Source organism: Paenibacillus sp. JCM 18996, from assembly GCF_055392555.1.
This window is the reverse complement of record NZ_AP043884.1, coordinates 3,640,858-3,696,598: the sequence shown is the minus strand read 5'-3', so window position 1 is coordinate 3,696,598 and position 55,741 is coordinate 3,640,858. Positions and strand designations below refer to the sequence as shown.

Genomic DNA, 55,741 nt, shown 5'->3' with positions numbered 1-55,741 from the left:
TCCCGCGCTCTGAGCTTTCCAGGGACTTGTCCAGTTCTTTGGCGGTATTTCTCGCGTTTTCTTCGTCCAGAGTCAGAAAAGCTCTGACCTTTGAATCTACCTCGTTGATTCTTTGGTACGATTGATCCACCAAGTCGGAAACGGAAATTTCCTTATTCCGCAGGCGGGTGTGTAATTCCTGAAGTGTATGATCGAACAAAGACAACACAGGGGCCCCCCTTCAAATGTTCGCCGGCGTTATTCTTGGCGCAGCGGTTGCAGATTTCTGACAACCGGCGCTATTCTTGGCGCAGCGGTTGCAGATTATTCCAAAACTGCCGGAACTTTAAATTGACCGTCTTCTTCCTCCGGAGCGTTCAAGAACACTTTATCCAGCGGAGCTGACGGACGAACCTCGTCTTCTCTTACCACATTGAATACCGGCATAGCATGGCTTGTCGGCTCAACGCCTTCCGTATCTAAACCGTTCAACTGCTCCGCGTATTTAAGGATCGCGTTCAGCTGTCCGGTGAACTGTTGTTTTTCCTCTTCGGTGAGATCCAGCCTCGCCAGTTTGGCGACATGCTCCACGTCATTGACGGTAATGCTCATTTTTGTACGCACCTCTCTTATCACAAACTCATTCTTAATATTATAGCCTATGGCCTGAGGGAACTCAATTCCGCCTTTGAGCCGATTGTCAGCGCCAGGCAGCAGTACAATCGGTGTGCGTACCCGGTAAAATCGCGGCTCTCCCGCACGGACGGCAAAAACCCTTTGGGGAGTCCGTCTCCTCAAAGGGCTCAAAAGGTTGCGACAGATTAATTAAATCCACGCTCTCAAATTAATCTGCCTCACGAAGTCCTGCTGGCTCTGCACTTCCTTGCTTTTTTCCTCCGCCGCTTCGACATTCCCGCCGTTCATGATTCTGCGGAACAACTCTTCGTTCTTCGTAGCCAACGCGAAGTCTATCAAAGCTTCCCGCTCCAGGCGGTCGGCCTCCTTCTGCAGCAGTACTTCTTCCAGCTCGATGTCCTCTGCCGGCACGTAATAGGTTCTGCTCATTTTCGGCACCCGGACTACATAATCAAAGACGTTGTCAGCGTTCCTTTCATAAGCGATAATATAGCCATAATCTCCAACCGGCAGATTCTGTTCGAAGCTGTCGGCGACGATATAAACCTTCTCTCCCAATCGCAGCATAGATGGACCTCCTTAAAAAATCATCTGGAATAAAAATAAATCTATCAATTAAAGTTTTTAGACAGGAAATTTTTATTTGTAGTACATTCTATATCATTGCAGAAAAAAATTCTATCCATATTCCATCTTTTTTTTACAAAATCGAGGTGCCTAATGAATCGTCTTGTTTATCGTATTTCTCTCTGTTCTTTTTTGTTCCTCGCGGTTTTGCTTTTTGGGCTTGTGGCACGTGTGCATCCCGCGCTGTCCCATCCGATCAATAACGGATATTCCACGTTGACTCTGGGTATAAGCACGGTAGATTACGAGCTCTTTATCCCCGAACGCAGCTTGCTGTTTTTTGATACTGACCATGACAAGCAGTTGGATTTAGGGGAGTTGAATGGGCGTAAGGCTGAAGTCGAGGATTATTTAAGGAAAAAGATTGTGCTCTCCCAAAACGGGGAACCGCTCTCCATGAAGCTTCTGACGATTGATAAATCGGAAAAAGAAACGATTCCGGGGATTGTATTCCAGCTCAAGTACACCTTTTCAAAGGAAATCTCGGATCTGACGCTCAAGTACGATCTGCTGTTCGATGATGCGGATCCCAATCATTGGAATTTTGTGCTCTGGATCGATGGCCAGGATATGGATCAGTCGGTAATGAGCGCTTCCAGCCGGACGTACCATTTTCAAAGGATGCATCCTCCGGGCATGCTGGACTCTCTATGGACCTACTTCATGCTGGGGATCAAGCATATTATAACGGGATATGACCATATCTTATTTTTGTTGTCGTTGATTGTGGCTGCCGTACGGTTTATGGATGTTATCAAAATTGTAACGGCATTTACGATCTCCCACAGTGTCACCTTGATCCTTGCGGCCTCAGGAGTTATCAATCCGCCAGCTTCCTGGGTTGAGGCCGTTATTGCGCTTTCCATCTGTTATGTGGCGGCGGAAAATTTATTTTTCAAACGGACAGCCAAAAGGTTGCTGCTTACTTTCGGATTCGGGCTTGTGCACGGAATGGGCTTTGCCGGGGCTCTCGGGGAGATAGGACTGCCACAGCAGTATTTTATTTCTTCGTTGCTGTCTTTTAATCTGGGAGTGGAGGCCGGTCAAATGGGGATTGTGTTTGTAGTCCTGCCCATGCTGCTGCAGCTGCGCAAATATTCCTGGTACAGATATATTCTGTTAGGAGCGTCTTCAGCTATTTTTGCTGTAGCCTTTTACTGGCTCTTGGAAAGAATAGGATGGCTGCCCATGCGCTTGTCATGAAACCTAAGGTTTCGCTATGCCGGACGAAGGCGTGGGACGGCTAACGCCGAACGCCGAACAAGATTTCGTGCGGATAACAACTAGCAAACCCCCAACTGTTTTGGGGGTTTCTGTTTTTTATATAAGCTTTGTCCGCGAAGGAGCGGCTGAGCCGAATGTATCAACCGTGAGTGAGACATTAATAAACTATTTCGGCGGCTCCTTTAATATGCCAGACAATCGGCTGCAATACTTTATAAGTTCCCGGATATTCCATCCTGACGATAAGGATTACTCCCGGCTTCTTCAGGGTTACCGTATATCCGTAAGCTGCGTTAGTATAAGTGTAGGGAAAATTTTCATTCTCGTTTACGATTTTAAACACTTCTATTACTGCGGGAGATTGAAGAAATGTTCCGGGCAGAGGACGATTCTGCGCGTCCAATGAAAGGTTCGATTGCAGATATTGGTCCATAGCGAGTCGCGCCTTCAAAGGATCAATAGAATAGATCCCGCGAGCCAGCTTGGCAGCATCGGTCTGTTGAGCCGCCGCATGGACGGCTCTGTCCACCCCGTGTTTGCCTTGAAACAAGGCGTTCATCGAAATTTGTTCATCGATTTCAAGGGCGTACACCGTCATGGCAAATACCGTGAGCATGAGATATAAAATCAGCTTGTACATGGATTCTCACCCGCTCCGATCCTCCTGCCTTTACGGAACATATTCACTCATCTTCATCCCTGACGCTCCCATGCGGGACAAACCGTCAACGGGACTCATCCCGATCAAGCCGTCAATGATAAACAGATTCTTGTAAGGATAAGTGATCTTCAGCCCAATGCCCGTTCCTCTAAGCTCAGGCCGCGAGTCATTCGTTCCCGATGCTCCTGTGGTTGTCGTGACGGTATACTCCAAGTCGGAGGGAACGAATCCGCGTTCGGATAAACGTTGTTTCGAATCATTGACCATCGCCCTATGGATATAGCCGTGCTCTCCGTTCGCCCCCACCTCCAGAAGATAGTCGACCTCCTTTTGGAGCAAGGCCTGCCTTGTAATGAGCACATGCTTATAGACCGGCGCAAACATAAGCCAACACATTAAAGCTGCAAACAGAACAAATGTCAAAATGGATTTCATTCCCGGTTCCCCTACTCAAGGGTTCATATTTTCAATCGTATGATTGACCTTGCCCCCGCTTAGTTTTACTACCGCTTTCGTCCCTCCGGCACCGCCTATCGATGAGTTATAGATTACTGCAACGACGGTAACCAGCATGACTGTGATCAATATCGTTCTCATAGCCCCATCCCTCTCCGCCTTATGGAGTCAGAGCGGTCACGTTCGTATTGGCAACATTGCCGTGGGTCTGGATGTTTTTTCTCATGCCTGTGTCCCCCGAATTAATGATCGATGTAAATAAAAGCGCGGCCACGATCAGCATCATCACTGTCATTAGAATGTTCCTCAAAGAAATCTCCTCCTGATTAATTAATGGATTGGAACAGCTTCTGTCCTTCCGCAACCCAGGGATAGATGAACACGCGAAACGTATTCAAAATCGGCAGCCCCGCCAGTACGAAAAGGATGTATGAAACCGTTTCTTTCTTGCTTTCTTTGTGAAGCTCAAGCTTTTCTTTGTAATCGCCGATTCTTTGCCTCAACAGCAGGTAGTAGCTTTCATCTTCATTTAACCGCAGCGAGTGCAGCGTCTCCGCCAGCGAATGGGCCTCATCCGTTCCAAGACGGATTTTAAACCTGCGAATGGCGGCCTCGGCATCTCCGTACCATTCATTGAGCAGAAGATGCATTTCGTTCCGGATCGTCCGCGTATACGGAAGACACCGGGCGAGCTTGCTGTGTAAGTTCATCCGGGAACCGGAGTAATAAAGGAGCTGGCTGCTGACGGAATAAACCTCCCGGATGATTTTGTAGGAACGTATGCCTTTGAAATACTCCAGAATCGGCCGCTCAAATATAACCGGAATGAAACCGATCGCTGCAGCCAGAAGAAAATATACAGGTTCCGCAAACAGCGTAAATATCGGCCGTTGGAAGCCGAAATATCCTGCGGTGCCGAGCAAGAAGGAAATGCAGCCGATTGTCCTTCTGCCTGCTTCATATAATGTAACGTCGAAGTTCACACCGCATCCGATCAGCAGCTGGCGTTTTTCCTCCCAGACTTCTTCCCTGGGGGAAATCATCAGCAGCTTCAACAAATAACCAGGAGCCTTCAAAGGGGCAGCAGCCTTGCTTCGTGCAAGTTTCCATCTCCGCTTTCTGGCCGGCAGAAGCCTAAGAGCAGACCAAATGGATACGAAGCAGAGAAGGAACAACACAACTTGTGAAACAAAATTAAGGATTTGCCATTGAACGTCGGAAATCACGGCTGTTCTCCTTTACGCCATTACATTCTGCGCATCGATAAATATAATCCCATAATAAAGGAAGCAAAAATCAGCAACAGGGCATCCAGCACTATGTTGCGCCCAGCCGGATCAAGCACATAATACACATAAGCGTTCTCTGAATTGATTTTAAAATTGAGGAACAAAAATAGTCCTAAAAACAAGATCGGAGTAAAATTCGCTATGCGGATTTCCAACAGCCGGTTTCTTTCCGCCTGGTCGGCCCTCTGCGCTTTGCGCATATCGGTGATCAGTTCCTTCAAGCTGTCGGATATGTTATTCCCTTCCACCAGAGCGACCCTGACCATATTGACAAAATAATCTCCCCAAATATGTCCTAATGCCAATGAGAAAACCCTGAGTGCGTGCTCCGTGTCCTGGTTCGTCATCAAATTACGGTAAAGGTGCTCAAATACAGGCCGAAGAGGGTAGCGGATCCTGTTCTCCGCCAAGCTTTCCTTCAGCGCGGTTTTCATATTTTTCTGCCCGCATAAAATGTAATATTGATAGAACACTTCGACGGCCGGCAGGAACTCGAGCCTGGTCTTCAATTGGATACTGAGCAGCTTCATACGCAGCAGAACATAAGGCAACATCCCCAGTATGATCGAAAGTGCTATAACCCCTTTAACCGATTGAAAAAAGAAGCCTCCGACAGTCAAACCGACGAGCAGCAGGAAACCGTTGGCAGTGAGGAACAGGCCTATACCCACCTTCCGGGAGGAGGCTTCCAGCAGCTCATTCAAGTGGCGGTGAACGATGTTGTACCGGGAGATCCATTCCGCCATCCGATTGCCGAATTTGGCCCTCTGCACATAGCGTAGCCGCAGCCTTGCCTTATGTTGAATTGTCAATGTGCGCAGCAGTCCATGTGCAAACATGTAAATGAGCAGGAAAAGCATTAAAAGCAGGCTCCATTGGGCTATGACTATCACTGCGGCAGCACCCCTAATTCTACCATCGCCTGGCAGCCTGCCGGATCCATCCGCTGGATTCTCTGTGCCGCACGCCTCGAAAATCCGCTGCCATAAACCCACGTCTTCTTAAAAGCATCAAATCGCACAATATCCAGAACACGGATTTCCCCTTTGTCGTACAAGTATTCCCCAATACGGAGAATCTTTCTTTTACCATCGACAATTCCCATCTGAAAGCCAATCTGGGTGACGTATTCGGTGATCCGCTTAGTGAGCCTCGCCGGGTCCATCCCCCGCCCATCCATCATGCACATATCGGCTATTGCGTCCGGCGCGTCCTCAAGCTCGTTGACATGCACTGAAGTAATGCTTCCTTCATGCCCCCGGGTGCAGGCTCTGACATATATATTGGCGTCATCATCCCGGATTTCCGCGTGGCAAATCCTTTTGGGCGATTGCCTGAGGGCCAGTTTAAAGGCTTGCTGGCCGGAATGGACCAGGTTCTCGTCATCCACCTCGTACTCCACGATATTTTTTAGCGGAAAGTCGCGTTTGAGCATCAGCTCGTATCTGTTCTCGATGGTAACGATCCGCTCTTCATCCGGCAGTTCCGCTATAAAGGCTTTGATCAGATTCGTCTTGCCCGAGTTGGTGGGACCGATTATAACCATATTGAAATAGGAACGGAGAATGCAAAGGATGACAGCCCCGACCTTTTCATCGATCGTATCCTGCTCCGGCCGGGCCAACGCCTGCAGGCTGAAATGTTTGACGTTGAACAATCGGATCGTGAGCGTCGGCTCAGCAGTGAACCCGAACCCGGTCATCGTTACCCTCGATCCGTCGATCAGCATTACTTCCGCCCATCGCTTCCTGGTATTCAAAGATTCGTTGTTGTATAAAACAAGATTCTGCTGTATTCTTTCCAGTTCTTTCACGGAGGAGAGCTGATAGGGGGACAGAGACGGGTACCCGTCCCGAACCTCATAAATTAACCGTCCTACCACTTGAATTTCCTCTAACCCGGCCCTGTTCTTCATAATCAGCTCAAGTACGTTCATGCCGATGACTTCGGCAAACACGGCTTCCGAGAGCGTGTCGAAGCGCTGGCCCGGTGAAGGAATGGCCGTTATTCTCCGCTTGGCTAACAGATCTTCAATTATCGCCAGCATCTGCCTGCGTTCCGTGTCATATCCCAGCACGGCTTTGTTCAGCATTTCACTGTATCTCTGCTGCTCTTCTTCCGTCCTTCCTCTCCAGAAAGCTAGTTCCGATCTGATAAAATCGACACATTGCTCAAAATCTCCCTGCGTTTGTCCGCCGGCTAAGCTTTCTTGAGCAGCCGGCAGGCTGTGAACCGGATTCTGGCTGGAAGCATAATCGAGTATAGAGAATTTGCTTTCATTCAATGGAAAGCACCTCCGTTCACTGAGACACGGCAGCCATCACCCGCCGAATCCATGGCTTGGTGTCGACCGCGGGCCTGCATTTCCAATCGAATTCCTTCACGATCCGCTTCGCTATCGGTTCAATATCCTCTTGCAATTGAGGAGAACGAAGAAGCTCAAGCAGCTTACCCTGATTCAAATAGTCGGACGCCTGGGAGTGGTGCCGGATTTGCCCCAAAACAGCGGTATCCGTTTCTTTGGCTATATCCTTTACTTTTAATACGGAATTGTCCGATTGTGTAATGATGCAAGAGAATTGCGCCGGTTCCAGCCCAACCACGGCGCCTACCTGACCGATCCATTGATTGAAATCTTCTTGAAAATGACACAGTTGATGCGTGGTCACCACTATTCTTTTATCCGCTTCCACCAGCCCCAATACCGTCGCTGCGTTATCCCAGTATGCGCTCACTTCGATGACGGCAATGTCAAAAGACTCCCGCGCCGTCCTCAGCAAGTGGCCAATTTCTTCGGTGGTATAAAAATCCGCCTGCTCCCTCCGCAAATTGCCGTAGAGCACGTGTAAATTGGCGGCATCTTTGACCGGCTCGCAGTAAAATTGCAGACGTTCCCTTTTCAAGGTTTGCGACTTTAATTCAGCACGCAGATGGTTTAAACTGACCTCCGGAAGATCACGGCCAAGATAGCGGTGAAGCTTGGAGCTTTTCAAATTCAGACATATGTACGCGACACTGCCATGAAGCTGCCGCGCCAAGGAAACGGCCGCCGCAAAAGAGGCGATCGTCGTGCCGATATTCGGTGTGGAACCGACGAAAGCGATCAGGCTGCCTCCGGGTTGTTGTTTATTCATCACTTACCGCCTTTCTTCTTATTATGGGGCCGTTATTGAGGAAGCGCTGAAAGCAATAACCAGCTTCGCCTTCTTCGAGCCGCACAGATTGTCGATTGTAAACCATTCCTCCTCCTTTAAATTCAGATTGATATGGTCTATCGCCCCATTCGCCTCCAGGCGGGACAAATACATCTTCTCCTCGTCCCCTTCCGCTTTCGACAGCAGATTGGAATTCTTCGGGTTGTCCACTTCCACATTAGCCGCAGATTTCACCGAGGCAACGACGATCTCGGACGCCAGCAGCCTGCGGGTGTTGCCATCCGGCCCTGACGAATAAATCCTCACCTTGTCGCCAGCCCTGATTCCGCTGGAAACGGACAGAATGTATTCTTTCGGAATCTGGAAGGTCGATTGGGATTGATTCGGCAGCAGATGGAACCGGTTCAGCTTCCACTGGAGTACCGGTTCATCCCTTCCCAGAGGGACCATCGTCTCCTTTCCTGCAATTTCCCTCATGTCCCTTATCATGCCGGCCTTGTAAGCAGCTGTGAAGACCGGTTTGTACTCCAGCATATGCTCATTGATCATCGTCCCCGTCTTGATAAAATCTTTGGGCACGACCACATTGACCGTGCGCTGCAGTTCAACCTGCTTCAATTGAAAGACATACACGCCGTAAACAAGCAGAGCAGCCAATCCCGCAGCCAGAAAACTGATCATAATGCTGCGACTACGGTTCAAACGCACTTCACCTCCTTTCTCATGGTTAATAAAGTCTCCTTTCGCCTTAGCGACTTAAGCTTTCTTCAACGTAAAAAAGACGCAAACCTCGGGCAGTCCCGTAAGCTTGCGTCCTTCGCAAACGTATATAATCGCTATGAACTCAATTTACCAGAAACCGACAAGATTGTCCACCCTTTTCGATATTTTTTTACAAAATGAAACCTGACTACTGATCCGCAAAAAACCCCGGGACTCCACGACGGAAGTGGCCGGGGCTCTGTTCTTTTCGCCCGTCTCAGCTCAATAATGGTGGATCGACCGGAGTACGATCACGAGCAGCACGAACAGAACAAGAAGTGCGAAAGTCTGGCTCCTGTACGGCGAAACGACGTGCGGATGCGGATAATGGGCGTAGGGCAGCACATGGTGCGGATGTTTGCCTGCGGAGATGGGGGCAACATTGGATATCATGGCAGGAGCGACATTCGGCATCATAGCCGGGCTGACCATGGGAGCCATGTTGGGCTTCATATGATGGCCCATTGCGGGGCTGACTACGGGCATTACCGGATTCGGCATGGACGTCGGCTTGTAGATAGGCATTACCGGGTTGGGAGCCATCGGCGGCTGCATTGCAGGGCTAACTAAATTCGGCACGTGGGCCGGCATTGTCATTGGCTGTTGAATCGGTTTTTCCAAGGTGGGGCACCTCCCTAGATTTTGAATACACCATAGTCTATGGGGGGATACCTAGTCCGAACACGGTGAACACCTAGATGTCCGTAAAATGGTCAATAGCCCCGATACGCCTTGAGTTAAACGAGTACATTACACATCTTCGTGAAAGACCCTGCCTTCAATTTGCCCTTCAGACCGATACACTTGATCCGTAAATTCGGCTAACTTGGCTTCACAAAGATCTAATCGACTTTTACACATATGGATTATTCTCGATTTCATACCCGATGGTCGTTCTTTGACCGTGTCCCGGATAAACCTTGACGTCATCACCCAGCGGAAACAGCTTGGAATGGATGGAATCCAACAAATCCTGCTCCCTTCCTCCGGGAAGATCCGTGCGCCCGATAGAATTGCGGAAGAGCACATCACCGCTAAACAGGTGGTTCTCATAAAGGAAGCTCACGCTGCCCGGCGAGTGGCCCGGAGTATGAAAGACCTGCAGCTGAATCCCGATCAGATCGAGCTTCTGCCCTTCGTCCAACCGGTATTCCGCGTCTTCCGTCGTAATCGCCCCGCCCAGCTCCGGCCATCTTAACGACCCGTTCTTCCTTCCGTCCGTTAACCAGTCGGCCTCCAGATCATGGATGTATACCGGACATTTCTTCAGCTTGCGGATCTCATCCACGCCGCCGATATGGTCAAAGTGAGCGTGAGTGAGCAGGATCGCCTCGATATCCAGCCCCTCCATCCGCTTCACAAGCGACTTCGGATTCATCCCCGGATCGATGATGAGGGCTTTGCCGGTTTCCGTATTCGTGAGCAGGTAAGCATTGGTTTCCAGTGGACCAAGCGCCCATCCTTCTATGCTAATCATGGACAATTCACCTCTAATGCTGGGAAAGCAGCTCTCTTAATTCTTTTACAATGACACTTTGATAGCTTGTTCCTTCGCCGTACTGGCGTCCCATTTCCTGGCGAGCTGCAGCTATCTTCTCCTGATAATCAGGCGCTTCCCGGTCAGGGTTCAGGATCCTGAACTGGTTCATAACCGCCTGGACATGCTGCGGACGCGGTCCCCATTGGTCAAGCACATGTCCGCTGGTATCGGTGAAAATAACGACCGGAATCGATCTGCCGCCTGCAGTCAGGAATTGATCCATTACGTCGAGATTCTGCTCCATAATCAGCACTTCCACAGGTATTCCCCCCGTTTCCATCGCCCGGAAAACAACGGGGACGTTGCGCACCACATCACCGCACCAATCCGCCGCTATGATGAGGCAGCGAAGGTCGTCGCGGTTGTTTAACGATTCAAAAAATCCCTTGTCCACTTCGTTTTCCCACTCAAAGCTCTCATACCATTCCATGAATTTCTCTTTATTTTGCTGCATGCTCTCTATAAACTGCTCTGGACTCAAACCAGTACGGAGCTTATCCGCCAAATTGACACCCATCTTCAACGCCCTCCCCAGAATAGATTCCCCTTCATTTTAGCAAAAAAAGGATATGGACTCCAAATCAGGAATGTTTGCTTTTGTTCCTACGGTAAATCTTGAACAAAAAGTAAAGCGCGGTCAAGCCCAGTGCGGCCCAGATGAACATTCTGGTATAAGGAGCGGCGTACTGGTTAATTTGGTTCCATTTGTCTCCCAGCAGCATGCCCAGATAAATAAACATAATCGACCATGGAATCACGGCAAGAGCCGTCAATACCGTAAAACGCAGCAAAGACATGCGGGCCATACCCGCCGGAACTGAAATCGCATGGCGAACCACCGGAATGAAACGCGCAGTAAAAATAACGCCCGTCCCGTACCTGTTAAACCATTCTTCCGCCATATCGATCTGTTTTTTGTGGATGAAAATATATTTGCCGTATCTCTCGAGAAAAGGCCTGCCGCCGTAACGGCCTATCCAATACACGAAAATTTGGGCTATCGTACCGCCGATGACACCGAAAATCACTGCCAACCACAAGTTTAACGCCCCTGTCGAAACGGCGTACCCTGCATAGGCCAGCACAATTTCGCTGGGAATGACCTCAATCATCAAGCCAAGCATAATTCCCCAATACCCGAGGCCTTCGAAAAACATGAGAATGTTATGAACGATATTTGACATGATCCCTTTCCTTTCCCGGATAAAATATCTTTTTTATTCTACCATAATCCGTTGGACAACCACCAGCTTAGTGCCCGTTATCGCATGACAAGCTTCAGCATATACATTATTCATGAAAGCAGGATTAGACGAAAATGAGAGGACGATGAGAGGACGATGCAGGTTGTTCGCAATAGATTACGGGGAGCCAGGGAAAACCTTAAAAAAAGGTGGGCGTGGGTGGCGCTGCTGCTTGTTCTTTTATTCGGTGGGGCGCTGTATTTGAAAATGGAACAAAACAAAGGAACCTCGGGGGATGGGACGGTGGTGAGAACAATCCAGCTGGTGACGGGAGAATTCAAGGCGGTTTCAGCGGACGGCAAACAAATCGAAGCCTACCGCTGGGATCCGGGTACGATCGTGGTGAACAGAAGCGAAATGGTCAGGCTCAGCATTTACGGGGTGAACGGGGTCAGCCATCCTTTTATCATCGAGGGGGTGAATGTAAAAGGGGAAGTGAAGAAAGGAGAGGAAACCACTGTCTCTTTCACCGCCGACAAACCCGGCACCTATCGTCTCGTTTGCCTGAGCCATCCGGATATAGCGCATAACGGGCCGATGATCGGCTATATTATAGTCATTTGACCAGTCCGGGAAAGTAGCCCGCTCCGCTTTCGAAGCATACGATAATGCAGAGAGGAGCAGGTGAATCCATGTCCATGAACAACCAGGAAAAGCACAAAGCGCCGTTTCCGACCGCAAGGGGCATCCGCAGAGCCTGCGGCAGAGAACTATACAGGACCATCAAGAAGCTGAAGCAGTATATCCCCCCTCAGCAGGTCGCTAAAGCGGAAGAGATTTATTTTAAGAAGGTGGCCTTGAATTTAGTGTGGGTTTTTGAAAACCGCAGCAACCGGAAGGCGCAGGCTGACTGGTGGGTGGAGAATGTCTGCCCGGAAATCGCCCCGATTCTTAATATCGAGCCGGAGCGTTTGGCCAAAGCTTTCCGTGACTCATACGGAGGCTGAGCAGATATCACCCCGCAAAGTGAAGCAGGGCCTGTTATTGCGGATACTTTGCGGGAAGCCCCGAACAATCAAAAAAAACTCCGAAACCTGAATCGAAGTCCAGGGGCATCGGAGTTTTATTTCACCCTTCTCCTTGTCTACTGCTTAGGCTGAAAAAATTCCAAACGCTCCCCGCTCGGCCCGAAAAAGAAGAAAATTTTCACCCCGTCCAGAATCGTCTTCGGCTCGTCGTCCAGCAAGCGAACGCCCAGCTCCTTCAAGCGTGCGGCCTCCTGCTCGATATCGCTCACGGTAAACGCAATATGGTGGACAATCCCGTCATCCGGCTGCCCCTCCTCTCCCCGGCCGATCAGCTCGATCTCCACATTTTCGCTTCCTGGAAACGACAAAAAGCCCAGCTCTACTCCATTGTCCAGCGTTTTTCTTGCAGCCAGCCGCATTCCCAGTACCTTCTGATAAAATTCGATCGACTCGTCCATATCCTTGACAAATACTCCAATATGCTCCAGCTTGCTGATCATCCGTTTCTCCTCCTTGAGTTCGTCTTCGCCCGAAGAATATCATTCCCATTTGGAAAAAGCAACCATTTGTTTTTTTGTCTCAACCTCTATATAAAAGGAAGCCTATTCGTTATACTTAAATTTGTACATTTTACATAAGAGGTGAATTCATGATGGACTTTCCAAGCCTGGACATTATTTTCTTTCTGGTCGGAGCAGGCTTTCTCGCCGCTTTCATAGATTCCGTAGTCGGCGGAGGAGGACTGATTTCGCTTCCCGCCCTTTTATTTGCCGGGCTGCCGCCCAGCCTTGCCATCGGCACCAATAAACTGGCGGGCACCATGTCGTCGCTTACCAGCACCGTGTCTTTTCTTCATTCCGGCAAAATCGATTTCAAGCTCGTCCGCTGGCTGTTCCCGCTCGCTTTTATCGGGTCGGCCCTGGGCAGTTATACCGTTACGCTCATCCCGTCCCAGTTCCTGAAACCGCTAATTGTCATTCTTTTAATTGCCGTCACCGTATACACTTTATTCAAAAAGAACTGGGGCGCAGTGTCCACCTTCACCAATCTATCCGTGAAGTCAGGCATTCTGGTGGCTGCCGGCTCGTTTATCATCGGATTTTACGACGGCTTTTTCGGTCCGGGGACAGGATCGTTTCTTATTTTTATGTTCCTGATCGTCGGCCTGGATTTTATCGGTTCCTCCGCCAACGCGAAGGTGCTTAATTTTGCCAGCAATATTTCTTCCCTGATTACCTTCTTCCTGCTCCATGCCGTCAAAATCTCCTACGGACTGCCGATGGGGATTGCGATGATCGCAGGGGCGCTGGTCGGCTCGCAGATAGCGATACGCAAAGGCACCTCTTATGTGAAGCCATTGTTTGTTCTGGTGACCACCCTCTCCATTGTCAAAATGTTATGGGAGTACCTGCACCGCGCGAGCTGACTTTATTGGTCTTTTAGCAGAATTTAACTTGTCAAAGCGGTCAATTCATGTTAGAAAGAAGTTGTATTCATTATTTTCATAGAAAAAGGTGAAGCTTTCAAAATGGCACTCTTTGCGTTACTTGGATTTTCAGCTTCCGTCGCACTTATTTTCCTGCTCATGCCATCCGTAACCAAATTGTCCCATCGCATCGGGGCCGTCGCGGTTCCTAATGAACGTTCCATGCATACGACCAATATGCCTCGCTTAGGCGGTTTGGCGATCTTTTTGTCCTTTATGGCGGCCATGGCGCTGCTGTTTCCTTTTGCTTCGGAGCGGTTAAAACCGCTGGAAGGAATTCTTCTGGCAGCACTTATCATTGAAATTGGCGGGGTTCTCGACGATAAATATACACTCTCACCCAAATGGAAGCTGCTCAGCCAGCTGATTGCCACCGGGGTAGTGATTGCCTTCGGTCTGTCCATTGACCAAGTCCACATTCCGTTCGGACAGGATATTTATTTCCCTGTATGGCTCTCGATCCCGCTTACGATGTTTTGGATCATCGGGGTCATTAATGCGGTGAACTGGATTGACGGGCTGGACGGGCTGGCCACGGGCGTTTCGGGGATCGCTTTGGCAACCACTATTATCATTGCACTGATCACCGGCAACGTGCCCGTTTTGATTTTGTGCTCTGTCCTGCTGGGCAGCCTGGTCGGCTTTTTCTTCTTCAACTTCGATCCGGCCAAAATTTTCATGGGCGAATCGGGTTCCGCGTTTCTCGGCTTCCTTCTCGCCACTGTCTCCATTCTGGGCTTTAAGCAGGCGGTCTTTGTGTCTTTCATCATTCCTCTGCTCATTCTCGGCGTTCCGCTTTTCGATACCTTTTTGGCTATTACTAGGCGGATCATCAACCGTAAACCGGTGTACAGCGCCGACCGAGGCCATCTGCACCACAGCCTTTTCGATCTCGGGATCAGCCGGAGAAATACCGTTTACATCTTGTATGGCACTTCAACCTTCTTCGGGTTGTGCGCCATTATTTTGACCAAAGCGTCCTCTTCCGCCGTCACGACCGTGTTCATTATGCTGCTCGTGGCCCTGCTTCTGCTGGCGGGAGCCGAGATTGTAGGCGTGGTCAAAAAAAGAAAACCGATACTTCGGTTCGTGCGGAAGCTGATTAAACAAAGCAAATAGAACGATCCCTCGAAAAAAATGGATAGAGGTGGCAGCTTGCCTCTCTGTCCATTTTTTTGCGGGATTATATCCGGTGCCCTACCGCCCAAAATATTAAATCGGGGGGACATGACTTGCCCCCTTATGAGACTTGCTTATCCATGCAGCATATAATCCGTCAGATCAATCTTCTTGCCGGTTCTTGCGCTTTCCAATGCCCCAAGCACCATCGCTATGCTTTGAATGTTATCCTTACAGTCCGTTTCAGCCGGGCGTCCTTCCCGTAGGGCGGCGAACATTTCGTCGAGACATCCGGCGTGGCCCCGGTTTCCTCCCCAATTGACGGTGCTTTCAACTTTCTCATAATCTCGGATAAACTTGCCGCTTTGGTCGCCGGAAGCAACGATTTCCGCGTAGGGTGCACCGTGTCCGTCCCAAATCGCCGTACCGCGTTCCCCGGTTATGCGCCAAGCCGATTCCCACGAAGTGGGAGCTCCTTCCGCACACCAGGAGCCCCGGTAACAGAACACCGACCCGTCAGACATTTCATATATGCAGATCGCGGAAGCGTTGCCTGCATACCAGGATCCCGGCGGATTGAATTCATGGCAATAGACCGAGACAGGGTCTGCTCCGACAATGAATCGTGCCTGGTCAAACGTATGTATAGCCATATCCAGCACCAGAGGACTGTCCATAGCATCGCGAAACCCTCCAAAATGAGCACCGATAAAAAAGTCGGCTCCTACATACCCCGGTCTGCCAATCGTCCCTGACTGAATCAAATCACGAAAAGCACGGATATTAGGGTCATAACGCCTGTTTTGCATGACGGAGAACGATTTTCCGCTTCGTTCAACAACGCGGATCATTTCCCGCGCCTCCGCCATCGTCGCCGCCATCGGTTTCTCGCTAAAGACGCTGCAGCCGAGCAGCAAACTAGTCGTGCACACAGTGAAATGGCTTGCGGGAATGGTCACGTCAAACACCAAATCCGCTCCGGTTTCTTCTATAGCTGCCGTCAAATCGGTATAAGTCGGGCACGTTAATCCGTACCGCCCGGCCATTGCATCGGCAAATTCTTTTTTGATGTCCACAAGGGCCGCGAACTCCACATCTTCCCTGGAGAGGGCGTATTTAACCCATTCGTTAGCCATGCTTCCGCAGCCAGCCAATACTACTTTGAATTTTCCCATAGTTTCTCCATCCTCCTCTTATGTCCGCCGTTATTTCGGATTGGGAACATACTCTCCGCCACGGCATTGTTTCAAATAATTCAGCGCATGCACTTGACCGGTCATTTCCAGTTCATCGCGATACACCGGATCGTGATAACCTTCAATGTCTATAGTGCCATTGTAGCCGTTTTCCCTAAGGATGGAAATAATATCTGTCCAATTCGAATCGCCAAAACCGGGAGTACGGTGCCATACAAACGGCTTGGGACCGTGGATCCCGAATTGTTTAACGGCGTTAAACATCATTTCCCAGGAAATCGGATTGTGGGCGATATTCCAGTCTCCCCGGTTCCAGTCCCCTCCCATGTCACATTTCTCGAAAGCGATACGTATACCCTTGTCCTTCCCCCTTCTGGACCGCACTATAACTTTACCGAACTTTTTCGATTCTTCCGATCCTCACTCTATAGAAATTCGCAGCATTATTGAAGAACTCATTCAGGAATTTATAAATAGAAAAGCCGGCTATGAATTGATTATCAAATCTAAATTGTATAATATCCTCGGATTAATGATCCGTAATTTTCATCAAGTCACCGGTCACAACAGATCTTCTTTGGGTGGGAATGCGGAAATTTCTGAAGAATTTCGCATCTTACTTCAGTATATTGAACAAAATTTCAACCAATCTATTAACATTAATGATGCGGCCAAAATGATTAACGTGAGCCCCAGCCATTTTTGCCGTTTATTTAAAAGAATCACGGGCAAAACCTTGATAGAATACGTCAATGTTCTGCGCATTTATAAAGCGGAATCTTTACTCATGGAACCGAATCTTACAGTGACTGAAATTGCGGAGAAAATTGGATTCGGAAGTCTGGCCTACTTCGGAAGGGTATTTCGGGACATCAAAAACATATCCCCCACCGATTACCGTAAACGTAAAAGGTAGGATGAATTGGAGTGGATCGAGGGAATGCTTGTGACTATGTAGAAGCGAGTTCGTGAGAATTTCAATCCATCAACGCGTCGCATGAAGACAGGGCTATGCTCTTTGAAAAAAAGACTGCCGGCTCAAAAGCTGACAGCCATTTGACTTAATGCATCGATAGACTAATTCGCCAGCTGCGCCGTTACGTCCAGGCGAGTCTGACGTTTTTGGTTGGAGATGAACTCCTGTTTCGGATCGAATACGATATGCGGATTGCTTACTTCGCGCGAGTCGAGCCATTCGCATTCCACCCCGCCTCCCCGGATAAAACCGCCAAACATCATGCAGCCGTGGCAGAAGTTTTCCTTTTGTTTGGAGGTGAGCTTCACCACTCTGTTGCGCAGACAGCAATATACGCTGCCTTCCTGGTCCATGTGGTTGATATGATTGACTAATTTCATCGTCCGGTCTCCCCTTCACAATTGGTTGAACTAAAATCCAGTCCCGTACCCGAAGGGTCCGTACTGCTTGCCGTACTTCTGCAGATAACTTTATCCTCTTCTTACACCGATGGGGCACTCATGAAACAAAGGCACAAAAAAAGCAGCCCCGAACTTTTGAAAAAAAGTTTTTCAGGCCGCTTAATGTTTATAAAATTTCGAAGTCATCTTCAAAAACCGCTTTTTCTGAATGCTGTCATTTCTAAGTACCGTGCAATATAACTGGATTGGATGCTCCTAGACCAGAGGCTGCATCCCGCGCTCAATCCAGTCCTCGCGTGTTGGGCCATAGATGTCTGGAACACGCAAGCCCGCTTGACGCATCAGAACGGTCATTTGTCCGCGATGATGGATTTCGTGCTGGATCACAATGCGCAGAGTCAGCCCGTTCGGCCATTGTTCGCCGTACATGTCGCTTGTCTTGGCCAGAGTTTCGTCCGTCCACTGCGTTTGAATGGCATCCAGCATCGCTTGAGAGGCACGTCGGTACGTATCAGCAATGGACGAAGCCGAATCCGGAGCGTGCTCGCCGCCCTCGGGAGCCGGGAAATCGAGCCCTGTGCGTGAAAGCATTTCGTGGATCGAAGCTGCCAGATGCCAAGCGAGCTGGCCGAGTGTCCGGAAATCGGGAGCGACAGCCTGGCTTAACGACTCGTCCGTCAATGCATTCATGACACGCTGTGTAGCTGCAGACTCATTGGTCCATTCGGCGGCAAAATCTTTTACAGTCACAAACATACTTTAAAAACCTCCTTCAATAATGGTATTCCCTACGAGTCTCTCTGGTGTGCTTCTATAATATAACAAACTACCCTGACAGCATTATGTCAGTATTGTCTCGTACATTCGGACAACTTCCTGCGCTTTTTGTTTGACCGCCAGCGCCACCGACTCCGGTTCCAGTACGGTAACATCGGCGCCATAGCTGAGCAGCATCCCGTAAAGCCACGGTTCTTCGGGCTGGACACTCGTAACAAGCAAGGAGCCGTCAGGCTGCGCCGCAATTTGCCCCTGTTCAAAATAGTCTTGTACTTTGGCTTTCACTCTCGGATGAAACTGCAGCACCAGACGGACGCAGACCGGGTCGTGTGACCGCTGCCAGCGATAATCTAGCTGCTCCAGCGTCTCTAGACGTCGTTCGAATCTGTCCGGCAGCACAGTAAGCTGCTCTATCCTGGAGAGGCGGAAGATGCGGAAGTCCTCGCGAAGCTTGCAGAATCCGTATAAGTACCAAATATACCCCTTAAGCGCAAGGCCCATCGGCTCACACACGCGTTCGGAATTTTCTCCGTTAGAGCTTGTATAACAAAAACGAATCAACTGTCTGTTCCGGATCGCTTTTTTGAGGACGCCCAGATTCTCCTTCTCCGACTTCCTCTCCTGCCAGGGATTCAAATCGATAATGAGCTGCTGGCTCATGCTCTCGGCCGTACCCAGCTCCGATCTCGCCATCATCGCCCCTACCTTGTTCAACAGGCTTCCGATATCGTGATCTTCAAGTGAGGAACGCATGCCTTTTAAAGCGATAATGATCGCCTGCAGCTCCTCCAAAGAAAGAAATTGGCGGTCCAGCCTGTACTGGTCCATAATTTCATAGCCTCCAGCCATGCCGGAGTAGGAAACAACTGGAATTCCCGCTTGATTGATGGTTTCCAAATCCCGGTAAACGGTACGCAGGGATACCTCAAAGCGTTCGGAGAGTTCTTTGGCGCTTACTCTTCGGCGGTTGAGCAGCAGCATCGTAATGGCCAGCAGGCGGTCCAGTTTCAGACGGGGGCACCTCCTATAGGGGATCATTGTTATTTTAGGCGTTTAACAGTTATTTTCAAAAAATAAGACGGATACTCGAAGCTTCTAACATATTTTACCACGAGGTCCCGCCGTCAGACTGCATTTTACAGAAACAATGTTTTCCCGCTCCCGAATAAGGGTATTTATTGATAGACAAAGGATACAGGAGGAATACACCATGGCACAGGAAAAAGGGCAAGAGGTCAGAAACGAAATGAATAGGGAAAACGACTCCCTGGAGCAGCGGCAAAAGGAACAAAAAGGCCAAGATATCGAGCCGCAGGCTGAAAACTGGAGCGCAAAGCAGGAAAGCGGGCAAAACCAGGACAAGCCAAAATAATGCTAAACAGAAAAAAAGCATCCCTATCGTTATGATGTGACCCCTCATAGTAGACAGAAAAAAGAAAGCCATTTACTATGTCTATTGTGGAGGGGATTTTTTCTATGGGCGAAATAGCGAGAACATACGATGTTGCATTCAAGAAAAAGGCAGTAGACCTTTATCTTAAAGAAGGAATGGGCTATAAGACCGTAGCGAGGGAATTAGCGATTGACCCTTCCCTTGTTCGTCGGTGGGTGAAGAATTTTGAGGCAGAGGGCATAAAGGGGCTTGAGGAAAAACGGGGAAAAGCAAATGGCCTTGGAAAAGGCAGACCGAGAACACGACCCGAAGATCCGGAGGTGAAGCTGAAACGTCTTGAAGCGGAGAATGAACTGCTAAAAAAGCTCTTAAAAATGTGAAAGGAGGCATGGATGCTGTACAAAGCGGTAAAAAGTTTGCCATTATCCAGGAATTAGCCAGCAAGGGTTACGATGTCATCTTGCTATGTGAGCTGGCCCAAGTGTCCAGAAGTGGTTTCTATAGATGGAAAAAACGACAGACATTTGTGTCCCAAAAACAACGGGAAGACGAGGCAATTAAAGGGAAAATGTTAGAATGCCATGGACAATTGAAAGGGATTTATGGATACCGTCGTGTAAAGGTCTGGCTTATGCGGAAACATGGGCTGCACCTCAACCATAAGCGTGTGCAAAGGCTCATGCGAGAGCTAGGGATAAAGGCAGTCATTCGAAAGAAAAGACCTTACTACGGCAAGAAAGAGGCTTACGTTATCTCGGACAACCACCTTAACCGGGAATTTACAGCCTCTAATCTAAATGAGAAGTGGGTAACCGATATTACTTATCTAATTTTCAATGGACAGAAACTTTATTTGTCTGCGATTAAAGACCTGTACAACAATGAGATTGTAGCCTACCACATCAGTCGCAGAAACGATTTAAAGCTGGTGTTTGACACGATCAGGAAGGCAAAGAGAAAACGGAATGTGAAAGGGATCCTCCTGCATAGCGACCAAGGCTTCCAGTACACGTCTCGTCAATTTAACAACTTGCTTAAACGATACCATATGAAAGGTAGCATGTCCCGAAAAGGAAACTGTTGGGACAATGCATGTATGGAGAACTTTTTCAGTCATTTTAAGTCAGAGTGCTTTGATCTTTATTCCTTTCATTCGGTTGAACAAGTAAAGCACGCTGTTCAACGTTATATCCATTTTTATAACAATGAACGTTTCCAGAAAAAATTAAACAACCTGAGTCCTTATGAATACAAGACTCAGGCTGCTTAAAAGTTCTTTTTAATAGCTGTCTACTTGACAGGGGTCATTCTTCGGGAAGCCTTCGAATACGACTATCGCGATATTGCGGACTTCGTAAACAAGACGGAGCTCGGATGCCGCAAGATCTACAGTGGCCTCAAACGAAAATCCAAGACGAACCGCCAGTCAACGGTATATTGTCCCAGGGAAAACAATTGTTTGGCGTTTCATATTCAAGATTAGTAGCAATAGGTATCAGCGTCTGATGCTGAAAAGTATGCTTACCCACATCGGCTGCTTTACCGAACAAAGTCCAGAACAGAAAATTTTATCCGCTTAAGGACAGCCCGCGGAGAAACCGTTGCACATGGGGCCACCTTCTTTTCACCGGTCTAAAATTACATATCAGGTCAGTCCGTGCCAATCCCTGCCATGCGATACCTCCATCCAGCGCTGGCGAATGGCCTCCACCTGCTCCTGCGGCAGGGAACCCCGTCCGGCAAGCTTGGCGTTCTGCACCCATCTTTCGGGGTTGGAGGTGCCGACGATGGCCGTTGCAACGGCGGGAAGGCTAAGAGTGAAGCGCAGCGCTGTTTCTATCGAGCCGGTCAGGTCGCCTCGCAGGAAATCGTAATCCAACAGCTGCAGCCGCTCCCAGTAAGGCATATGGTAGGAGCTTTCGGGTTTTTGTCCGGTTTTCCAGGCGGCGTTGGCGATCGGGCGCTTCGCGATGACACCGATCCCGCGGGTCTCCGCCTCCGGAAGGGTGGTTGATACAGCCTCCTGATCCGCAATGTTGACGGAGGTCTGAAGGGTGTCAAACGCCCCGCAGGTCACCGCATACATCGCTGCAGACCTGTCTCCGCTGTATCCTATGTACCGAACCTTGCCGGCTTCCTTCGCCCTTTTCAGTACGTCGATTACATCTCCTTGGCGCAGCAGTTCCTCCGAGCAGCTATGCAGGTGAATCAAATCAACGTAATCGGTACCGAGGCGCCGCAGGCTGCGGTCTATGCTCTGACTGAGCATTTGCGGATCCCAATCCGGCTGCTCGAATCCGGAAGCATGCCCGCACTTCGTGAACAAGTAGTACTCGTCGCGCCGGTGTCCGACCGCTTTGCCGATTAACTCCTCGCTTGTCTTGTAACACTCGGCCGTATCAATGACATTCAGGCCTGCATCCAGAGCGCTGCCCAGCAGCCGCTCGACCTGCGAGACCGACGAATCCTCGTATCCGATCTCTGCTCCGCCGAACCCGAGTATGCTCACTTCCATGTCGGTTTGTCCAAGTTTTCTCTTTAACAAGTGCGCTCACCCTCCCGTCGTTTACTTATCGCTGATCCTGTCGATTTGCATGACTTCTTCTTCCGTCAGCCGCTCCCCAAGATGGACCACCGCATCGGTGATATGCTCAGGCTTCGAGGCGCCAAGAATGGCCGAAGTAATCTCGCTATGGCTCAGCACCCAGGCCAGAGCAAGCTGAGCCAGCGTCCAGCCTTTCGCTTCCGCTATCGGACTCACCCGCTCCACAATGGCAAAATTCCGCTCATCTTCCATCAACTGCTTCAGCCGCTGTTCCCCTGCAGCTCCGCGCGTACCTTCCGGCGGAGCTTCTCCAGCGCGGTATTTGCCAGTCAGCATGCCCCGGCCGAGAGGGCTGTACACGATGACGCCAACCTCCTCCGAGCGGCAAAAAGGCAGCAGCTCCCGCTCCGCTTCCCTAGCGATAATGCTGTACTGCGGCTGCACGCTCTCGTAGCGGTGCAGATTGCTCAGGCTGCTTGCGCCGTGGGCCTTGGCAATCTGCCATGCCTGAAAATTGGAGCAGCCAATATACCGCACCTTTCCGTCGCGGATTAAATCGTCCAAAGCCCGCAGCGTCTCATCAAGAGGAGTCTCATCGTCGAACGAATGGACCTGGTAAAGATCGGTATGGTCCGTCTGCAGCCTCCTCAAGCTGTCTTCGACCGCTCGCATAATATGGTAACGGCTCTGCCCCGCATCATTCGGTCCATTACCCACACGGCCGTGTACTTTGGTAGCGAGAATCACTTTGTCCCTTTTTCCCTTCATCCAATGCCCGATAATCTCCTCAGACTCTCCCGAAAGCAGCGGATCGCGCCGGTCCATGCCGCGTCCGTAGACATCAGCCGTATCAAATAGCGTAATACCCGCATCAAGCGCCGTATCCATAACCCGAAACGATTGGGCCTGATCGATCCAACGTCCGAACGCCATGCACCCAAGCGCGATTTCCGATACCTTCAGCCCGGTTTTTCCCAGTCTTCTGTGATTCATTCTCTCACTCCTCCTGGATAGGTTTGTCCTAAACAACAGTCTTTGCTCCTCCAGTATAGCGTGATCAGCCAATTCCATAAATTACTGAAAAAATGGTGCACTGCTTACCTCAAGTAAAGTCATGGGGAAGTAATAGATACCAGGCTTGCAGCAAGACAACAGCGCTCAAATCCTGTCCTCCTTTAATTGAGAATGGATTCCGGCCAGAAACGTATCGATCAGCATTCCAAACGAAACATCGAGATCAAGCGGAAGACCGAATCCTCCCGCACTTTCGATGGACGCGAATCCGTGCAGAATGCTCCGCAGTCCGCGAATCGTATGCAGCGAGTTGTCGCCCTTCAGTTCGTAGACACTCAGCACCTGGACGACAAGGTCAACGACCTGCCGCTGCGCCAGGTGAAGCTTAGGATCACCGGAATCAGGGGCGCGAAAGGTCGCGTCGTACAGTCCAGGATGCTCACGAGCGAATCCGGCATAGGCTTCGCTTAGCGCACGCACGGCCGTGTCTCCAGAACGGCCGACGGCTGCCTGCGTCATTCTTTCATGAAGGCGATTCAATCCGTAAATGGCCAGCTTCTGCTTCAATGCCGGCAAACTGTCAACGTGGTTGTAGAGGGATGGCGCCCGAACGTTGAGCCGCTGGGCCAATTCCCCGAGTGAAACGCCGTCGAGCCCCTTCTCATCTGCTATCTCGGCCGCCTTGACCAATACAACGCTAACATCCAAACCCATCCTTGGCATCGCAATACCTCCTTCTTCCGTCGATTAATGCATTCTGTTCGTCTCTGCGATGGCTTCACCGATAGTGCGCATGGGATTTTCGATCATTCTGCCATGTCCGACAGCGAGCAATTCCGGCTTCAGCTCGGCCAGCTTTCGGGCGCTCGCTACCGCGGCCTCCCGGTTCCAGGTTGCCCACGCCGGAAACGGAAACCATGGCTTGACCGTCCCGCTAACCGCTGCGCCTCCGCGTGTCTGAAACGCGTCTCCGGCGATCAACGCTTTGCTCCTCGTGTCCAAGAAGGCCATGGATCCGGGCGTATGTCCCGGGGCGGAGACGGCTTCGAGCGAACCGATTCGGTCCCCTTCCTGAAGCAGCACGTCCGGCACGGTCTTCACGTTCTTCGGGATTCCTCCCCGGATCAGGGTGTCCGACTCGCCTGGATCCAGCGACCGGTCGCCCGACAGCAGACGAGCATCCCTTACGGAGATGCTTACCGTCGCATGAGGCAAAGTGTTCCGCAAAGCATCCAGAGCACCTACGTGATCGTTATGGGCATGCGTCAGCACGAGGTTCGCAATCGGTTTCCCGATTTTCCGGGCTGCCTCCAGGATGCCCTTGGCGCTGTAAGGCAAAGCCGCATCGATTAGAGTAAGCGTCTCCTTCTCTTCGATGAGGTAACAATTAACCGGGAACAATCTTGGCATAAACGTTACTTGATAAACTGCGCCTATTTTGGTTACTTGCATTGACACCGCTCCTTTACTATTTATATTAATAAAATAACTAATTTAATTAGTTTTTGCAACTGAAGTTTATGAAAACAAAAAGGACAGTTCAAAACCCCAAAGGAGAGTTCCGGACTGTCGCGCTTTAGGCTATGAACTACAAACAGTGTACATTCACTTGATGAATTCTTTTTTCATCAATTGCCTCGAATATTTTCTCGAAGCACAGATACGGCACGAGCCGAAAAGGAAAACGAACCACGCCTCTCGGCTCATAGCCCGCCCGTTCGTACATCCTTACCGCCGCCGGATTTTGCGTGTAAACATCGAGCCGGATACTGGAGTATCCTCTATCCAGCGCATACTCCTCCGCGAAGCTCAGCAAGCTTTTGCCCAATCCCCTTCCCTGAAACTCGGGGTGCACCAGACTAGAAAAGTGCGCACCCCGGCTTCGAGCAGAAACACCGTGCCCCACATGGCATTCATAATTCTGATGACCTTGCGGAAATAAGCGATACTCCATTTTCGGGAAAAAGCAAGCCGGCCCGCAGTAAAAGCAGCTTTTCGCTGACGCCCATCATGACCAGGACGAGAGTCAGCATAAAAGTGAGCAGCATCAGTACGCCAATCGCGTCAGGCGCGTTTACAGTAACGTCATAATAAATTTGACCTCGTCAAACAGTGAAATACGTCATTATTACGGTTAGTAGGCTATATGACTTTCTGTACTATAGACTTGTGCGGCAATTCGCTGGATAACCATCATTTGGACAACAAGCCTGGCAGGAATAAGTAGTGGAGCACTAGCGCGTGGCTGCCGAGGGCTATTTGATAAAGGTAATACACAAAAAAAAAGCACCCGATCACATTGGGATGTGACCGAGTGCTTTTATTGCTGATGTTTATGCTCTTCAAGCAATATTAGTTCTGGTTGGATTGCTCCGGGTAGTAACCTTTGATCTTCTTCCAATTCTCGCGGTTAAGTTTATGACGGTCAACGGAATCCGGCCGTGAGAAATCCATGTCCGAAGGATGAACTGCAGGCTGATTTGCCGTTGATGCCGTGCTGTTCGCTGGTGCCTGAGTGCTGGCAGACGCAGGGCTGCCGGCTGGTGCCTGACCTTCATTATCGACCCAATATTTCGTTTGCTCTACTGTATATGGAGCAAAGTTCGGACGGCTGGTAAAAGAATTGACCATCGGTATTGCAGCAGCATCGAATTGGGTCATCGGCTTCAAACAGAGAATCAGCTCCATGGTGCGAAGCATCGACGGCGTATCATAGAAGGTGCTGTCGACTTTGCCCGTTTGCGTGTAAGGGCTGATTGCGAGCGCCACGCTTCGGTGAGCGTCCACGTGATCCACTCCGCCTTGTGCATCGTCCTCCACAACAAAAATAGCCGTATCCTTCCAGTATTTGGAGTGACTGATAGTGTCAACGAGTTTGCCAAGGGCCAGGTCATTCTGGGCAACCATCTGCTGCGGTCCCCACTTCGAGCCGCCAGTGTGGTCGTTTGGCAAATATATAGTTTCAAATTGCGGCAGGTTGCCATTTTTCTCGAATTGTTTGAACTCCTTCTCCCACTCGTAATATCGGACCATGTCGGAGATGTTCAAATCCCAGCTCGGATAGTTGGGGTCATAATTGCCTCTGAAGTCAGTCGTCTTGGGATTGTTGGGCAAATATTGCTTGGTGGCCGGATCATAATTATAGGCAAATTCCCCATAATTGCGGAAGGTCAGGCCGGCTCTCATCGCAACGTCCCATATATATCCCGCTTTCGGTCTGGTATATGGCGCGTCATCCAGAAGGCTGCCTCCGCCCCCGCCGTCAAAATCATAATCGCGGTTGCGGCCGGAATAGTCGGCAAGCCAGTTCTTTTGCACATAGTCGTTAGCCTTGCCAGCGGTTGTCCAGTTATGCCCGTCTGCGCTCACTTCGGCGTCGGCATAAAAGTTATCAAGGGTAACGAATTGATTCGCGAGTTTATGGTGGTTAGGCGTAACATCCTTGCCGTACAAAGCCAGGCTCGGATCGCCGTTGCCCTTGCCCAAATCGCCGAATACGTGGTCGTACGTTTGATTCTCTTTAATGACATAGATAACATGCTTAATAGGTGAACGGTCCTGGCCATCGACGCGGGAGATAGGAAAATCTTTTTTATCCGAATTATTGTCTTCCGTCTCTTTCACACGGTTGTTGCCGTTGACCTGGCTGGTGTACGTCTTAAGCTGCTGTTTATCCGGAACATTAATGAAGGACATGGTGCCTTTGATCATATTTCCGAGCCATTGATGATTCTGGCCGTTGGGTCCCGCTCCAAGCCCTTTGGCATTGAGAACCATCAGTTTCTTATCGGCTTGACCAAGGTAGACGCCCGTCGGATACCAGGCGGTTGGTATCAAACCTTCGACTCGCGCTTCCTGATCCTTTTCCCCGCTTTCACCCAAGCTGATCACAGCAATATCGTTATTTAAGGAATTGGCTGCGTACAACGTTTTGCCGTCAGCGCTCACCGTCAGAGCATCGGGCTGGCTTCCAGCAGGGGCCCCGCGGTACGGAGCAAGTGATACAGTTTGAATGACCTGCTGTTTTTTCGGGTCGATGACGGAAATTTCATCGCTATCTGAATTGGCAACATAAAGGAAGCCGCTGACCGGATTTTCCGCTATAGCGTTCGGATGCAGACCTACTGCGATCGTCTTTTTCACGGCAAAATCTTTCGTATCCACCACACTTACACTGCTCTCGCCCCAGTTGCTGACGTACAATGCGCTTCCGTCACGGCTTAGCACCGCAGCATAAGGCATCTTGCCAACCGGAACGGTTGCGGCAATTTGTCCTGTGGCAAGATCGATGCGGGACGCCGAATAATTCAAGTTGTTTGCTACATAAAGGTATTTGCCGTCAGGGGACAGAGACATTCCGGCAGGATAAAAATTGGTATTTTTATCATCTTTCATCATAATGGGGGATTGCTCGGTGAGAGAGCCCTTATCGAAGTTGAACACGCGGATTTTATTGTTTCCGCCGGCTGAAGCGTACAGTTTCTTGCCGTCCGGACTGAAGGCGAGCCCGATATACAGAGCTTCGGGAGATTCGTAAGAGATAGTTTGGACCACTTTCTGCTGCTGCGTATCGACTACCTGCAAAGATTGAGTACCTGTTCCGGCGTTGGCTGCCACGAAATATTTCTTATCAGGGCTAACCGCGCCATCCATCGGAAAATTCCCCAGCCCCACCTGAGTGCCGGCCGGTGTCAGATACCACCCGCCGGAGGTCACACCTGTGCCGTCGGCCTTTGGCCCGGCTGTCGAATATGCTGCGTACACGCTTGAACCAAACAGCAATGATGCCAGTGCGATGCTTGCAACGATCTTTTTACGCTTGAGGTTCATAAATATCAAATCTCCTTTTCTATGCGATTTGAACTATATGCAACATAGAAAAGTATACAAGTCTTTTGTTAACTGACATTTTCCACAAACTAAAGTAATTGTAAAGCGCATCCATTTCAGAGCAAAGCACCCGACAAGACGGATAGGAAAAGCTCCTGCTAATCTTGCCCGGATACGCTCTGAAGGATCCTTTTGCGGGAAAAGCTCCCGTTAGATCCAATACGTACATCTAAGAAAGCATATTAACGGGAACTTTTCCTGTTTACTTGATACGTAACCCAATCGATTTCAAACTTTAATTCAACTATATAGATTAGTATAAGGACCGCCACAGCAAAAAAGTCGCATAAGCCTCCCAGCCGGTCCAATCGGCAAAAAGCGCCTGCAATTCGCGCACAGTCGGCTTGCGGCCGAGAGCCAGCCGCTCTTTGACGGCGTTGCGAAGTCCCGCATCGCCGATCGGAAAAGCGGACGGATCGCGCAAACAGCGCATCCGGACATAATGCGCCGTCCACGGTCCCACGCCGCGGATCCGCAGGAGCTCCTGCTGGGCCGCATCAAAGCTGCCCAGCGACAGTAGGCGTGCGCGCGACAGCACGCCGCGCTGCATCAGATCGGCGGCTTCCAGTATCGCCGCCGCTTTCATCTTTGTGAGCTGCAGGCCGCACAAATCTGACAGGCTTGCTCCCGCGATTTCATCGGGCAGCGGGAAGAGGCGATAGGTCCTGCCATCCCACTCCAGCGAATCGCCGAATGTCTCCGTCAATCTTTGCTTCAGCTTGTATGCAAAAGCAAGGTTCACCTGCTGGCCCATAATGGCCCAGCAGAGCGCTTCAAACAAATCGGGAATTCCCACCAGCCGAAGACCGTAAAACTTCTTGCCGAGATCGCTAAGCAAGGGATCAACCTCCGCCATCCGGTAGAACTGGCCGAGATCCCGTTCCAGGTCAAACCAGTCGCGGACGAAGCCCGCCGCTTCTGCTTTGACCTTGTCTCCCGCTGACCGGCCTTGCATGGTTGTTACCTGCAGGTGCAGGTCATCGGGACAGCCGATCCGGACCAAGGTTTTCTTACCGTCAATACGGAGCAGCCGGATGATCTGCCTATCCTCAATCTCATACAAGCATTCGTTAGGCGAACGGGACAAGTAGTCAAGACAGTGCTGAAACCGGAACTCCTTCGGCAGCGGAATTTCAAAGCACGAATCGCGCGTGTCCAACGGGCTCAACCCGATCAACTCCTTCGAGCTCCAGCAAGGCGAGTTTGATGCTTAAGCCTCCACGGTAACCGGTTAACTTGCGGTTCGTGCCGATCACCCGGTGACAGGGAAGCAGGACCGGCAGAGGGTTCGCGCCATTAGCGGCTCCAACGGCCCGTACAGCCGAAGGCCGACCCACCGCTTCGGCCACTTCCCGATAACTGCGTGTCTGACCGTACGGAATCCGTCCGAGCTCTGTCCAGACCGCCTTTTGAAAAGGCGTGCCCCACAAATCTAACGGCACCTCATCAAACATCACCAGCTCGCCCTGAAAATACGATTCAAGCAGCCCCTTCACTCCGAATTCCTCGAAGATGCCGTTCTCCTCCACCAACGCCAACCCCGCTGCATGGCGGTGCAGCCAAGGCAGTGCCTTCTCCAGCGTCTCGTGAGGAAAAAGGACGCGGCACAGTCCTTTCCCGGTGGCGAGCAGTGTCCAGTTTTGCCCCATCGGCTTTATGGTTGTCCAAAATATAGTGTCCTCTCTCATTGCCGGCCTCCTTGTTCCGTTCCCTCGTTATTCCCCGCAAAACCCAGCCTTGTCTTCTTGCGGAAGCTCGCGATATTCCTTGGGGGAAAGCCCTGTCTCCCGCCGGAACCACACGGCAAAATGCGAAGGGCTGCGAAAGCCCACAGCCGCTCCGATATCCGCGATGGAAGGGGATTCTTCCGCCAACATCTTTTTTGCGGCTTCAATTCGCGCCTTCTGCAGCTGGGCCGCCGGACTGCGGCCGGTGAACCGCTTGTACAGCCGCTGCAAATGAAACGGGCTGACCGCGAGCACAGACGCCAGCGTCTTAAGCGTCAACGGCTCGCCAAGCCTCTGTTTAATCAGAGCGTTCACTTGCTCGGCCAGCGCCGCATCGGGTCCGTGGGGACCCGGCTGTTCCGGCTTGCATCTTTTGCACGGCCGGAATCCTGCACGTATCGCTTCGTCCACCGTGCCGAACAGCATTATGTTTTCACGCTTCGGGGTTCGCGCCCGGCAGGACGGCCGGCATACGATCCCCGTTGTCTTGACGCCAGTGTAGAACAAACCATCATAGGTGCTCTCCTTTTTCGCGATCGATTCGTACACTTGGTTAAACAATTCCGCTTCCAGCGTCCTCACCTCACCTCGTACCGAAAGTATAACCCGACGTCACGCCCATTTAAAGCTTTCCTGAATACGACAGCAACATTTCGACAGAGGTCTTGAAGTCTGGAGATAATCAGTCTCCCTTTACTGATTGACCCGTCGCCATATGAGGTAATAACTCGTATTCATTTTGGCCGAGAGGGGACCTGACTATGAAGAATACGGAGACGGCACAGGGCGGTAGAGCTTCGTCAACCACTGAAATCGCGGCCCGTGAAGCCATCACGGGAAGACGGAAGGGTATTAAAGCGCTCATCCCTTTTTTAGGGCCGGCGTTCATTTCATCGGTAGCTTACCTGGATCCGGGCAATTTTGCAACCAACATCCAAAGCGGCTCGCAGTTCGGCTACAAGCTGTTATGGGTCGCCTTGTTGGCGAATCTGATGGCTATGCTGCTGCAAAATATGTCCGCCAAGCTGGGCATTGCCAGCGGACGGAACCTTCCAGAATTATGCCGCGACTATTGCCCGAAATGGCTGTCGGTCATCATGTGGATCGGTTCGGAGATTGCCGCTATGGCAACGGACGTGGCTGAATTCCTCGGTGCGACCCTCGCCATCCATCTGCTGTTCGGCACTCCGATGCTTCTAGCCTGCCTGATTACAGGCATCGTGACGTACCTGATTCTCCAGATGGAACAGAAAGGCTTCCGGCCTCTGGAAAAATTTATCGCCGCGTTCGCGCTCTTCATCGGGCTCTGTTATTTGGCGGAAACCGTGCTCTCCCGGCCTAATTTGGGGCAGGTGGCATACCACAGCGTCGTCCCCTGGCTGGGCGGCCGGGAGAGTATCATGCTCGCTGTCAGCGTGATCGGCGCTACGGTAATGCCGCATGCCCTGTATCTGCATTCCAATCTCACCAAAGACCGTGTCGTTCCGCGGAACGGCCGGGAAGCGGAGAAAATCCAGGAATTCAGCTCCAAGGAGATCATTATCGCCATGGCCCTTGCGGGATTCGTGAATATCTCAATGATGTATATGGCCGCGTCCACCTTCCACTCTACCGGAAACCATGAAATCTCGGACATCACGACAGCCTACCAGACGCTGACACCGATATTGGGCACAGCCGCAGCCGGAATTTTTTTGGCGTCGCTGCTCGCTTCGGGAATTTCCAGCTCGGTTGTCGGCACGATGGCGGGGCAGGTCATTATGCAGGGGTTCGTCGGATTCTCCATTCCACTATGGATTCGCCGGATCGTCACGATGCTGCCGACTTTTATCATTGTGGCGATCGGAGTCGACCCGACTTTGACGCTCGTCTTCAGTCAGGTAGTGCTCAGCATCGTGCTTCCTATTCCGATCCTGTCGCTGATCTACTTCACTCGCCGGAAGGATATCATGGGCGTGCTCGTGAACCGGAAATGGGTGACAGCCGCATCGATCTTATGTGCGGTGATCATTTTATCGCTGAACATTTGGCTGCTGATAGAGGCCTTCGCCTGATAAAAGACAACAAGGCAGTTCCGGTGAGTAAGTGGTGAAATCCGCATGAGGCCGGCTCTTTCTTTAACGTTAAAAGGGCCGGCCAGAGAGTATAGCGAAAGTTTTTTCCGCTAAAACGCCATTTCCCGGATATTTCCCAAAACTAGCGGATCTGGTTTCAGTTATATTTTGAATAATTTAGATAGAACGCTTGAAAAGCCCGGTTTAAGATGAATAGCGGCAAAAAAGTTCTTAATTTTAAATGGAGACTCAGTTGGCCCTGGTGGCCAAGAGATGTCCGAGCCTTATTGTCGCGTTTGCCATCAGCAGATTTCCACTGTTTATTATCGTTGTTGCCATTTCTGTTTCAGATGCACCATCTGCTGCTCGCTCAGAAGAGGGTCAAGCGGCAACACTTTTTGTGAGCACGTCTTGGCATGAAAAAAAGACTGTCCCCAGATATTTCTCTGCTTTTGGGACAGCCCCTTGGTCCGCCACAGGTCCGGCCGCTGTTTCCACCGCTGCTGAGGCCGGCACTGGTCCTTTTGTATGATTAATACGCGCCGCGAATATATTGGCTAACTTCGTCTTCATAAAATTTTCTGAGGCGCGCATGTTCCTCCAAAGAAAACGGAGATACCTCCGAAGCGGCAAGGTTATCCTCCACTTGGGCGGCATTCCTGAAGCCCGGGATTACGCAGGTGATGTTGGGATTATCCAAAATCCAGCGCAGCGCAGACCGGGTCATATTCTCTCTGCCTTCAGCAATCCACATCAGCTTGCGGCTTAGCTCGACGCCTTTCTCGTAAGGTAGGCCTGCGAAGGTTTCGCCCACGTTGAAGCTTTCCCCGTTGCGGTTAAAGCTGCGGTGGTCGCCAGCGTCGAACGCGGTGTTCTCCCTGAGCTTGCCGGTCAGCAGTCCGCTTGCCAGCGGCAGTCGCACCAGAATTCCGACTCCTTGTTCATGAGCTTGGGGGAAGAGTTCCTTGGCGGGCTTTTGCCTGAAAATGTTGTAAATCACCTGCAGAGCCTTCACGTTAGGATACTGCAGGCACAGCAGCCCTTCCTCCACAGTTTCCACGCTCACGCCGTACTCACGTATTTTGCCTTCATCGCGTAGCTTGTCCAGCACGGCGAACACCGAGCCATCGCGCAAAATTTCAATCGGCGGACAGTGGATCTGGTACAGATCGAGTCGCTCCCGCTGCAGCCGCTTAAGACTGGCTTCGCAGAAAGAACGGACCGAACCGATAGAGTAAACCGAAGGATCGTGGATATCCGCAGACCGGCAGAACTTCGTCGCAATGTGGATCTGGTCCTCCTTCCCTTTCGTCGCCTTCGCGAGAAGCTCCTCGCTGTGTCCGTTCCCGTACACATCCGCCGTATCAAAAAAGTTAACTCCTGCCTCGATCGCACGCGCGAGAGCGTTCAGCGATTCAGAATCGTTCACCTGCCCCCATGACCCGCCAATCGCCCACGTGCCGAAACTGATTTCGCTTACGCACATATCCGTATTTCCCAGTCGCCTGTAGTTCATGGCCTGACCTCCATTATTAAGTTGAATTTTCTTCACGTCGGAAGCGCTTTCCCCCGTGGGAAGTCAAACACCGCCGCCTGTCACCGGAAAGACTTGTTTTATCGCCGACACAACCTCGCCCGCCATACAAAACACACGCCTCAATGAGGTCGTCTGCAGAATGTGAAACTTGTTTCCACCCATGACGTTGACGATCGCCGCTATACTATAGTCCCCGACGGCAGGCAGCGCCTTGCCCATACTTGTGCCGGGCTCAAGCGGCATGTTGGACACCTGGTACATCTCTACCGAAGCTGGCTGCCCCAGGCACGCGTCAATAGCCAGAATTTTCTTCCCCGAGGGGATTTCGCTCAGCCTCTGTTGCATGTTGCTGCCGTCGCAGGGATAGTTCAACGTTCCGACCACTCTGGTGTATCCCGCTTCCTCCAGCAGTGTGCCGACCAGCGGCCCGATCGCATCCCCTGTCGAACGATCCGTGCCGATGCATACAAAAACCAGCCCGTCCAGAGAGATTCCCTGCTGCCTGATTTCCATGAAGAACTCCACCAGATGCTTGCCCCTTATCTTTTTCCGATAGCGTTTCGACACCAGCTCTTCCCGCTCCAAAGCACTGCTGCTGCGTGCCTCCTCCCCCTCCTGGGAGCGCCCCTGCTCCGTGTAAGTCCTATCAGGCATAAGACAGCCTCCCTTCCGCTTACTGTATGCTTTTTCCACACGAAAAATGGTAGAATCCCAACACATACTTATTCCTCAAGGAGGAGCCGATGTCCTTCATTGACCCATCCAAAGAAAAGCTTCCCTCGTTTCCGACATTGTCGCAGCCTGCGAGGAGGAATCTATTATATATGAAACCGTTCCGCACCTGCTTAAACAACGTGTCCGCGGCTCGAGGTCATAGCTGAGCAACCGAAGCAGTTTGGAAAAAGGGAGCAGCGTTCTCGATGTGGCAAATCTTGATTCAGATTGTTGTCAGAACTATTTTTAAAACTGGCCTTTACCGTAAATCATCAGGTTGTCGTCGCTATCGACAGTCGCCAATAAAATGGTGGTTAGATCGTCATTGTATGTTGTCGTTCCAAGTTTGTTTATCAGCCACTTTTCATCTTTTCCGGCTTCGTTGTACCGCTCCTGGTTATACAATGTGAATCAACCATTGCATCTGAAACCAACTGCTTTGAAGATAAACCACGAGGCTGCCCTCCAGCGGAATGAAATCCGCTTTAGGACAGCCTCGTTCTTGCGTTCGCCGGCCACAGCCCACAGCCGGTTCACCTGTTATGCTTGTTACGGGCAAGCTGCTCCTGAGCCATACGGATCAGCTCCTTGACCATCGTGCCTCCGATGCGTCCGCCAACTTTGCCGGCTTCCTCCGTCGTCAGCTTGCCGTTGTTCCCCTGCTTGAGCGGTACGCCCAACGACCGGGCCACTTCGTATTTTACCAGATTGGGCCTCGCCTCGTTTACTGGATAACCCTCGTTCTTCATCACTTCGGCTTTAAACTGCTCCATATTCCCGGAGGCTTCGGGAACGACTAGTCTGCGGGGACGTTTTCTGGCCATGGGCGAGTCTCCTTTTTCTTTTAAGAGTAAGGTCCCCTTGCCCCGGAAAAATATACCTTCGACCATACCAGCCGTTCAAATAATTGAAGGCCGCATGCACTGCGATGGTTCTTCGTCTCCAGCGCCTAGGCATGCTCCGTGCGCACTTACAGCGAATTCATGTACTCGCGGCCTTTTTCCGCATTATAGACGCCTTCCCATTTGGAGATGACCACCGCGGCCAGGGAGTTGCCCATCACGTTAACCACGGTTCTCGCCATATCGAGAAGCCGGTCGATTCCTGCGATAAAAGCGAGCCCCTCGACAGGAATGTTGACCGTGTGAAGAGTGGCCAGAAGGACGACGAACGAGACCCCCGGCACGCCCGCTATTCCTTTGGAAGTCAGCATCAGCACAAGGAGCAGTGTGATCTGCTGGCCTATAGAGAGATTGATTCCGTACATTTGGGCGATAAAAATCGCCGCTATCGCTTGATACAGTGTGGAACCGTCGAGGTTGAACGAATAGCCGGTAGGTACGACGAAAGAGGTCACGGACCTCGGACAGCCGAATTTTTCCATTTTGTCCATAATCCGGGGCAGGACCGCTTCCGAGCTTGCCGTGGAATAGGCCAGTATCAGCTCGTCCTTGAGAATTTTAAACAAACTGAATATCCGTATCCCCGCCCATTTGGCGATCAGGCCGAAGACCACAAGAATAAAGAAAATCATGGCCCCGTACACGACCAGTATCAATTTTCCTAAAGGAAGCAGCGAGCTCACTCCGAACTTGGAGACCGTCACGCCGATCAGCGCAAATACCCCGAACGGAGCAAAACGCATCACCTGATTCGTTACATAGAACATCGCATCCGCGACGCCCTGGAAAAAACTCAGCACAGGCTTGCCTCTCTCCCCGATTGCCGCAACTCCCAGCCCGAAGAAGACGGAAAAGAAAATAATCGGCAGGATGTCGCCTTTACTGATCGATTCGAACACATTGCTGGGCACAATATGCACCAGAGTATCCGCAAACCCTTTTTTCTGCGTCTCCCCGGCTGTGTCCACATATTTGCCGATGTCCGTCCGGGCCAAACCTTCGGGATTCACTCCCATGCCGGGATGCAGCAGATTCGCTGTCAGCAATCCGATCACAATCGCGAGCGTCGTAACCAGTTCAAAATACAGAATCGTTTTGCCGCCAAGCTTGCCAAGCTTCTTCATGTCCCCTACCCCGGCGACGCCGATGATCAAAGTGGAGATAACGATAGGAACGACAATCATTTTGATCAACCGGATAAAAATATCCCCGATAGGCTGAAGATACGCAGCCACCTGGGGATTTCCGTAGAACAGCGCCCCGACAAAGATACCGAGGGCCAGTCCGATGAGAATTTGCAGCGCAAGTCCAAATTTTTTCAATAGAACCACCTCTTTATGAAATTCTGGTTGTTATGGCGAGGAATAAGCTACGTTGTCAATTCTGCGATAAGCAGGTCCAGCTCCTTATCGGTCATCGAATCCAGCCTAAGGTCACACTCACCTTGACCACATCATCCCGAGTGCGGATCGCGTCAAAATAAGAATAAATGCCGAACTGATGCAAATAATCTTCAACCCAGGAGCGTGGCGAGCTGGAGGCCAGTCCGATTTTTAACCCGGCATTCATAGCTTACTCCTTACCCATTTTGTTTATTGCAAAAGCCATTATATACATTTTATCAGATATATACAAAATTTTATTTAGAAATACTTGGAGAGATCCAATGCCGCCACGCTGCTTCAGCCTGACGGCTTACAAACACTACATTTCCATATAAGTCCTGTAACCTACTCTCGCCTTGATCAGCCGGTGTCCTTCGTCCTCGTGCCTCATTAGCCTGTTCATGAATCCGATGCTGAATCTGGACAGGTATTTGTAATCCGGACGGGTAGCCTGCCTCAGCAAATAGGCGGACCGGAGGAACAAGCCCCCTCTTCTCTGCATATTCAGAAAATGGATCATCTGGCGCTTCGGAATAATGCCGACTCCGTGTCCGAAGTAGAGGTCCCCGCCCATATATACGACATTCTCCCCTTGCCACTCCGGAGTAGCGGGGTTGAAATCGGGATTGTTGAAATACAGCACGTCACCCGGCAAGAACTCATTCTGGTCATAGGTCGTCAGCCCGAGGTCCTGGTCATAATGCCAATCATGGATAAACAAGCCGCCAAACATCCGGTCGAAATTGCTTGCGCCGATCGATTTGAGCACCGCGCCATAAAATACGATGACCATGGCCATGCTGCATTCAAAAGCGTAAAGCGGGCCCCGGTAATAAATATCCTGTATAGCATCAGAGGATTTCATGCCCGCCCTCAGCTGAAACCCCCCGTTAGGGGTAAGCATCCAATATTCCGGATTGCACCTGGATTCGTCATAATTGGCGAAGCCCGCCCCGCTGAAGTTGAGCGCCTCAGCGGCACCAACGGTGTTATACCGCAGCGTAAGCTCGAATTTCAGCTGTTCCATCGAATCGTAGCTGTACATTTCCGGGCTTCTCGCCATGGTTTCGACAATATGCCGCTGAACCTCGTTTAACGGAACTTGCGAAAAAAGCGATTCAGGGTGTACCGGAGCTTGCATAACGGTGATCATGCCGCACCTTCTTTCTTTTGCTTATACCGTTATATATATATGTGGGTACCCGCTCAGGTGTTTATATCGCCGCAAACTTGGTTAAAATCGTAAAGCTGACTTATGAGAAGCCGCTTAAGAAAGGAGTCCTGCGTTTTGAAAGACAGTTTATTTCATACCGGCTTGGTGGACTATTTGATCATCAGCATTTATTTTGTCTTTGTGATAGGGATCGGGTTAATTCTTAAAAGCCGGATGAAAACAGGAGAGGACTCCTTCCTGTCCGACCGTTCCATTCCCCCGTGGATCACGTCCATGGCTTTTTTGTCCGCCAATCTCGGAGCGCTGGAAGTGTTGGGGATGGCGGCAAGCGGCGCCCAATACGGGATGCTGACCTTCCATTACTATTGGGTCGGTGCCATTCCGGCCATGCTGTTCCTCGGCTTGTACATGATGCCATTCTATTATTTAACCAAGGTCCGGTCCGTGCCGGAATATTGAACTTCGATATAACGAAGCGACCCGTGCGGTGAACGCGATTTCGTTCGCTGTGTGACCGTGCTTACCTCAGGCATTTCCTTATATTCGATGGCGCTTATTTTTCAGGTGATGATCGGATGGTCCCTGACTGGTGGGGCGTTGTTTACGCTGGCCTTTGGCCTTGGCTTCCTGCTGTGGTCTTTGAAGGAAGAGAGATTCGAAGACTGATGGTTGAAAGCGATTGGTGCGGCCTCTCACCTGAAACTCGCCAGGTTGATCTTCCTTTTGTAGGCAGCGATGCAGTCCAGATATTGTTGTTCCATAGGTTCGGGCAAATTTCCCAAATCAAAATACCTAAGCGCTGTGGACTCAGCTCCTTCAGCTTTTGTCTCACCCGTCACTTCCTGCGCAGAAAATAATACAGTAACCGAATAAAATTCATCCCCATTAGAGATTTTGCCGTAGTAGTCGGGTCCGGATAACACATCAATTAATTCCAGTTCTCCAATTCTTAATCCGGTTTCTTCCAGAGCTTCTCCGCTTGCGGTGCCTGCCAATGCTTCTCCCAAGTCCATAAGTCCTCCCGGCAATCCCCAACTGCCATCTGTTCTCTGCTGCAAAAGGATCTGTCCGGATTCATTTCGTAAAATCAATAACGATCCAGGCAGTTTAATGGGATTACGTTCAACACAAGCTCTAAGCTGTTTAAAATATTCCAAATAACTCACCCCAATAATATCAATAGATCCAGTCCTCTGTTTCGTTCGCTGAGTGCCTGTTGGGACAGCCCCGGATCAGGTTAGCGAATCCTGCTATTCGACTCTGGGCTTCCCGGGGTCGCAGTTCGGGGGCTCCACCTCGGATACCAGAGACAGCTTTATCAGATAATAGCACTCTTCCCTCGCCATATGGTCCGCCATCAGCGGCATCAGCGTTCCGAGCGTCTCCGCTTTTAAATCCAGCTCCGCGAGTTCGTTCAGAAATCTGCGGAACAGCAGCATCTCGAGCTCGACTTCTTTATTGAACCTGGACAAAGAAGGAAACTGCGTGAGCGTCGTGCGCAAATATCCCGCCATCTCGACGGCCTTCATATAAAAATGCTGAAACTGCCTGCCGAATTCCTTCGATTTGTTCTTCAGGTTTTTTTCGACCGGATCCAGCGCGGCGTCCATCGAATCGGAATGCCCGACCGCATCCAGAAGCCACAGAAGATGGAGATGAATATCGCTGAATACAGGTACATTTTCCCCGGACGCAATCGGGCGGTAGGTGCGAAGGGCTTCTTCCGCTTCATTCATCATATGGTTAACAAAGGTCGGAGGCAGATGGAGCCCCAGTTTCGGTTCGGTCAGATGCCTTTTTAACAAATGTAGCTTGAAGGTTCTGACTTCTGCGATCGCCTTGTAAGCGGCCTGGTTTAGGGCTGGCAAATTTCCGGGCGTCTGGCCTGCAGCCACCATACTATACAGCTGGTCAAACACACCGATAAAATGCTCCGCCCGCGCAATTTCCTCTTTTTCATCCGGCGAAAGGCTGCTCTTGATAAACCGCGCGTGATCCCCAAACACCTGCAGCCAGAACCGGTGCTCGAACATAACAGAAGCTTCGTAGCCCATTTCTTCTCCTCCACATCAAATGTGATATTGAAGGATATGTAAGCCGTGCAGGAAAAAGAATGCGGGGCCGCGTCCTTGAACTCGAGAGTACTTAAGGAAGCTGGCGTTAAGGGGAACCTTTGGTTCCATTCCTTAACGGCTCCTTTGCTCAAACTTCGATGCGTCTCTTTGGCTTATGTACTGCTAAAGGCCTATCATATGTATTTACCTGGGTGCAGACTTATTCAATTCGTATATACACATGAATAATCTGCCTGAATCACCTATACAAATTTTTAACAATAAAAAAGCACCCCCTTCTTCCATTGGGAAAAAGAGAGTGCCGCAAACCCTAGGAGCTAACCTTTCAGCAAAAATTCGTTGCCATCCGGATCCTGAAACCGGGCAAAACCGCCCCAATGCATCACCTTCGGCTCTTCCAGAAATTTAACGCCCCTGGCGGACATTTCGCTGTAGGTTTTCTGAATGTCATCGCATTCAAACACGATGGAAGGCTTGAGCTCCGCCCAATTGTTCATCATCGCTCTCGGATAAATGACAAGCCGCGTATTCTGGCCCTCCGGCCCCACTTCCAGCCAGAACCCTCCCGGCCCCATCGACCGCTCCGCCGCCACCGCGAATCCGACCTGCTCGGTCCAGAACTTTTTCGCTTCCTGCTGGTCTTCCACATACACCGCTACGGTTCCTATTTGTTTAATCATGCGCAGATCCTCCTATGGATTGTAATCGCTGACAGCTTGTCAGACACTGTGCATCATAACATTAATTCAATCATTTATTTTAAGCTGCAATCATTTTATACTGAAAAAGTACAGCGAGCAAGATCAACTAAACATTTTAACCTCCAAGGAGTATACGCTATGAACTCTGGTAAAAGCTTTCCCATGCCGATGTGGCTCATCCTGCTGATCGGGATTGCAGCCATTTCCTTCTCATCGATCTTTGTCCGCTGGTCTGAAGCGCCCGTTTCGGTCATCGCGATGTACCGCTTATATATTACAAATCTGCTTCTTTTGCCTTTTGTGTGGAAACACATACCTGCCATTAAAGAGCTGAAGCCGCGCACCTGGGGCCACCTGTTCATTAGCGGATTGGCGCTGGGGCTGCATTTTCTGTTCTGGATGGGTTCCCTGCGTTATACTACTGTAGCCAGTTCCACCGCCATAATGGCGCTGGAGCCCATTCTTGTAATGCTTGGGGCTTATATCGCGTTCAAGCAAAATGTGGGCTTGTGGCCGCTGCTCAGCATGATTACCGCGATTTGCGGTGCCCTATTGATCGGGTGGGGCGATTTCGGTCTGTCGGCCAGGGCTCTGAAGGGGGATCTGCTGTCTTTGCTGGGCACAGTTGCGGTCGCCTTCCATATGCTGTTCGGCAGCTCCCTGCGCTCGCATCTTTCCGCCTTCGTCTATAGCTTTGTCGTGTTCTTCATCGCTGCAAGCGTGCTCGCTGTGTACAATGCCGCATTGGGATATCCCTTCGCAGGTTATCCTGCTCGCGATTGGGGCGTGTTTCTGCTGCTTGCGCTCGTACCGACGATTCTGGGACATTATTTGTTCAATTGGCTGCTGAAATTTTTGAAACCTGCCAGCGTGTCCATGACCGTGCTCGGCGAGCCAGTGGGAGCCACCCTTCTTGCCTACTTGCTGCTGGGTGAAAAAATCACCGCAATTCAAGCCTTTGCGGGTGTCGTGCTGCTGGCGGGAGTATGGCTGTTTATCGGCCATAACGAAGCCGAACAGCCGACTGTGTTGGCGGAGGGTTGATGGGAACCTATAATAAATAAGGCTGTCATGTTATCACGACAGCCTTAAGGCGAATTATAATGCCCGGTATAGCAGGTCCATAATATGCACAGCTTCCATACTGTCCTGCAGGCCTGCCCGAATGATCCCTTGCTTCATCTGCAGCAAACAGCCCGGATTCGATGTCACAATGACGTCGGCTTTAGTTTTGCTGACATTTTCCATTTTCCCGTCCAGGATTTGCATCGACATATCAAAGTTCGTGATGTTATATATACCGGCCGAACCGCAGCAGCTTTCGGCATTCTGCATTTCGGCGAAATCCACTCCGGGAATACTCTTTAACAGTTGACGGGGCTGATTGCGCACCCCTTGTCCATGAGCCAAATGGCAGGAATCCTGATAAGTCACCCGGATATTTAAAGCTTTACTGAACGTAATAGGCGGCAGTTCCGCAAGCAATTCATTGGCATCACGCACTTTTGCCACAAAAGCCATCGCCCGCTCTTTCCATTCCGGATCATCATGGAACCAATGGTGATATTCCTTCAGGGCAGCTCCGCAGCCGCCCGCGTTACCCACGATAAAGTCCACGCCCGATTTCTCAAAAGCTTCGATGTTGCGTTTCGCCAACTCAACCGCCCCATCCTTTTCCCCGGCATGTGCATGCAACGCCCCGCAGCACGCCTGATTATCGACGAAAATCACATCACATCCGACTTTAGTGAGCAGCTTGGCCGTTGCCTCATTTGTTTCAAAGAACATAACATCCATTATACATCCAGTAAATATGCCTACTTTATAAAGCGATTTATTCTCGGCCGCCATAATGGCCCTTCGTTTTTTGCGTTTCAGCGGAGAGGCTATTTTATCTACAGAGTGCTGCATTTCCGCCATTTCCCGCGGAAGGATGCGAATTAACCCTGTCTTGTTGGCCAAACCCTGCAGCCCTGCTGCTTGGGCCGCCCATAAAGCTGTGCCTAAAGCATGAATCCGTTTCGGATGCGGAAAAACTTTATCAAATACGAGCTTGCGAATGAATGGAGTCCGTCTTTCGCTCTTCTTCTTGTCTTCCACGACTTTACGTGCGGTTTCAACCATACTCCCATAAGGGACTCCGGCAGGGCAGGCAGTTTCACAGGCACGGCATCCCAGGCACGCATACATATTTTTTTCAAATTCTGCATCGACTTCCAGCTGCTCCTTGGCAACTCCTTTCATCAATGCGATTCTGCCCCGGGGGCTATAGGATTCCATTCCCGTTTCGCGGTAAGTGGGGCAGGAAGGGAGACAAAAACCGCAGTGCATGCAGTTCATAATATCATCCATGTTGAAATTGTTCAGAAGGGCGGATTTCAAATTTTGCGTTTCAAAAGAAGGTTTTTGGCCGATGCTCATTTTTTCACCACCACTCTTCGACGGGCGCTGTTCGCAAATATTTTGCCGGGATTCATGATATTGTTCGGGTCGAATGCCGCCTTGATCCGTTTCATTAATTCAACTCCGCCCTCACCTACTTTGAGGTGGAGATAATTCATTTTGGCCATCCCTACTCCGTGCTCTCCGGTGATGGTCCCTCCCAAACGAATGGCGGAGTGGAATATCTCTTCAAAAGCTTGCTCAACGCGATGAATCTCTTCTTTGTCACGTTCATCTGTCATACAAGTCGGGTGGAGGTTGCCGTCTCCGGCATGCCCGAAGGTACATATCCGGACTTGATATTTTGCTGCAATCCGCTCAACTTCCTCCACCATTTCAGCCAGACGGGAACGGGGAACAGTAGCGTCTTCCAGAATCGTAGTGGGGCGCAGCCGCGAAAGAGCCGCCAGAGCCGAGCGCCGGGCAGCCAACAGCTTGGAGCCTTCCTCGAACGTCTGGGCTAATCGCACATCGGCCGCGCCTTCGCTCCGGGCAATTTCGGCGATCCGTTCGATATCCCGGATGACCTGGTCTTCAATCCCGTCCTGCTCGATTAACAGCATGGATTTCATTTGCAGCGGCAGGCCGAGCTTTGCAAACTCATCGACCACTTTCATAGTGGACTGATCCAGAAATTCCATTGTTGCAGGAATAATCTTGGAAGCGATTACCCGCTCTACAGTATGGGCGGCATCCGTCAGATTGTGAAAATAAGCCACCAACGTCCTTTTTGTTTCAGGTAAAGGAACGAGCTTCACTGTAATTTCTGTGATAATCCCCAGCGTCCCTTCGGAACCGACCATCAACCGGGTCATATCGTACCCTGCGACATCCTTTACGTTCTTTCCTCCGCAGCGTAAAATTTCTCCCGAAGGGAGCACATATTGGAGGCCCATTATATAATCTTTGGTTACCCCGTATTTCAGTCCTCTCATTCCGCCGGCACATTGGGCCATGTTCCCGCCCACCGTCGAAATCCGCATGCTGCCCGGATCGGGAGGATAGAATAATCCTTCGGCCTCCACTGCTTTATGGAGATCCGCCGTCGTTACCCCGGGCCCTAACGTAGCAGTTAAATTCCTCGCATCAATTTCATGGATCTGATTGAACCGCGTCATATTGACAACGATTCCGCCTTCCACAGGAATGCATCCGCCGGCCAGATTGGTGCCCGATCCGCGGGGTACGATCGGAATACCGTGTTCATTTGCCAATTTTAATATTTCCGACACCTCTTCCACGGCACCCGGGATGATCACTGCATCAGGCATGGCTTGAAAAATCGGAGTCGCATCGTATGAATACGCATACAATTCGTTCGGGGTATCAAGATAATATTTCTCGCCGACAATGGTTTTCAAGCTTTGTTTTAATTCTGCTGAAATCACACAATAGCCTCCTTAAATTAAGTTAGCAGGTCATCAGATCATTTCCTGGAGTATATCATAATTTCTTAAAATATAGTAGATTATTAATATCATTTTTTTGTGTGGACAGGAGCGGACTATGAATTTAAATCAAAAAAATTATGAGATTATCGCGGAAGAATTACAGCGCAGAATTCAAAACGGGACGTTAAAACAAGGACAGAAGATTGATACGATAGAAAATCTGGCAAAGCAATACCGGGTAGGACGGTCGACCATCCGGGAAGCGCTGTCTTATTTAAAAGCCCATGGATTGATCGAATCCAAGCAAGGCGGAGGAACCTTCGTCTCTTCCAACGCACTGCAAAATACACTGGAACAGTTAAAATCCGCAAACCAAGATAATTTGTCTCAGCTTATGCAGGTGCGTGCCATCGTGGAAATCGGATGTGTCGAGTTAGCGGCTCAATACCGTTCTGTGGAAAATCTGCAAGAATTAAACAATATGCTTGGGCAAATGGAAGACGCCGTCGAGAATGAAGAGATGAGCCAACTGTATGATGCTAATTTTCATCTGGCGATTGCAAAAGCCACTCAGAACCCCTATTTGCAAACAATGATGGAGGGATTGTCCGAGTCCCTTCATGGCACGATGCAAGTTTCCAGAAGGTTATGGCTGGAGCAGGGGACTCAATCGTTGCGGCAGTTGTTCGAAGAACACCGGGAGATCTATCTGGCGATTGCCCGGCAAGATGTTCACAAAGCTTCGCTTTCGATGAAAAAGCATCTGGATCAGGTTATGAAGGCTCTGCAGAAGTAGCGAAGCTGTTCGATTGTAAAATTTTTATTTAGCATATTGTCAGTTCTGTGAACATGTCTTATAATCATGACTATCGGAAAAGCGCTTTCACAAATTCATCTGATGACCCTATCACCGCACCTTTTTTTGTCAGTTGACGAAGTGCTCTACATATCCGGTATTAAAGACTAGCTATGATGCCGGATATCTGGTAAACGATTTATAAATTATGATGAGGGTGATAATTATGTCATGGACACAGAATTTTATGCCAATCAACGGAAGCTTGGGCCCGTCTGCCCTTGTCGCCATTGTGCCTACTTTATTTTTCTTCTGGGCTTTGGCGGTCAAGAGAATGAAAGGAATTTATGCCGGATTCGCGACATTGGCGATCTCCCTTGCAGTGGCCATTATAGCGTATCGGATGCCGGCGCCCATGGCGGTAATGTCTGCAGTGCAGGGAGCAGTCTATGGAATTGTTCCGATTGCCTGGATTATTGTAACCGCTGTCTTCTTGTACAAGCTGACACAGAAGACCGGGCAATTTGATGTTATCCGATCTTCCATTGTTTCGATTACCGAAGACAGCCGTTTACAGGTATTATTGATTGCGTTTTGCTTCGGCGCCTTCCTGGAAGGGGCTGCGGGTTTCGGGGCCCCGGTGGCTATCTGCGCAGCGTTGCTGGTAGGGTTGGGATTTAACCCTCTATATGCCGCCGGTTTATGCATGTTTGCGGATACTGCGCCGGTTGCCTTCGGATCAATCGGGATTCCGATCACCGCAGTTGCCGGTCCAACCGGATTACCGGTGTCCGACATTTCCAAGATGGTTGGCCGGCAGCTGCCGTTTATTTCAGTTTTAATTCCGCTTTACATGGTTTTTGTGATGGTCGGATGGAGAAAAACAAAGGAAGTTCTTCCCGCGATTATGGTCACAGGTGTCTCTTTTGCCGTCAGTCAGTTCTTCACTTCAAACTATTTGGGACCCGAACTGCCGGACATTCTTTCCTCTTTGGTGTCGATCCTCTGTTTGACCTTTTTCTTAAAGGTTTGGAAGCCGGCATCCATCTTTCGCTTTGGGCAAACAGAAGCTGCTGGCGCGCATTCAGTGGATGCGGCTGCAAAGAGTGCTATTGCTGCAACGGCTGAATCCTTCGACCGATATACAGCCGGCCAAATTTTCAAAGCCTGGTCTCCATTTTTAGTGCTTACGGTTTTTATCTCATTATGGGGTGTCAACGGTTTCAAAAGTGCTCTAATTGGCGGATATAAAGGATCAAACGGGTTCCTTCAGGCGGTAAACTGGCTCGGCAATGCATTAAGCTACCATCCGGCTGTACCCGGACTCCATAATCTGATCATCGGATCAAACGGCAAGCCCATTGCCGCCGTGTTTAAGCTGGAATTGCTTGGCGCTGCGGGGACAGCCGTATTTGTCGCGGCGATCGTGAGCAAGTTCATACTGGGAATCTCCTGGAAAAACTGGATTATTACTTTCGGTGAAACGATTAATGAATTGAAGATCCCCCTTTTAACGATTTGTTCTGTCGTGGGTTTCGCTTACGTCACCAACGCTTCCGGCATGAGTGTCACCTTAGGTAAAGCTTTGGCTTCGACGGGAGCTTTATTCCCCTTTGTTTCTCCGATACTGGGCTGGCTCGGCGTCTTTATCACCGGATCGGATACATCATCAAACCTGCTTTTCGGCAATTTGCAAAAAATATCCGCGGCCGGCGTAGGCATGGATCCTGTGTTGGCTGTTGCAGCCAACTCCAGCGGCGGGGTGATGGGAAAAATGATTTCTCCCCAATCCATTGCAGTGGCCTGTGCGGCAGTAGGCATCTCAGGGAGCGAATCGAGCCTTTTCCGGTTTACGGTGAAACATAGCATTATCCTTCTTTTTGCGGTATGTGTCATTACTTACTTGCAATTTACCGTATTCTCCTGGATGATTCCTTAAATTAAGGTAACCGGAAGCCCGACAGCCCGATTCAATGAAACGGGCTGTCGGGCTTCTTCTGCCTTACCGGTCCCCTTTCTGAACATGCTGGCGGCAAATGCAATTTGGAAAGGCTTTCAAATTTCTTTTGACAAATGGGCTTTTTTGGCGTAAAACAGAATTGAACAGGAGTTCCGGACTTCTTACAAGACAGCTTGGTTAATTTACATCTTGAAACTATAGGAAAGAGGGGCATGACGCGCGATTTCCGGCGTCCTGCCTTTTTCTTACCCGTTTTTACCGGGCTACCGTAATCTGCGTGGAGTGGCTTCCAAGTCAGCATGGGGTCTGAGTCGGACCTCCCGACGTGAGCGCCACAACGTACGCCGGGAGAGGTAAGCGTTGGGAAAAGATACCTCACTTCGCAGGTGACTTTAACTGAAATGGAGATGAAGGGGATGGATGACCGGCGGTTGCTGAAAGAGTTCGTGACAAACCATTGGCCCTACTACTTGTTGGCGGTTATTCTCATTATCGCTTCCAACATCGATCAAGCGGCTCTCCCCCGTGTGCTGGGACAGTTTACGGATGCGCTTCAGCAGGGAGACGTGAACAAAGCGGATATTATTCACTACAGCGTTCTGCTGCTGGCCATCGGAGTGTCGTACGGCATTCTGTTCGGACTGGGGCAGTACACTGTTATGCGAATGGGACGCAAGTTCGAATTTACCACCCGCCAGACACTGTTCCGGAAGTTTTCCAGCCTGAGCGAGCATTATTTTTCCAAACAAGGGATCGGCAAGCTGCTAAGCTACGCGATGAACGATGTAACGTCGGTCCGCGAATCGATTTCCAACGGAGTGAATCAGACGACGAATGCCGTATTCCTGCTGCTCTCCTGTATCGTTATGATGGCCTTGAGTTCCATCCCTTTTTACCTGATCGCCATCTGTATCTGCCCGCTGCTGCTGATTCCGTTTCTTGTCGTCTTTTTCGGGCCCAGAATCCGCGAACGGTCGATGAAGGTGCAGGAGTCACTGGCCTCGATGACGGAATCGGCGGAGGAGCAGCTCGGAGGGATACGCGTAACCAAAATTTTTGCCACTGAGGACAGATCCAGACACCGGTTCGGCATAAAAGTGGACGCGATTCGGGACGCCCAGCTTCGCCTGGTGCGTTTGTCCTCATTGTTTCAGGCCCTTCTGCCCCTGCTCGGAGCGATTTCTCTCGTCGTTTCACTGCTGGTTGGCGGGTACCTGACACTCCAGCACCAAATTACGCTGGGCAATTTCGTCGCCATTACGCTGTACTTGCGGATCATTATGGGGCCGCTCCAGCAGATCGGCAACGTCATCAATATGATGCAGCGCTCGCGTGCCTCCCTCGAACGTGTGAACCGGCTGCTGTCCGAGGTGCCGGACGTCAGCGAAACGGAAGACGCACAGCCTTTGAACCATCTCGGAGAAATCCGCATCCGTCATCTTTCTTTTGCTTATCCCGGCGCCAAGGATGAGGCTTTGCAGGATATCGACCTGAAGATCAAAGCAGGCAAAACCGTCGGCATTGTCGGCAAAACCGGAAGCGGCAAAACCACGCTGGTAAAGCTGCTGCTCCGTGTCTACGAACCGCCCCAAGGCGCGATTCTGTTCGACGGCACGGACATCCAGGACATCACGCTCGAAAGCCTGCGCACTCAGCTTGCCTATGTTCCGCAGGACGGCTTCCTGTTCAGCACCACGATTCACGATAATATCGCTTTCAGCAACCGTGAAGCCCCTCTCAGCGATGTGGTACGGGGCGCAAAGCAGGCAATGATTTACGATAATATCGTTCAGTTTCCTGAAGGCTTCGAGACCAGGCTCGGGGAACGAGGTATCACCCTCTCGGGCGGCCAGCGTCAAAGAACAAGCCTCGCAAGGGGATTGATCAAGGATTCGCCTGTACTGATTCTCGATGACAGTATGAGCGCTGTAGATGCCGTCACGGAGAAACGGATTCTCCACAACCTGCGCAAGGCGCGTCAAAATAAAACGACTTTGATCATCTCCCATCGAATCAGCGTCGTCCAGCATGCGGATGAAATTATCGTATTGGACAAAGGAAGGATCGTACAGCGAGGCACACATGAGCAGCTGCTCGCCGCCGGCGGAGTGTATGCTTCCCTGCACCGCATCCAGGAGGAGGGGTTGAACCATGTCTAGCAACGCTGCGGAGGGCAGCAAGATCAACGTTCAAAGCAAACGCCTGGAAGCTTTCAAAGCCATTGTGGCCTACGCCGCACCGCACCGTTTAACGTTTCTCGCCATCTTTTTCTGTACTATACTTGCAATTGCGGCGGATCTGATGCAACCCTACCTCGTCAAGATTACGATAGACGACCATTTATCCAAAGGAAACACGGATATAGGCTTCCTGATCGGGATCGCTGCGATTTATTGCGGACTGTCTTCGGTCAGCTTTATTTTCACTTATTTGCAGAATAATCTGCTGCAGCATGCCGGGCAGAGCATCGTGGCCCGCATCAGAAAAAGCATGTTCGACCATATTTCCCGGTTGTCGATGTCTTTCTTTGACCGATTCTCTTCAGGGAGCCTGGTGACCAACGTATCCAGCGACACGGAAGCCATATCGCAATTCTTTACCCAAGTGTTCCTCAGCGTCATCCGTGACGGTTTGACTTTGGTGCTCATAATCGTATTCATGTTTCGCCTGGATCCAGCGCTGGCATGGTATTCCCTGCTGGTGCTGCCGGTTATCGCCGCCGTGGCCATCCTGTTCCGCACTTATTTGAGAACAACATATCAATTATCAAGAAGCAGGCTGTCCCGCATGATCGGATTTTTGGCGGAGAATTTGGCCGGTATGGGCCTCATCCAAGCTTTTCACCAGGAAGAAGAGCAGTTCAAACGCTTCACCCAGCATAACAAAAGCTACTGGCAGGCCAACCTGCGGGAAATTCGCTCCAACGTATTTTTCAACCGGACTTTCGATATTCTTGGCAATGTGGCTCTGGTGATGATCGTTTGGCTCGGGGGGATGGCATTCTTTCACCATAAAATCGAATACGGGGTGCTGTACGCGTTCATCAGCTATATCCGCCAATTTTTCCAGCCGATTAACCAAATTACGATGCAGTGGAACACTTTTCAGTCAACGATGGTGTCTATGGACCGCATTTGGAACATTCTCAGCACCAGGCCCGAAGTGAAGGACGCGGATCCGAAGGACATTGCAGATGTAGACCTGCAGACCGTCCAGGGAAAAATCGACTGCAACAGCATCCGGTTCGGTTATAGCGAAGACCGGCCGATCATCCCGAAGCTCGATCTGCATATCCGTCCCGGCGAAATGATCGGGATCGTCGGCACTACAGGCGCCGGCAAAAGTACGATGATTTCCCTGCTGAACCGGTTCTACGACGTTAACGGGGGCAGCATCGAAATCGACGGCGTCGATATCCGCCTCATCCCGCAGCACAAGCTGCACCGGATGATTGGCCTAATCCAGCAGGAACCGTTCCTGTTCTCCGGTTCCATCATTGACAATGTGCGCCTGTTCCGCGACGACATTACACGGGATGAGGTGGTGGAAGCGTGCAAATTCGTAGGCGCGCATCCGATGATCGCACGGCTGGCCGATGGGTACGACACCCTGCTGTCGGAGAGAGGCAGCGGGCTGTCGGCCGGTGAAAGGCAGCTGATCTCCTTTGCCAGAATCGTCGTGTTCCAGCCGAGCATTCTTATTCTCGACGAAGCTACGGCGAATCTGGATTCGCACACGGAGCAGCTGGTACAGCAGGCGCTCCAGACCGTGTCCGAAGGACGGACAACGCTCGTCATCGCGCACCGCCTCTCCACCGTTATGCACGCAGACCGAATACTCGTGATGAAGAACGGGGAGATCGTGGAGCAGGGAACGCATGACCAGCTTGTCGCCATGTGCGGTTACTATGATGAACTGCTCCGCCACGCCCGCCAGAACGACAAGGATGCGGGCCGGGTGGCCAGCCATGACGCGGGTTGAACGATGTATATTAATCAGGGGAGCTGAATTAAAGTTTGAAATGCAAGGCCAAGCAATCAAGCAACAGGAAAAGCTCCATCTAATCCGCTTGCTTGGATGTACGTATCTGATTTAACGGGATTTTCTCCCTGTGATTCGGCAACTTGAGCATGCAGGAGACATTTTCGACAACATTAACTGGAGCTTTTCCAGCAAAAGGATCCATAACAGCACATCCGGGCAAGATTAACAGGAGTTTTTCCTGTTCGTCTTGTCCGTTGCTTTGACCTCAAGTGCGTGATTTGCGCTCAAGTGTGTGCGTTGCCGCACCATTTCCCACCGATGCTGCAGAGTAATCAATTACCGCGCCGCCGGTATAAAAACTATAACTGTGGTACCGGCATTTCTGGCACTTTCTATTTCAATCGTCCCTTTATGCAGCTTCACAATATTGCTTGCAATGGAAAGCCCAAGGCCGGTTCCCCCCGATTTCCGGTCACGCGACGGGTCCACACGATAAAACCGCTCAAAAACACGGACCTGGTCTTCTTCGGGTATCCCTATCCCCTGATCTTTTACACGGATTTCTACACCGAAGCGTTCGCCGTTCGCGGCTGCTTTCTCAGATAAAATGACTTGAATGACCCTGCTGCTGTACTTAAGCGCATTATCGAGCAAAATCAGCAGAAGCTGTTTGATCTTCAGAGGATCTGCCCATAAAAACATTTCTGTGGACGTCGAAAGCACCTCGATTTCCCTTTGGTACAAATTCCGGAGCATATCCGTGCAATCCTTGCAAAAGGAAACCAGATCGATCTTTTCATTCAAAAGCTCCGGCTCATTCTCGGTAGAAGCCAAATCCAACAGCTGCTGCGTCATTTTCTTCATCCGCACCGCTTCAGAATGGATAGTGTTCGCCGCATCCCTGCCGATTTTTTCATTCTTCAATCCCCATCTGCGGAGCATGCTGGCGTAGCCTTCTATAATGGTCAGAGGAGTTTTCAACTCATGGGAAGCATCGGAAACAAACTGTTTTTGCCTGATAAAGCTGCTCTCAATCCTGTCCATCATTCTATTGAAGGTGGAGGCCATGCCGCTCAGTTCATCTTTCGTTCCTTGGTGCAGGTCGATTTTCCTGAAGACAAGGCTTTTTTCAATCTCTTCCATCGTACGGACCATTCCCGTAATCGGCCGCAGTATAAATTTGGATAACCATACACTGCCGATGACATTCATTGCTGATACAGCCAACGAAGAAATAACAAGAATGTAAATGAGAATGTGAATATTCTCTTCCAACGAATCCAGTTCTTCCGCCATTTCTAACGTGGCTGGTTTTCCAATTGCGGATTTAAAAGGAATACGGACGACCAGAACCCGATGAATCCCTTCTTTATACAGCCCGGATTCGAATGTTTCCACGAACTCGGGCTCCAATTGACTCGTTATATCCTCTGCTTGTACGCTTTCTATAATTTGGCCTTTGGAGTTAAGCACTCGAATAAAACCTAAATCAGGTAAAAAGCTGTGAAGAAGTTCATTCTCCCCGCCTTTTAACAGCTCAGCAGGGTCAGCTTTTTGAAGAAGCCGTTTCGCTTTATCGGTTAGGATCTCCTGCTCGCTTTCTGTGGCAATCCGTATGAAGGCGAAGTAAACTATGATATTGAAGACTACCATTAGACCAACCAGCCATAAAGTAGTTATTATTGCGATCTTGATCTTGATGCTCATTTCACGCTGCCCTTGATGCTGTATCCGACTCCCCGACAGGTTTGAATGAGCGGCTCGCTGAACGGATAATCAATTTTCTTTCTCAAATAATGGATAATGACGTCCACTGCATTCGCATCCCCTGTAAAATCGCTTCCCCATATTTTATTAAGTATTTGTTCACGGGTAAGCACTCGGTCATGGTTTTCCATGAGGTAGAGCAGCAGATCGAATTCTTTTAGCGTGCAGTCGATTTTTATATTCTTGCGGGTGACTTCTCTTGTTTTCAGATTTACCGTCAAATCCCCGACTGCAAGCAGAGGAAAGTCTTCACCGATAGGGTGGCACTGAGTCCTGCTGCGCAGGCAGGCCCGAATCCGGGCAAGGACCTCCTCCATTTCAAAAGGCTTGGTTATATAATCGTTTGCCCCCTGATCCAAGCCTTGGACTTTATCTGGCGTGGCGTCACGGGCAGTCAGCAAAATGACCGGTGTGAAAGCGTCTGTTTGGCGAAAATGGCGAAGCACTTCCATACCGCTCATTTCCGGCAGCATCACATCCAGTAAAATTATGCTCCATTTACCGGAAAGCGCCCGCGCAAGCCCTTCTTTTCCTGTAGAGACGCATTCAACGACAAAACCTTCATGACAGAGCTCCATCTCAAGAAGCTGGGCGATTTTTTCCTCGTCTTCGATTATCAAAACAGGGTTCATCGGCAGATTCCCCTTTCCTTTTCAAGGGCGTGCATCGGGCCAGGCAGTATCCTGCGGTCCTTACTAAGCTTATTCTTTGAGACTGGTTAAAATAATCGCTGCCTCCGCTAATTAAAAAATTCTCATGTTGAACACAAATTGAATCGCATACATTCTTGTCGACAGAAAAAAGAGCTGCCGGGCAGCTCATTCGTCGTATCTTTGGTATGTCAATTCGGTGGGCTATGGAGCGGCCTCCCATGATACAGAGGGAATCCATATGGAAAATTTAGTCCCCTTGCCCTTTTCGCTCTGAACATAAATTCTACCGTTGATGGCTTGAATGATTCGATAACTTACCATTAGCCCAAGGCCAGTGCCATTTTCTTTGGTGGAATAAAAAGGATTACCCAGTCTTTGAATTTGATCATTCGTCATGCCGATCCCGGTATCAATGACATCAACTACTACATATCTTTTCTTCAAATATCCATTGATCTGGATCATTCCGCCCTCTTCCATCGCCTCGACGGAATTTTTAATTAAATTAATGAAAACCTGACTTATTTTTTTGGAATCAGCAATTATAAACAAGGCTTCCTCCAGGCTGTAACTCAATTCAATGCCATTGTAATTCACATAGGGCTCCATAATATTGATTACATTAATCAGCTGCTTTTTCACATCAATCGTTTCTTTCTTTTCCATTTCGGGCTTAACATAAGCAAGATAATCGCTGATGATGGATTCGGCACGATCCAGTTCCTCAATTGCCATTTTTGCGTAATTAAGGTCCGTTTCATTCGTTGCTCGAGATCTTAATAATTGGACAAATCCTCTTACCACCGTCATAGGGTTGCGAATTTCATGTGCAATGGCTGCCGCAAGTTCTCCCAAAACCTGTAACTTCTCTGCACGCTGTATTTCATTCCGCATTTCTATATTTTCCCTCATTGTCTCAATTAAAAAAATCGCCATCCACATACATAGGACGTGCAGGGTAAAGTAACCGATAAAAAACGAATCATAAGTTTCATTTAGTACAGTGGCTTTTTGCAATTTGATAACACTCAGAATCGTTACTAACCCTGAAGCGAATAAGGCTAATGACACTCCAACCAAATTTTTACTTATTGACGAAAGTTTACTGTATGAGCGCAAGAAAAACAAAGTCAGAACGGTTGTCGCAGAGTATGCAAACACTGTCAGTTGCAGACCGTCGCCGCCAATATAAAGCCTGTATGCAAACAATACTATGAGAACAACGCATCCAGCGGGGACGCCGCCATAAAGCAGGGAAATCAGTAATGGAATAATCCGCAAATCATAAATGTATCCAGGGAAGATTTGAAAGGGAAATGACATGCATAAAATTACTGTAAAACTAGAGAGGAGGCCGATTATGAAGGCGTTCCGATTCCTTTTTTTCAGATAGAAGCCAAATGAAAAATATATAAAGATCGATATTAATATAAAAAATATATTCAAAAGAAGATGAGCAATCCCAAACAAAGAAACACTCCTTTCCCGATAAGCTCCGCCGCGTCCTCCGGGACACTTGTGGTTTTACTAAATTTAACAATTACAGTGTATCACCGTTATTCTATCATAAATCTGTGCCGGTTTTTATTAAAAATCACCTGAGGTCTCGGCATACAGAAAAAGACCGCCCGGCTGAGGAAAACCGGACGATCCTTTTCGTAACATTTATATTCCCCATTCTTTACGGGCCTCTTCCATGGTGACAGTACTGCCTTCCTGCCAGGCATATGTGCATGAAAACCCATATTCCAGCCTGAAGGATGAGTTGCAATGACCGAATAGAGAGAAGACTTATCCATAAAGAATCCTCCTTTAAATAGGTTCACATCAATGATCGACACACCTTTTGCGTTTAATTAGTATACCATATACTGGAATTTAAATGGCCGGCGCTCCACGATTTAGGATAAGACGAACTCAAAAACACCATCGACTGATCGATGGTGTTTTACCATTCAATATACGACACTTCCCGCATTAACAACGATATGCCGTCAAAACGCCAACCTGAGCGCCATCATAGACAGAATCCCCGCCACAACGGTACATAACAGGCTCCTCGTCAAGATTGCCGCCACAAACGTTGGAATTAAAGCCAATAATTTCTCGTTATGGACAAGAGGCACCATTTTATTGTTGTA

General features: G+C 50.1%; 64 protein-coding genes (2 of these 64 running past the window's edge). 17 read left to right on the top strand and 47 right to left on the bottom strand.

The annotated features are described in order from the left end of the window. The 3 genes from gatA to ACZ5N7_RS18180 all read right to left on the bottom strand — a co-directional run. Positions 1–205, bottom strand: the 5' portion of a protein-coding gene (gene gatA / locus ACZ5N7_RS18190; protein WP_464656028.1) for an Asp-tRNA(Asn)/Glu-tRNA(Gln) amidotransferase subunit GatA. The gene continues 1,250 nt to the left of window position 1, outside the view; 205 of the gene's 1,455 nt are visible here — the first part of the coding sequence; it begins with the start codon at positions 203–205; the stop codon falls past the left edge of the window. A gap of 98 nt (positions 206–303) precedes the next feature. Beyond that, on the bottom strand, positions 304–591 hold the full coding sequence (gene gatC / locus ACZ5N7_RS18185; protein ID WP_464656027.1) for an Asp-tRNA(Asn)/Glu-tRNA(Gln) amidotransferase subunit GatC: 288 nt from the start codon (positions 589–591) through the stop codon (positions 304–306). A gap of 213 nt (positions 592–804) precedes the next feature. Next, complete coding sequence (locus tag ACZ5N7_RS18180; RefSeq protein ID WP_464656026.1) at positions 805–1,182, bottom strand: ATPase; 378 nt, start codon at positions 1,180–1,182, stop codon at positions 805–807. 153 nt (positions 1,183–1,335) lie between these two features. On the opposite strand from ACZ5N7_RS18180, the gene ACZ5N7_RS18175 reads away from it, so the two are divergent. Continuing rightward, on the top strand, positions 1,336–2,445 hold the full coding sequence (locus tag ACZ5N7_RS18175) for a HupE/UreJ family protein (protein ID WP_464656025.1): 1,110 nt from the start codon (positions 1,336–1,338) through the stop codon (positions 2,443–2,445). A gap of 178 nt (positions 2,446–2,623) precedes the next feature. Here ACZ5N7_RS18175 and ACZ5N7_RS18170 read toward each other — a convergent pair whose 3' ends face one another. The 13 genes from ACZ5N7_RS18170 to uptA all read right to left on the bottom strand — a co-directional run bounded on the left by ACZ5N7_RS18170 (position 2,624) and on the right by uptA (position 11,516). Continuing rightward, positions 2,624–3,106, bottom strand: coding sequence for a hypothetical protein (locus tag ACZ5N7_RS18170; RefSeq protein WP_464656024.1), 483 nt, complete (start codon positions 3,104–3,106; stop codon positions 2,624–2,626). Positions 3,107–3,136: 30 nt separating this feature from the next. Further along, complete coding sequence (locus ACZ5N7_RS18165; protein WP_464656023.1) at positions 3,137–3,562, bottom strand: hypothetical protein; 426 nt, start codon at positions 3,560–3,562, stop codon at positions 3,137–3,139. A gap of 15 nt (positions 3,563–3,577) precedes the next feature. Next, positions 3,578–3,724, bottom strand: coding sequence for a hypothetical protein (locus ACZ5N7_RS18160; RefSeq protein ID WP_464656022.1), 147 nt, complete (start codon positions 3,722–3,724; stop codon positions 3,578–3,580). Positions 3,725–3,743: 19 nt separating this feature from the next. Then, positions 3,744–3,893 (bottom strand): hypothetical protein, encoded by a 150-nt coding sequence (locus ACZ5N7_RS18155; RefSeq protein WP_464656021.1) that lies wholly within the window; start codon positions 3,891–3,893, stop codon positions 3,744–3,746. Positions 3,894–3,909: 16 nt separating this feature from the next. Continuing rightward, positions 3,910–4,809 carry a hypothetical protein gene (locus ACZ5N7_RS18150; protein ID WP_464656020.1) on the bottom strand — a complete coding sequence of 300 codons (900 nt, stop codon included), beginning with the start codon at positions 4,807–4,809 and terminating at the stop codon, positions 3,910–3,912. A 20-nt stretch (positions 4,810–4,829) separates the two neighbouring features. After that, positions 4,830–5,765 (bottom strand): type II secretion system F family protein, encoded by a 936-nt coding sequence (locus ACZ5N7_RS18145; protein WP_464656019.1) that lies wholly within the window; start codon positions 5,763–5,765, stop codon positions 4,830–4,832. Continuing rightward, the gene (locus ACZ5N7_RS18140; RefSeq protein ID WP_464656018.1) at positions 5,762–7,156 is read right to left on the bottom strand and encodes an ATPase, T2SS/T4P/T4SS family; all 1,395 of its coding nucleotides are present in this window, start codon (positions 7,154–7,156) and stop codon (positions 5,762–5,764) included. The genes ACZ5N7_RS18145 and ACZ5N7_RS18140 overlap by 4 nt, the downstream gene beginning before the upstream one ends. A 16-nt stretch (positions 7,157–7,172) precedes the next feature. Continuing rightward, a complete protein-coding gene (locus ACZ5N7_RS18135) occupies positions 7,173–8,006 on the bottom strand; it encodes a hypothetical protein (protein ID WP_464656017.1) in 834 nt (277 codons plus the stop codon). Positions 8,007–8,027: 21 nt separating this feature from the next. Next, positions 8,028–8,729, bottom strand: a complete 702-nt coding sequence (locus ACZ5N7_RS18130; protein ID WP_464656016.1) for an SAF domain-containing protein — start codon at positions 8,727–8,729, stop codon at positions 8,028–8,030. 282 nt (positions 8,730–9,011) lie between these two features. Beyond that, positions 9,012–9,410 (bottom strand): hypothetical protein, encoded by a 399-nt coding sequence (locus ACZ5N7_RS18125; RefSeq protein WP_464656015.1) that lies wholly within the window; start codon positions 9,408–9,410, stop codon positions 9,012–9,014. A 232-nt stretch (positions 9,411–9,642) separates the two neighbouring features. After that, positions 9,643–10,266 carry an MBL fold metallo-hydrolase gene (locus ACZ5N7_RS18120; RefSeq protein WP_464656014.1) on the bottom strand — a complete coding sequence of 208 codons (624 nt, stop codon included), beginning with the start codon at positions 10,264–10,266 and terminating at the stop codon, positions 9,643–9,645. 13 nt (positions 10,267–10,279) lie between these two features. Further along, a complete protein-coding gene (locus ACZ5N7_RS18115; RefSeq protein ID WP_464656013.1) occupies positions 10,280–10,846 on the bottom strand; it encodes a thioredoxin family protein in 567 nt (188 codons plus the stop codon). A gap of 64 nt (positions 10,847–10,910) precedes the next feature. Further along, positions 10,911–11,516, bottom strand: coding sequence for an undecaprenyl phosphate transporter UptA (uptA, locus tag ACZ5N7_RS18110; RefSeq protein ID WP_464659343.1), 606 nt, complete (start codon positions 11,514–11,516; stop codon positions 10,911–10,913). A 264-nt stretch (positions 11,517–11,780) separates the two neighbouring features. Between uptA and ACZ5N7_RS18105 the strand changes: the two genes are divergently transcribed. Both ACZ5N7_RS18105 and ACZ5N7_RS18100 read left to right on the top strand, forming a co-directional pair. Continuing rightward, positions 11,781–12,137 (top strand): cupredoxin domain-containing protein, encoded by a 357-nt coding sequence (locus tag ACZ5N7_RS18105; protein ID WP_464659342.1) that lies wholly within the window; start codon positions 11,781–11,783, stop codon positions 12,135–12,137. A 68-nt stretch (positions 12,138–12,205) separates the two neighbouring features. After that, positions 12,206–12,520, top strand: coding sequence for a dehydrogenase (locus ACZ5N7_RS18100; protein ID WP_464656012.1), 315 nt, complete (start codon positions 12,206–12,208; stop codon positions 12,518–12,520). Between the two features lie 137 nt (positions 12,521–12,657). On the opposite strand, the gene ACZ5N7_RS18095 is transcribed toward ACZ5N7_RS18100, so the two are convergent. Continuing rightward, positions 12,658–13,041, bottom strand: coding sequence for a VOC family protein (locus ACZ5N7_RS18095; protein ID WP_464656011.1), 384 nt, complete (start codon positions 13,039–13,041; stop codon positions 12,658–12,660). 152 nt (positions 13,042–13,193) lie between these two features. Here ACZ5N7_RS18095 and ACZ5N7_RS18090 point away from each other — a divergent pair, with 152 nt between their 5' ends. Continuing rightward, entirely contained in the window at positions 13,194–13,967 is a 774-nt protein-coding gene (locus tag ACZ5N7_RS18090; RefSeq protein ID WP_464659341.1) for a sulfite exporter TauE/SafE family protein, read from the top strand. Positions 13,968–14,069: 102 nt separating this feature from the next. Continuing rightward, complete coding sequence (locus tag ACZ5N7_RS18085; RefSeq protein ID WP_464656010.1) at positions 14,070–15,146, top strand: MraY family glycosyltransferase; 1,077 nt, start codon at positions 14,070–14,072, stop codon at positions 15,144–15,146. A 134-nt stretch (positions 15,147–15,280) separates the two neighbouring features. Here ACZ5N7_RS18085 and ACZ5N7_RS18080 read toward each other — a convergent pair whose 3' ends face one another. Together ACZ5N7_RS18080 and ACZ5N7_RS18075 are read right to left on the bottom strand one after the other, a co-directional pair. Further along, positions 15,281–16,321, bottom strand: a complete 1,041-nt coding sequence (locus ACZ5N7_RS18080) for a Gfo/Idh/MocA family protein (RefSeq protein WP_464656009.1) — start codon at positions 16,319–16,321, stop codon at positions 15,281–15,283. Between the two features lie 30 nt (positions 16,322–16,351). Further along, a complete protein-coding gene (locus tag ACZ5N7_RS18075) occupies positions 16,352–16,669 on the bottom strand; it encodes a hypothetical protein (protein ID WP_464656008.1) in 318 nt (105 codons plus the stop codon). Between the two features lie 166 nt (positions 16,670–16,835). On the opposite strand from ACZ5N7_RS18075, the gene ACZ5N7_RS18070 reads away from it, so the two are divergent. After that, a complete protein-coding gene (locus ACZ5N7_RS18070) occupies positions 16,836–17,258 on the top strand; it encodes a helix-turn-helix domain-containing protein (RefSeq protein WP_464656007.1) in 423 nt (140 codons plus the stop codon). Positions 17,259–17,419: 161 nt separating this feature from the next. Here ACZ5N7_RS18070 and ACZ5N7_RS18065 read toward each other — a convergent pair whose 3' ends face one another. The 3 genes from ACZ5N7_RS18065 to ACZ5N7_RS18055 all read right to left on the bottom strand — a co-directional run bounded on the left by ACZ5N7_RS18065 (position 17,420) and on the right by ACZ5N7_RS18055 (position 19,534). Beyond that, complete coding sequence (locus tag ACZ5N7_RS18065) at positions 17,420–17,698, bottom strand: hypothetical protein (protein ID WP_464656006.1); 279 nt, start codon at positions 17,696–17,698, stop codon at positions 17,420–17,422. Positions 17,699–17,974: 276 nt separating this feature from the next. Then, on the bottom strand, positions 17,975–18,475 hold the full coding sequence (locus tag ACZ5N7_RS18060) for a DinB family protein (RefSeq protein WP_464656005.1): 501 nt from the start codon (positions 18,473–18,475) through the stop codon (positions 17,975–17,977). A gap of 84 nt (positions 18,476–18,559) precedes the next feature. Further along, positions 18,560–19,534: a helix-turn-helix transcriptional regulator gene (locus ACZ5N7_RS18055; RefSeq protein ID WP_464656004.1), complete on the bottom strand. Its 975-nt coding sequence runs from the start codon at positions 19,532–19,534 to the stop codon at positions 18,560–18,562. Between the two features lie 172 nt (positions 19,535–19,706). On the opposite strand from ACZ5N7_RS18055, the gene ACZ5N7_RS18050 reads away from it, so the two are divergent. The 3 genes from ACZ5N7_RS18050 to ACZ5N7_RS18040 all read left to right on the top strand — a co-directional run bounded on the left by ACZ5N7_RS18050 (position 19,707) and on the right by ACZ5N7_RS18040 (position 21,159). After that, complete coding sequence (locus ACZ5N7_RS18050) at positions 19,707–19,868, top strand: hypothetical protein (RefSeq protein WP_464656003.1); 162 nt, start codon at positions 19,707–19,709, stop codon at positions 19,866–19,868. A gap of 104 nt (positions 19,869–19,972) precedes the next feature. Next, a complete protein-coding gene (locus ACZ5N7_RS18045) occupies positions 19,973–20,269 on the top strand; it encodes a transposase (protein ID WP_464659339.1) in 297 nt (98 codons plus the stop codon). Positions 20,270–20,277: 8 nt separating this feature from the next. After that, a complete protein-coding gene (locus ACZ5N7_RS18040; RefSeq protein ID WP_464654018.1) occupies positions 20,278–21,159 on the top strand; it encodes an IS3 family transposase in 882 nt (293 codons plus the stop codon). A 375-nt stretch (positions 21,160–21,534) separates the two neighbouring features. Here ACZ5N7_RS18040 and ACZ5N7_RS18035 read toward each other — a convergent pair whose 3' ends face one another. From ACZ5N7_RS18035 to ACZ5N7_RS17995, 9 genes are all read right to left on the bottom strand, one after another. After that, entirely contained in the window at positions 21,535–22,404 is an 870-nt protein-coding gene (locus ACZ5N7_RS18035) for an aldo/keto reductase (protein WP_464659337.1), read from the bottom strand. 51 nt (positions 22,405–22,455) lie between these two features. Continuing rightward, the gene (locus ACZ5N7_RS18030) at positions 22,456–23,427 is read right to left on the bottom strand and encodes an aldo/keto reductase (protein ID WP_464656002.1); all 972 of its coding nucleotides are present in this window, start codon (positions 23,425–23,427) and stop codon (positions 22,456–22,458) included. Between the two features lie 165 nt (positions 23,428–23,592). After that, positions 23,593–24,171 (bottom strand): TetR-like C-terminal domain-containing protein, encoded by a 579-nt coding sequence (locus ACZ5N7_RS18025; RefSeq protein WP_464656001.1) that lies wholly within the window; start codon positions 24,169–24,171, stop codon positions 23,593–23,595. Between the two features lie 24 nt (positions 24,172–24,195). Next, a complete protein-coding gene (locus ACZ5N7_RS18020; protein ID WP_464656000.1) occupies positions 24,196–24,900 on the bottom strand; it encodes an MBL fold metallo-hydrolase in 705 nt (234 codons plus the stop codon). Positions 24,901–25,036: 136 nt separating this feature from the next. Next, complete coding sequence (locus tag ACZ5N7_RS18015; protein WP_464655999.1) at positions 25,037–25,402, bottom strand: GNAT family N-acetyltransferase; 366 nt, start codon at positions 25,400–25,402, stop codon at positions 25,037–25,039. 398 nt (positions 25,403–25,800) lie between these two features. Then, entirely contained in the window at positions 25,801–28,278 is a 2,478-nt protein-coding gene (locus ACZ5N7_RS18010; RefSeq protein ID WP_464655998.1) for a bifunctional YncE family protein/alkaline phosphatase family protein, read from the bottom strand. Between the two features lie 313 nt (positions 28,279–28,591). Continuing rightward, positions 28,592–29,506, bottom strand: a complete 915-nt coding sequence (locus ACZ5N7_RS18005; protein ID WP_464655997.1) for a DNA-3-methyladenine glycosylase family protein — start codon at positions 29,504–29,506, stop codon at positions 28,592–28,594. Beyond that, positions 29,472–30,026 carry a methylated-DNA--[protein]-cysteine S-methyltransferase gene (locus ACZ5N7_RS18000; protein ID WP_464655996.1) on the bottom strand — a complete coding sequence of 185 codons (555 nt, stop codon included), beginning with the start codon at positions 30,024–30,026 and terminating at the stop codon, positions 29,472–29,474. The genes ACZ5N7_RS18005 and ACZ5N7_RS18000 overlap by 35 nt, the downstream gene beginning before the upstream one ends. 27 nt (positions 30,027–30,053) lie before the next feature. Next, positions 30,054–30,647, bottom strand: a complete 594-nt coding sequence (locus ACZ5N7_RS17995; protein WP_464655995.1) for a bifunctional transcriptional activator/DNA repair enzyme AdaA — start codon at positions 30,645–30,647, stop codon at positions 30,054–30,056. Positions 30,648–30,826: 179 nt separating this feature from the next. Here ACZ5N7_RS17995 and ACZ5N7_RS17990 point away from each other — a divergent pair, with 179 nt between their 5' ends. Next, positions 30,827–32,119 (top strand): Nramp family divalent metal transporter, encoded by a 1,293-nt coding sequence (locus ACZ5N7_RS17990; protein WP_464655994.1) that lies wholly within the window; start codon positions 30,827–30,829, stop codon positions 32,117–32,119. Between the two features lie 532 nt (positions 32,120–32,651). Here the strand turns inward: ACZ5N7_RS17990 and ACZ5N7_RS17985 are convergent. From ACZ5N7_RS17985 to ACZ5N7_RS17955, 7 genes are all read right to left on the bottom strand, one after another. Continuing rightward, positions 32,652–33,635 carry an aldo/keto reductase gene (locus ACZ5N7_RS17985; protein ID WP_464655993.1) on the bottom strand — a complete coding sequence of 328 codons (984 nt, stop codon included), beginning with the start codon at positions 33,633–33,635 and terminating at the stop codon, positions 32,652–32,654. 63 nt (positions 33,636–33,698) lie between these two features. Next, positions 33,699–34,310, bottom strand: a complete 612-nt coding sequence (gene yyaC / locus ACZ5N7_RS17980; RefSeq protein ID WP_464655992.1) for a spore protease YyaC — start codon at positions 34,308–34,310, stop codon at positions 33,699–33,701. Positions 34,311–34,616: 306 nt separating this feature from the next. Further along, a complete protein-coding gene (locus ACZ5N7_RS17975) occupies positions 34,617–34,775 on the bottom strand; it encodes a hypothetical protein (protein WP_464655991.1) in 159 nt (52 codons plus the stop codon). 128 nt (positions 34,776–34,903) lie between these two features. Then, complete coding sequence (locus ACZ5N7_RS17970; protein ID WP_464655990.1) at positions 34,904–35,194, bottom strand: alpha/beta-type small acid-soluble spore protein; 291 nt, start codon at positions 35,192–35,194, stop codon at positions 34,904–34,906. Positions 35,195–35,340: 146 nt separating this feature from the next. Continuing rightward, entirely contained in the window at positions 35,341–36,594 is a 1,254-nt protein-coding gene (locus ACZ5N7_RS17965) for a cation:dicarboxylate symporter family transporter (protein WP_464655989.1), read from the bottom strand. A gap of 91 nt (positions 36,595–36,685) precedes the next feature. Next, the gene (locus ACZ5N7_RS17960; protein ID WP_464655988.1) at positions 36,686–36,841 is read right to left on the bottom strand and encodes an HAD hydrolase-like protein; all 156 of its coding nucleotides are present in this window, start codon (positions 36,839–36,841) and stop codon (positions 36,686–36,688) included. Between the two features lie 135 nt (positions 36,842–36,976). Next, the gene (locus ACZ5N7_RS17955) at positions 36,977–37,810 is read right to left on the bottom strand and encodes a protein-glutamine gamma-glutamyltransferase (protein ID WP_464655987.1); all 834 of its coding nucleotides are present in this window, start codon (positions 37,808–37,810) and stop codon (positions 36,977–36,979) included. A gap of 135 nt (positions 37,811–37,945) precedes the next feature. Between ACZ5N7_RS17955 and ACZ5N7_RS17950 the strand changes: the two genes are divergently transcribed. Together ACZ5N7_RS17950 and ACZ5N7_RS17945 are read left to right on the top strand one after the other, a co-directional pair. Further along, on the top strand, positions 37,946–38,290 hold the full coding sequence (locus ACZ5N7_RS17950) for a sodium:solute symporter family transporter (protein WP_464655986.1): 345 nt from the start codon (positions 37,946–37,948) through the stop codon (positions 38,288–38,290). Positions 38,291–38,341: 51 nt separating this feature from the next. Continuing rightward, positions 38,342–38,497, top strand: a complete 156-nt coding sequence (locus ACZ5N7_RS17945) for a hypothetical protein (RefSeq protein ID WP_464655985.1) — start codon at positions 38,342–38,344, stop codon at positions 38,495–38,497. A gap of 26 nt (positions 38,498–38,523) precedes the next feature. Here ACZ5N7_RS17945 and ACZ5N7_RS17940 read toward each other — a convergent pair whose 3' ends face one another. The 3 genes from ACZ5N7_RS17940 to ACZ5N7_RS17930 form a co-directional block, all read right to left on the bottom strand. Beyond that, positions 38,524–38,988, bottom strand: coding sequence for an NUDIX hydrolase (locus ACZ5N7_RS17940; RefSeq protein WP_464655984.1), 465 nt, complete (start codon positions 38,986–38,988; stop codon positions 38,524–38,526). Between the two features lie 93 nt (positions 38,989–39,081). Then, a complete protein-coding gene (locus ACZ5N7_RS17935) occupies positions 39,082–39,885 on the bottom strand; it encodes a DUF2935 domain-containing protein (protein WP_464655983.1) in 804 nt (267 codons plus the stop codon). 338 nt (positions 39,886–40,223) lie between these two features. Further along, positions 40,224–40,586, bottom strand: coding sequence for a VOC family protein (locus ACZ5N7_RS17930; RefSeq protein WP_464655982.1), 363 nt, complete (start codon positions 40,584–40,586; stop codon positions 40,224–40,226). A 159-nt stretch (positions 40,587–40,745) separates the two neighbouring features. On the opposite strand from ACZ5N7_RS17930, the gene ACZ5N7_RS17925 reads away from it, so the two are divergent. After that, positions 40,746–41,651, top strand: coding sequence for a DMT family transporter (locus ACZ5N7_RS17925; protein WP_464655981.1), 906 nt, complete (start codon positions 40,746–40,748; stop codon positions 41,649–41,651). A gap of 54 nt (positions 41,652–41,705) precedes the next feature. Here ACZ5N7_RS17925 and ACZ5N7_RS17920 read toward each other — a convergent pair whose 3' ends face one another. Then, positions 41,706–43,028 carry a (Fe-S)-binding protein gene (locus tag ACZ5N7_RS17920; RefSeq protein WP_464655980.1) on the bottom strand — a complete coding sequence of 441 codons (1,323 nt, stop codon included), beginning with the start codon at positions 43,026–43,028 and terminating at the stop codon, positions 41,706–41,708. Further along, the gene (locus ACZ5N7_RS17915; RefSeq protein ID WP_464655979.1) at positions 43,025–44,437 is read right to left on the bottom strand and encodes an FAD-binding oxidoreductase; all 1,413 of its coding nucleotides are present in this window, start codon (positions 44,435–44,437) and stop codon (positions 43,025–43,027) included. Before ACZ5N7_RS17915 ends, ACZ5N7_RS17920 begins: the two co-directional genes overlap by 4 nt. 118 nt (positions 44,438–44,555) lie before the next feature. On the opposite strand from ACZ5N7_RS17915, the gene ACZ5N7_RS17910 reads away from it, so the two are divergent. The 4 genes from ACZ5N7_RS17910 (at position 44,556) to ACZ5N7_RS17895 (ending at position 51,177) form a co-directional block, all read left to right on the top strand. Next, positions 44,556–45,236 (top strand): FadR/GntR family transcriptional regulator, encoded by a 681-nt coding sequence (locus ACZ5N7_RS17910; RefSeq protein WP_464655978.1) that lies wholly within the window; start codon positions 44,556–44,558, stop codon positions 45,234–45,236. A gap of 226 nt (positions 45,237–45,462) precedes the next feature. Further along, positions 45,463–47,175 (top strand): L-lactate permease, encoded by a 1,713-nt coding sequence (locus ACZ5N7_RS17905; protein ID WP_464655977.1) that lies wholly within the window; start codon positions 45,463–45,465, stop codon positions 47,173–47,175. 437 nt (positions 47,176–47,612) lie between these two features. After that, positions 47,613–49,355 (top strand): ABC transporter ATP-binding protein, encoded by a 1,743-nt coding sequence (locus tag ACZ5N7_RS17900; RefSeq protein WP_464659335.1) that lies wholly within the window; start codon positions 47,613–47,615, stop codon positions 49,353–49,355. Beyond that, entirely contained in the window at positions 49,348–51,177 is a 1,830-nt protein-coding gene (locus tag ACZ5N7_RS17895; protein ID WP_464655976.1) for an ABC transporter ATP-binding protein, read from the top strand. The genes ACZ5N7_RS17900 and ACZ5N7_RS17895 overlap by 8 nt, the downstream gene beginning before the upstream one ends. Positions 51,178–51,516: 339 nt before the next feature. Here the strand turns inward: ACZ5N7_RS17895 and ACZ5N7_RS17890 are convergent, their stop codons facing one another. The 4 genes from ACZ5N7_RS17890 to ACZ5N7_RS17875 form a co-directional block, all read right to left on the bottom strand. Further along, a complete protein-coding gene (locus tag ACZ5N7_RS17890) occupies positions 51,517–52,887 on the bottom strand; it encodes a HAMP domain-containing sensor histidine kinase (protein WP_464655975.1) in 1,371 nt (456 codons plus the stop codon). After that, the gene (locus tag ACZ5N7_RS17885) at positions 52,884–53,585 is read right to left on the bottom strand and encodes a response regulator transcription factor (RefSeq protein WP_464659333.1); all 702 of its coding nucleotides are present in this window, start codon (positions 53,583–53,585) and stop codon (positions 52,884–52,886) included. The genes ACZ5N7_RS17890 and ACZ5N7_RS17885 overlap by 4 nt, the downstream gene beginning before the upstream one ends. A gap of 216 nt (positions 53,586–53,801) precedes the next feature. Further along, on the bottom strand, positions 53,802–55,070 hold the full coding sequence (locus ACZ5N7_RS17880; protein ID WP_464655974.1) for an ATP-binding protein: 1,269 nt from the start codon (positions 55,068–55,070) through the stop codon (positions 53,802–53,804). Positions 55,071–55,594: 524 nt separating this feature from the next. After that, a protein-coding gene (locus ACZ5N7_RS17875; protein ID WP_464655973.1) for an AzlD domain-containing protein crosses the window boundary here: on the bottom strand, positions 55,595–55,741 show its 3' end. Its footprint extends 180 nt past the window's final position; 147 of the gene's 327 nt are visible here — the last part of the coding sequence; its start codon lies beyond the right edge, outside the window; the stop codon is at positions 55,595–55,597.

What these genes read in the sequence shown, in the direction of transcription:
- gatC (WP_464656027.1), bottom strand. Translation starts at nt 591, where the DNA reads ATGAGCATTACCGTCAATGACGTGGAGCATGTCGCCAAACTGGCGAGG.
- ACZ5N7_RS18180 (WP_464656026.1), bottom strand. Translation starts at nt 1,182, where the DNA reads ATGCTGCGATTGGGAGAGAAGGTTTATATCGTCGCCGACAGCTTCGAA.
- ACZ5N7_RS18175 (WP_464656025.1), top strand. Translation starts at nt 1,336, where the DNA reads ATGAATCGTCTTGTTTATCGTATTTCTCTCTGTTCTTTTTTGTTCCTC.
- ACZ5N7_RS18170 (WP_464656024.1), bottom strand. Translation starts at nt 3,106, where the DNA reads ATGTACAAGCTGATTTTATATCTCATGCTCACGGTATTTGCCATGACG.
- ACZ5N7_RS18165 (WP_464656023.1), bottom strand. Translation starts at nt 3,562, where the DNA reads ATGAAATCCATTTTGACATTTGTTCTGTTTGCAGCTTTAATGTGTTGG.
- ACZ5N7_RS18160 (WP_464656022.1), bottom strand. Translation starts at nt 3,724, where the DNA reads ATGAGAACGATATTGATCACAGTCATGCTGGTTACCGTCGTTGCAGTA.
- ACZ5N7_RS18135 (WP_464656017.1), bottom strand. Translation starts at nt 8,006, where the DNA reads ATGAATAAACAACAACCCGGAGGCAGCCTGATCGCTTTCGTCGGTTCC.
- ACZ5N7_RS18120 (WP_464656014.1), bottom strand. Translation starts at nt 10,266, where the DNA reads ATGATTAGCATAGAAGGATGGGCGCTTGGTCCACTGGAAACCAATGCT.
- ACZ5N7_RS18115 (WP_464656013.1), bottom strand. Translation starts at nt 10,846, where the DNA reads ATGGGTGTCAATTTGGCGGATAAGCTCCGTACTGGTTTGAGTCCAGAG.
- ACZ5N7_RS18105 (WP_464659342.1), top strand. Translation starts at nt 11,781, where the DNA reads ATGGAACAAAACAAAGGAACCTCGGGGGATGGGACGGTGGTGAGAACA.
- ACZ5N7_RS18100 (WP_464656012.1), top strand. Translation starts at nt 12,206, where the DNA reads ATGTCCATGAACAACCAGGAAAAGCACAAAGCGCCGTTTCCGACCGCA.
- ACZ5N7_RS18095 (WP_464656011.1), bottom strand. Translation starts at nt 13,041, where the DNA reads ATGATCAGCAAGCTGGAGCATATTGGAGTATTTGTCAAGGATATGGAC.
- ACZ5N7_RS18090 (WP_464659341.1), top strand. Translation starts at nt 13,194, where the DNA reads ATGGACTTTCCAAGCCTGGACATTATTTTCTTTCTGGTCGGAGCAGGC.
- ACZ5N7_RS18085 (WP_464656010.1), top strand. Translation starts at nt 14,070, where the DNA reads ATGGCACTCTTTGCGTTACTTGGATTTTCAGCTTCCGTCGCACTTATT.
- ACZ5N7_RS18080 (WP_464656009.1), bottom strand. Translation starts at nt 16,321, where the DNA reads ATGGGAAAATTCAAAGTAGTATTGGCTGGCTGCGGAAGCATGGCTAAC.
- ACZ5N7_RS18075 (WP_464656008.1), bottom strand. Translation starts at nt 16,669, where the DNA reads ATGGGAGGGGACTGGAACCGGGGAGACTGGAATATCGCCCACAATCCG.
- ACZ5N7_RS18065 (WP_464656006.1), bottom strand. Translation starts at nt 17,698, where the DNA reads ATGAAATTAGTCAATCATATCAACCACATGGACCAGGAAGGCAGCGTA.
- ACZ5N7_RS18060 (WP_464656005.1), bottom strand. Translation starts at nt 18,475, where the DNA reads ATGTTTGTGACTGTAAAAGATTTTGCCGCCGAATGGACCAATGAGTCT.
- ACZ5N7_RS18055 (WP_464656004.1), bottom strand. Translation starts at nt 19,534, where the DNA reads ATGATCCCCTATAGGAGGTGCCCCCGTCTGAAACTGGACCGCCTGCTG.
- ACZ5N7_RS18050 (WP_464656003.1), top strand. Translation starts at nt 19,707, where the DNA reads ATGGCACAGGAAAAAGGGCAAGAGGTCAGAAACGAAATGAATAGGGAA.
- ACZ5N7_RS18045 (WP_464659339.1), top strand. Translation starts at nt 19,973, where the DNA reads ATGGGCGAAATAGCGAGAACATACGATGTTGCATTCAAGAAAAAGGCA.
- ACZ5N7_RS18040 (WP_464654018.1), top strand. Translation starts at nt 20,278, where the DNA reads ATGGATGCTGTACAAAGCGGTAAAAAGTTTGCCATTATCCAGGAATTA.
- ACZ5N7_RS18035 (WP_464659337.1), bottom strand. Translation starts at nt 22,404, where the DNA reads ATGGAAGTGAGCATACTCGGGTTCGGCGGAGCAGAGATCGGATACGAG.
- ACZ5N7_RS18030 (WP_464656002.1), bottom strand. Translation starts at nt 23,427, where the DNA reads ATGAATCACAGAAGACTGGGAAAAACCGGGCTGAAGGTATCGGAAATC.
- ACZ5N7_RS18025 (WP_464656001.1), bottom strand. Translation starts at nt 24,171, where the DNA reads ATGCCAAGGATGGGTTTGGATGTTAGCGTTGTATTGGTCAAGGCGGCC.
- ACZ5N7_RS18020 (WP_464656000.1), bottom strand. Translation starts at nt 24,900, where the DNA reads ATGCAAGTAACCAAAATAGGCGCAGTTTATCAAGTAACGTTTATGCCA.
- ACZ5N7_RS18015 (WP_464655999.1), bottom strand. Translation starts at nt 25,402, where the DNA reads ATGGAGTATCGCTTATTTCCGCAAGGTCATCAGAATTATGAATGCCAT.
- ACZ5N7_RS18010 (WP_464655998.1), bottom strand. Translation starts at nt 28,278, where the DNA reads ATGAACCTCAAGCGTAAAAAGATCGTTGCAAGCATCGCACTGGCATCA.
- ACZ5N7_RS18000 (WP_464655996.1), bottom strand. Translation starts at nt 30,026, where the DNA reads ATGAGAGAGGACACTATATTTTGGACAACCATAAAGCCGATGGGGCAA.
- ACZ5N7_RS17990 (WP_464655994.1), top strand. Translation starts at nt 30,827, where the DNA reads ATGAAGAATACGGAGACGGCACAGGGCGGTAGAGCTTCGTCAACCACT.
- ACZ5N7_RS17985 (WP_464655993.1), bottom strand. Translation starts at nt 33,635, where the DNA reads ATGAACTACAGGCGACTGGGAAATACGGATATGTGCGTAAGCGAAATC.
- yyaC (WP_464655992.1), bottom strand. Translation starts at nt 34,310, where the DNA reads ATGCCTGATAGGACTTACACGGAGCAGGGGCGCTCCCAGGAGGGGGAG.
- ACZ5N7_RS17970 (WP_464655990.1), bottom strand. Translation starts at nt 35,194, where the DNA reads ATGGCCAGAAAACGTCCCCGCAGACTAGTCGTTCCCGAAGCCTCCGGG.
- ACZ5N7_RS17960 (WP_464655988.1), bottom strand. Translation starts at nt 36,841, where the DNA reads ATGAATGCCGGGTTAAAAATCGGACTGGCCTCCAGCTCGCCACGCTCC.
- ACZ5N7_RS17955 (WP_464655987.1), bottom strand. Translation starts at nt 37,810, where the DNA reads ATGATCACCGTTATGCAAGCTCCGGTACACCCTGAATCGCTTTTTTCG.
- ACZ5N7_RS17935 (WP_464655983.1), bottom strand. Translation starts at nt 39,885, where the DNA reads ATGGGCTACGAAGCTTCTGTTATGTTCGAGCACCGGTTCTGGCTGCAG.
- ACZ5N7_RS17930 (WP_464655982.1), bottom strand. Translation starts at nt 40,586, where the DNA reads ATGATTAAACAAATAGGAACCGTAGCGGTGTATGTGGAAGACCAGCAG.
- ACZ5N7_RS17925 (WP_464655981.1), top strand. Translation starts at nt 40,746, where the DNA reads ATGAACTCTGGTAAAAGCTTTCCCATGCCGATGTGGCTCATCCTGCTG.
- ACZ5N7_RS17920 (WP_464655980.1), bottom strand. Translation starts at nt 43,028, where the DNA reads ATGAGCATCGGCCAAAAACCTTCTTTTGAAACGCAAAATTTGAAATCC.
- ACZ5N7_RS17910 (WP_464655978.1), top strand. Translation starts at nt 44,556, where the DNA reads ATGAATTTAAATCAAAAAAATTATGAGATTATCGCGGAAGAATTACAG.
- ACZ5N7_RS17905 (WP_464655977.1), top strand. Translation starts at nt 45,463, where the DNA reads ATGTCATGGACACAGAATTTTATGCCAATCAACGGAAGCTTGGGCCCG.
- ACZ5N7_RS17900 (WP_464659335.1), top strand. Translation starts at nt 47,613, where the DNA reads ATGGATGACCGGCGGTTGCTGAAAGAGTTCGTGACAAACCATTGGCCC.
- ACZ5N7_RS17895 (WP_464655976.1), top strand. Translation starts at nt 49,348, where the DNA reads ATGTCTAGCAACGCTGCGGAGGGCAGCAAGATCAACGTTCAAAGCAAA.
- ACZ5N7_RS17890 (WP_464655975.1), bottom strand. Translation starts at nt 52,887, where the DNA reads ATGAGCATCAAGATCAAGATCGCAATAATAACTACTTTATGGCTGGTT.